The organism is Streptomyces cylindrosporus, from assembly GCF_022698165.1.
Classification (GTDB): domain Bacteria; phylum Actinomycetota; class Actinomycetes; order Streptomycetales; family Streptomycetaceae; genus Streptomyces; species Streptomyces cylindrosporus.
In genome coordinates this window covers 394,894-452,564 of the sequence record NZ_JALDAY010000009.1, presented here as the reverse complement: position 1 = coordinate 452,564, position 57,671 = coordinate 394,894, and the positions used below count along the sequence as shown (strand labels likewise).

The window sequence follows — 57,671 nt, the reverse complement described above, 5'->3', positions numbered from 1 at the left end:
AGAGCTCGACGCCGGGCGGCACATGCGGTTCCAGGCCGACCGCCACGCTGATGTTACGGGCCCTGAGGGTCACCGTACGTCCGGGGCGCTCCGGGTCCCGGCAGACCACGTCGAAGTGCGCCACGGCGCCCGACTCGTCGCGCACCGGCTCGACGGCGACGACGACATGGTCGTACGCCACCAGGTGCCGTACCCGCTCGGCCGCCCACTCGAAGTACTCGTGGAACTCCAGGCGCAGCGGGAAGAGCGTCTTCTGGTTCAGGAAGTCGATCAGCCGGCCGCGCTCGCGCAGGAAGCACAGGAAGCTGAAGTCGCTGGACGGATCGCGCAGGGTGACAAGGTCCTTGAGGAAGGACACCTGCATGGTCGCGTCGTCGATCAGCATGCCCCGGTGCCAGCCGAAGCCCGACTGGCGTTCCAGGAACAGGGCGTTGAGCCGTTCCCGTGGGGGAAGCTCCGCGTTGTGTTCGTCAATCGCTATGGCCAGCGCGAGATTTGACGGTCCGAAACCGATTCCGAGGACGTCGTAGGTGGTGTCAGATCCGTTGAGCGGTGACTTCACCGTGGCATCGCCTCCCTCAGGCAGCCACATGTTAGATAAGGTTAGCCTAACCTTGCAATGGAGTCGTTGGACGGGAGAACCGCATGCGCGTCGCCATGTTCGGCTACCAGACCTGGGGCCACCGCACCCTGGGGGCCCTGCTGGACTCCGATCACGAGGTCGTCCTCGTGGTCACCCACCCGAAGAGCGACCATGCCTACGAGAAGATCTGGGACGACAGCGTCGCCGAACTCGCCGAGAAGCACGACGTGCCCGTACTGCTGCGCAACCGCCCCGACGACCCCGAACTGCTCGCCGAACTGCGCGCCGCCCGCCCGGACATCATCGTCGCCAACAACTGGCGCACCTGGCTGCCGCCGGAGGTCTTCGACCTGCCCCCGCACGGCACGCTCAACGTCCACGACTCACTGCTGCCGTCCTACGCCGGCTTCTCCCCCATCATCTGGGCGCTCATCAACGGCGAGGCCCGGGTGGGCGTCACCGCGCACCGCATGAACGGCGAGTTGGACGCCGGCGACATCCTGATGCAGCGCTCGGTCGCGGTCGGCCCCACCGACACCGCGACCGACCTGTTCCACCGGACCGTCGACCTCATCGCCCCGATCGTGCGCGAGTCCCTCGACCTGATCGCCACCGGCAGGGACGCCGGCCAGTGGCAGCCGCAGGACCGCAGCCGGGCGAGCTTCTTCCACAAGCGCTCGCTCGAGGACAGCCGCATCGACTGGACCTGGCCGGCCGAGCGGCTGGAGCGGCTGGTCCGGGCCCAGTCGGACCCGTACCCGAACGCCTACGCCTTCCACCGCGGTCAGCGGATCAGGATCGTGTCGGCGGGTGTCTCGCAGGGGCGTTACGGCGGCACGCCCGGCCGGATCTTCATCCCGGAGGGCGACGGCGTGGTCGTCGTGGCGGGCCCCGAGGCACACACCGGCCACCACCCCGGGCTGCTGGTGCGGCGCGTACGCACCGAGGACGGCACCGAGCTGGCCGCGACGGACTACTTCCGGACGATGGGGGGTTACCTCACCTCCCGCCCCTGAGGGGTGGCCGAGGCGAGGGGGCTCTCCACCACCCGAGCACCCCAACAGCCGTATGCCCGCAAGGTTCTGATTACCCGTCATCGCCGCGAAGAGGGATGCACAGCCATGTCGAGATCGTTCCGCACCACCCTTCTCTCCGTCACCCTGGTCGCCGGGCTCGCCGCCTGCGGCTCGGTCAAGGACGACGACTCCGCCTCCTCGACGGACGCGGCGAAGGCCGGCGACTCCGCCGCGTTCCCGGTGACCATCAGCCACAAGTTCGGCGACACGAAGATCTCCTCGGCGCCGAAGCGGGTCGTGGTGATCGGCAACGGCGGCACCGACGACGTCGACGCCCTCTACGCCCTGGGCATCACGCCGGTCGCCATCTCCAAGGACTCCTTCGCCGCCGACGGCGTGTACCCCTGGCTCAAGGACAGGATCGACACCAAGAAGACCAAGCTCCTCGACACCGTGAACGGCGTCGACTTCGAGCAGGTGGCCGCCCTCCAGCCCGATCTGATCCTCGCCACCTCCGACTTCACGCTCGACAAGGACTACAAGAAGCTGGCCGCGGTCGCGCCCACCATCGGCTACAAGACGGCCTGGGGCGGCCAGACCTGGCAGGAGCACGTGGAGGTGGTGGGCAAGGCCGTCGGCAAGGAGGAGCAGGCCGAGCAGCTCGTCAAGGAGACCGAGGCCGACATCGCCGCGGTGAAGGCGGACCATCCGAAGATGGCCGGCAAGACCTACAGCCTGTCCATCGGCAACACCCCGGCCAAGATCTACACCATCGCCTCCGAGAACGACTTCGCCGCCAAGCTGATGAGCGAGCTGGGCCTCGGCCTGACCCCGTCGGTCAAGAACATCAAGACGGTCAACGGCAGCCCGACCGGCGAGCTCTCCTTCGAACAGCTCGACAAGCTCGACGCGGACCTGGTCGTCATCGCGTTCACCACGAAGGACCTGCAGAAGGCCTTCGAGTCCAGCGCGCTGGTGAAGAACATGTCGGCGGTGAAGGACGGCGACTACCTGGTGACCGACGTGGAGACCATCAGCCAGCTGCGCAGCCCCTCGGTGCTCGGCATCCCGTGGGCGCTGAAGAACCTGGAGCCCGGGTTCGCCAAGCTCGACAAGTGACGCGCGCTCCTCACACCGCCCGGCCGGCGCCGAACCACTTCGGCAGCCGGCCGAGCAGTTCCCGCTGATCGTCACCGACCCACGCCACATGCCCGTCCGGCCTCAACAGCACGGCGGGCACGTCCAGTTCCTCGCTGACCTCGACGACGTGGTCGACGCGGTCCGCCCAGCCCTCCACCGAGAGCCGGCCCGTCTGGTCGAGGAGCAGTCCGCGGCCGGTGTGCATGCGCTCGTAGAGGCGGCCCCGCTTCAGGCCCACGTCACGCATACGGCGGCCGAGCAGAGGGTGTCCCTCGCCGAAGTCGTAGCGGATCCCGATCCCGGTCGTCTTCTCGATGAAGTACCGCTTCACCTCGTCGAAGTCCATGAGCTCCCCCAGCAGTCGGCGCACCGCCTGCGGCCCGGGCGCGGTGGACATCAACTCCATCTGCGCGCGGGTGCTGCCCAGGACGTCGGTGGCCACCGGGTGCCGTTCGGTCTCGTACGTGTCCAACAGCCCCGCCGGGGCCCAGCCGGCGATCTCGGCGGCCAGTTTCCAGCCCAGGTTGAACGCGTCCTGGACGCCGAGGTTGAGGCCCTGTCCGCCGATCGGCGGGTGGACGTGCGCCGAGTCGCCGGCGAGCAGCACGCGGCCCTCCCGGTAGCGCTCGGCCTGCCGGGTGGCGTCGCCGAAGCGGGAGAGCCAGCGCGGCGAGTGCACACCGAAGTCGGTGCCGGAGTAGGCCCGCAGCTGCCGCTTGAACTCGTCCAGCGTGGGCGGGACCGAGCGGTCCTCGCTGACCCCCTCGGCGGGCACGACGACCCGCCACGCCCCGTTCCCGCTGGGTCCGAGACCGAACAGCTTCTGCGTCCTGCGGATCTCCTCGACCACGGAGGTCACCGTCTCCGCGGCCACCGCGACCTGCATCTCGCCCAGCAGCACCTCGACGCCTGCGGGCTCGCCGGGGAAGCCGATGCCGAGGAGCTTGCGCACGGTGCTGCGGCCGCCGTCGCAGCCCGCGAGGTAGCGCGAACGCAGGCGCGTGCCGTCGGCGAGCTCGGCGGTCACCCCGTCCTCGTCCTGGCTCAGCCCGACCAGCTCGCACCCTCGCCGGATCTCCACGCCGAGTTCGGTGGCGTGCTCGGCCAGCAGGCGGTCGGTGACGGGCTGCGGGATGCCGAGGACGTAGGCATGGAGGGTGTCCAGCGGGTCGGGCGCCGGCTTGTGGATGCCGGCGAAGAAGCTGCCGAGGGGGTACTTCCTGCCCTCGGCGAGGAATCGCTCCAGCAGGCCGCGCTGGTCCATCACCTCGATGGAGCGCACGTGCAGCCCGAGCGCGCGGACCACTTGGGTCGGTTCCGCGTCCCTCTCCAGCACGAGTGTGCGCACCCCGTGCAGCCGTAGTTCGCAGGCCAGCATCAGGCCGGTGGGCCCACCGCCGACAATGATCACGTCGTACATCACTCGCCCCGTTTCCCCAGGTCATGGCTTCGGGCAGTGATTGTGCGACAGCTGGGGGGCCTTGCCGCAAGGCCCCCCATGGGTTATACGTTGAATAGGGAGAGGAGTGGTCCCACCCTCCCGTTGGGGCAGTCACACACTCCTGAGTGCCGAGTCGACCTCCTCCTCGGACATCTCCTCGATCTCCAGCCGGATGGCGGCGACCTGTTCGAGTCGTCCGGGCGTCTCCTCCTCCGCCGACAGCCGCTTCGCCATCCCGCCGGCCGTGAGGGTGGCGAACAGGGCTCGGACGGTGACCTCGGAGGTGTCCAGGGCCTCGCGCAGCCGGCTCACGATCACGGTGGCGAGCACCGAGTCGCCGCCGAGGGCGAAGAAGCCGTCGTCGAGGCCGACGCGCTCGACGCCGAGCACCTCGCCCCAGGTCCGGGCGACCACTGTCTCCAGCGCGCTGCCGGGAGTGCGGTGCTCCTCCAACTCCCCTTCTGCGGCCCACAGTTGCTGTACGGCCCGGCGGTCCAGTTTGCCGTTGGAGGTGAGCGGCAGTTCGCGGGTCACGGTGATCCGGTACGGGACCATGTGCGGGGGCAGGACCGTCCGGGCCCACTCCCGCAGTTCTTCCTCGGCCACGCCTTCCGCGGCGACCGCCGCCGCCAGCTGGACGCCGTGCCCCCGGGTGAGCCCGGCCACGGCCCGCCGCACCGCGGGATGTCCGGCGAGGGCCGCCTCGACCTCCCCCAGTTCGATGCGGAAGCCGCGCAGCTTCACCTGGTGGTCGCGGCGCCCGAGGAACTCCAGGGTCCCGTCGGGCCAGTACCGGGCCAGGTCACCGGTCCGGTACCAGCGCACACCGTCCAGCTCGACGAACTTCTCCGCCGTGCGCTCCGGGTCCTTGCGGTAGCCGAGCGCCACCCCGTCCCCGCCGATCCACAGCTCCCCCGGCACCCAGTCCGGGCAGTCCCGGCCGCGCGCGTCGACGACCCGGCAGCGCACATTGCGCAGGGGGGTGCCGTAGGGCACCGCCCGCCAGTGCGCCGGTACCCGAGCGTCCGTCACCTCGCAGACGGTGGAGTGGATGGCCGTCTCCGTCGTACCGCCGAGGCCGGTGAACCGGCAGCCGGGTGCGCGCTCGGCGAGGCGGCCGGGCAGGTCGGTGCCGACCCAGTCGCCGCCGAGCAACACCGTTCGCAGGCCCGCGAGTTCGCCGGGGCCGGTGGCGAGCAGCAGCATGTCGAGGAGCGGGGGTGCGCAGTTGAGGAGGGTGACCCGGTGCCTGCGTACGAGGTCGGCCCACCGGCTCGCCTCGCGCCGGTCGGCCTCGTCCACGAGGACCACGGCGCCGCCGGCACCGAGCAGCCCGAAGACGTCGTAGACGGAGAGGTCGAAGTCCAGTGCCGACACGGCGAGGCAGCGGTCCGAAGGGCCCACGTGGTAGCGGTCGTTGAGGTCGTCGATCGTGTTCACGGCCGCCCGGTGCGGCACTTCGACGCCCTTGGGCTCGCCGGTGGAGCCGGAGGTGAACAGGACGTAGGCCGGCTGCTCCTCGTCCACGGCCGTCGGCTCGGCGAGCGGGGCCGTGCGGATCGCTTCGGCGACGGACAGGGTGTCGACGCCGTCGAGCGGGCGGCCGTCGGTGAGGGCGAGCCGGAAGCCGGCCGTGGCCTGGATGCGTTCGCGGCGGGCTGCGGGCTGCTCGATTCCGATGGGGACGTAGGCCGCGCCGGCCGCCAGTACGCCCAGGGCGGCGGTGAGTTGGTCGGGCCCCTTCGGGAGACTGACGGCGACCGTGTCGCCGGGGCGGGTGCCTCGCTCCCGCAGGGCGGCGGCCGTACGAAGGGCTCGGTCGGCCAACTCGCCGTAGGACAGGGCGCCTTCGGCGCCCCACAGCAGGGCGGGGGCGTCGGGGTGTTCGGCCGCGCGCTCGAAGAAGGCCTGGTGCAGCAGGCGGTGGCTGCGCGGGGCGGCGGTGGCGTTCACCGCGGCGCGTACCGCCGACTGTTCGGGCGGCAGCAGGGCGGGGACCGGCTGCTCCCAGATGCCGTCGTCGGTGCCGAGCCGGGTGACCAGCCCGTGGAAGGCGGCGAACATCGCGTCGATCAGCCCGGCCGGGAAGGCGTCCTCGCGCACGTCCCAGTTGACGAGGAGCCCGCCGTCGACCTCGGTCACCTGGGCGTCCAGCAGCACCTGCGGGCCCTGGGAGATGATCCACACGGGCTTGCCGAAGGAGCCGGTGACGCCCGCGTCGAAGAGCTCGCCGAGGTTGAGGGCGCTGGTGAACACGACCGGCGCGAGGACCTGTTCGCCGTTGTGGCGGGACAGGTCGCGCAGCACCTCCACGCCCGAGTGGTCGGCGTGGGCGGCGTCGGTGTGCATACGGTCCTGCAGGCGCCGGGCGTGCTCGGTGAACGACACCTGCCCGGTCAGGTCGACGTCGAGCAGCACCGAGCTGGTGAAGTCGCCGACCAGGAGGTCGACGTCGGGGTGCGAGCCCCGGCGGTCGAACATCGGCACGTTCAGCAGGAACCGCGGCTGCCCGCTCCAGGCGGCCAGCACCTCGGAGAACGCGGTGGCCACGGCCATCGCGGGGGTCAGCCCGTGCCGGTGGGCGCGCGCGGTCAGCCGCTGCTTCTCCGCGGGCGGCAGCCAGTGGTGGCGCCGGGTCACCCGGGTCGGATCTGCGCGCTCGGCCTCGGGGACGAGCGGCAGTTCGGGCGCGCTGGGCAGTTCGGGCACACGCCGCGCCCACCACTCCCGCGACTGCTCCTTGCTCAGCCGGCGCACCTCGGCCCGCTCGGCGAGGTACTCGGGGTAGCTGGTGCGGATCGCGGGCAGGGCGGTGCCGGGCTCCCGGTAGAGGGCGGCGAGGTCGGAGAGCAGGACGCGGTAGCTGAGCGCGTCCGCCGCCAGCATGTCGACGTCGACGTGGAGGCGGGTGATGCCGCCGGGCAGCAGGGAGAGCTGGACGGAGAACACCTCACCGGCGGCCACGTCGAGCCGGGCGTGGGAGGAGGACTGCCGGAGCTCCTCCAGTTTCGCGGCCGCCGTCTCCTCGTCCAGCTCGCGCAGGTCGTTGACCGTGGTCGCGGGGCGGGTGAGTTCGGGGAGGATCTGCTGGCGGCCGTCGTCGGTGAAGCGGGCGCGCAGCATGGCGTGCCGGGCCGCGAGGGCCCGTACGGCCGTGTCGAGCCGGTCGGGTTCCACGCCCGTGCCGTCGAACTCGACGTAGAGGTGGGCGGCGACGGAACCGAGGTTCGTGTCGTCGCCGCGGCCGATCCAGTAGGCGTGCTGCATGACGGCGAGCGGGAAGGGCTCGTCCGGTACGACGGAGACGGGCGCGGGAGCGGGCGCCGGCGGGGTCGGGACGTGGGCGTCCAGCAGTGCGCGCCAGGCCCGGAGCGTCGGCTCCTTGGCCAGTTCGGCGAAGCTGACCTTGACGCCCCGCTTGCGCCAGCCGCCGGCGATCCTCATCAGGGTGATGGAGTCCAAGCCCCAGGCGATGAGGCTGTCGTCCTCGCCCGGTGGGGTGTCCTGCGGGTGCAGTGCGTCGGTGACCGCGCGGAGCAGGTCGTCCGGGGTCGGGGGGTGTTGCGTCACCGGTTCCTCCGCTGTGGATCGGATGGCGTCGTGGCCGCAGGCGGCCGTGGCTCAGTGGTCGTCGATCGCGAAGTCGTCGTTCTCGAAGTCGTCGATGTCGAGGTCGTCGTTCTCGAAGTCGTCGATGTCGTCCTGGGTCAGTTCGACCAGGGGGAGGTCGGACGGGGTGAGTCCGCCCACCGGGGAGTGCTGGGTGAGACCGTGCAGCGCCCGTTCCCACAGGGCGAGCAGTGCGTCCGCTTCGGCGGCCGTCAGCCATGCCTCGGGCCACGCCACGGAGACGTGCAGCCGGACGCCGTCCGCGCCCTCCACGGCCACCGCGTTGACCTCCAGGCCGAAGGCCACCGGCCGGTCGCCGTCCGGCGGAACGGTCAGCATCGGTGCCTCGGAGGCGAGTCCCCAAGCCTCCTCGGCCGAGGTGGCCGTCGTGAAGCGGCCCAGGTAGTTGAAGAGGATCTGCGGTTGCGGAAGCTTCTCCAGCTGGGGCGCGGTGTCCGGGTTGAGGTGGCGCAGCAGGCCGTGGCCGAGCCCGTGGTCGGGTACGGCCCGCAGCTGCTCCTTGACCCGCTTGAGCGCGGTCCCGGCGGCGGGCCCGCCGTCGAGCGCGTCGTCGAGGTCGACCGGCCCGGGGTCGATGCCGACCGGGTGGAACGTGGTGAACCAGCCCACGGTGGCCGACAGGTCCACCCCGTCCGCGATGCCCTCCTCGCGCCCGTGCCCTTCCACGCCGACCAGGAGCGAACGGCCGAGGAGGTCGCCGCGTTCCTCGCGCCAGGCGGCCACCGCGAGCGCGAGGGCGGTGAGCAGGACGTCCGGAGCAGTGGCGCGATAGGCGGCGGGGAGGGTCGTCAGCAGTTCGGCGCCGATGTCGTCGGGCAGGACGAGCGTGTGCTCGCGGAGTGTCCGAGCGGTGTCGCGGTCCGGGTCGAGGGCTCGGTCCTGCAGGGCTCGTACGCCCGTCAACTGCTCGGTCCACCAGGGCAGTTCACTCACACGCTCCGGCCTGTGGGCTTCCTCGGCCAGCAGCCTGCTCCAGGTGCGGAACGAGGTCCCGCGCGGCGACGGCGGCCTGCCCGACCAGGCGTCGGCCAGCTCCGAGGCGATGACGCGCCACGACACTCCGTCGACGACGAGGTGGTGGGCGACGAGGAGGAGGCGGCCGGGGCTTGCGTCGTCCGGCTCGAACCAGACCGCCTCCAGCATGCGACCGGCCCGGGGATCGAGGCGGGCGGCCGCGGAAGCCACGTGCTGGTCGAGGTCGGCGCCGGGCAGTCCGGGGACTCGGGTTGGCTGTGCGTCGGCTCCGGGCGGTACCAACAGCCGTCCTTCGTCGGTCAGTTGGGCCCGCAGCATGTCGTGACGGTCCAATACCCTCCGCAGTACGGCGGTGAGCGCGTCCTGGGTGAGGCCGGGCGGGGTAACGAGCAGGACCGCCTGGGCGAGGCCGCCGTAGGAGCCGTCGGGGCCGGCGGTCCAGCGCATGATCGGGGTCGGGTCCAGCTCGCCCAGCGGATCGTCGGCGACGGCCGGCGCGGCCTGTTCCGCGGTGGCGGCCGCGGCGGCCAGGCCGGCCGGGGTGGGTGTCTGGAAGATCTGCCGGGGGCTGATCGCGAGGCCCGCCTTGCGGGCGAGGGTCACCAGGCGGATGGAGACGATGCTGTCGCCGCCGAGTTCGAAGAAGTTGTCGTCGACTGAGACGTCGGCCAACCCCAGTACGTCCGCGAAGAGTTCGGTCAGTCGCCGTTCGCGTTCGTCGGCGGGTGCGCGGGTCTCGGAGGTGGTCGTGGTCCGCGGCGCGGGCAGGGCGGTGCGGTCGACCTTGCCGGAGGGGAGCAGCGGGAAGGCGTCCAGGACGGTGAGGGTGCGCGGCACCATGTGCTCGGGCAGGCGTTCCTGGAGCCAACCGCGCACCTCGGCCGGGTCGGCGGTCGTCAGGCAGTACCCGGCGAGCTGCTTGACGCCGGGCGCGTCCTCGCGGATCACGACGACGGCGCGGCGTACGCCCGGATGCTGTTCGAGGACGGCCTCGATCTCCTCCAGCTCGACCCGCATGCCGCGGATCTTGACCTGGTTGTCCGCGCGGCCCAGGAACTCCAGGGTGCCGTCCCGCCGCCAACGCACCAGGTCGCCGGTGCGGTAGAGGCGTTCGCCGGGCGGGCCGAAGGGGTCGGCCACCCAGTGGTCGGCGGTGCGGCGCGGGTCGTTCACATAGCCGCGGCCGAGGTAGACGCCGCCCGCGTACAGCTCTCCGGGGACGCCCACCGGGGTGGGCCGCAGCCGTTCGTCGAGGACGTACAGCCGCGTGTTGGTGTTGGGGCGGCCGATGGAGACGGCGCTGCGGATCGCGCCGGTGCGGTAGACGACGTGGCTGACGCCGATGGTCGCCTCGGCCGGTCCGTACCCGTGGTACATCACCGCCGCGCTCGCCTGCCGGAAGCGGGCGAACAGCTCGGGGGTGAGCACCTCGCCGCCGCACCACACATGCCTGAGCGAGGCGGCCCGCCGGGCGAACCCGTCCTGTTCCAGCAGGAGATCGAGCATCGAGGAGACCAGATAGGTGAAGGTCACCCGGTGCCGTTCGACGGTGTCGAGCAGATAGTCGACGTCCCGTTCGCCGCCGGGCTCGGCGATCACCACCCGGCCGCCGTGCACCAGCGGCAGGAAGATCTCGTTGATGGAGATGTCGAACCCGAGCGGTGCCTTGAACAGCGCGGCGTCGTCCGTGCCGAAGCCGAGGAGGCCGCGCTGCCACAACAGCCGGTGGGCGATGGCCCGGTGGCGGATCATGGCGCCCTTGGGCACGCCGGTGGAGCCGGAGGTGTGGATGACGTAGGCCAGGCCTTCGGGGTCGACGGTGACATCGGGGTTGTCGGCGTTCGGCACGGGTCCGTCGAGGTCGACCTCGACCACCGGCGGACCGTCGATCAGGTTCGGCGGGCGTCCCACGACCGCCGTCAGCGCCGCGCCGCGGCACACCTCGGCGATCCGCCGGGCCGGCCAGGACGGTTCCAGCGGCACGAAGGCGCCGCCCGCCTTCAGCACGGCGAGCAGGGCGACCACCATCTCCACCGAGCGTTCGAGATGGATGCCGACGGTGCGCTCCGGGCCGACGCCGAGTGAAGTCAGTTGCCGGGCAAGGGCGTTGGCGCGTGCGTTGAGTTCGCCGTACGTCAGCGACGGTCCGCCCTCGACGCCGTACTCCACGGCGGTCAGCGCGGGCGTCATGGCGGCCTGCTCCTCGACCAGCGCGGTGAGCGTGGTGGCGGGCATGGGTCGGGCGGTGTCGTTCCACTCCCCCAGCAGCAGTGACCGCTCGCGCGGGGTGAGTACGTCGGCCGCGGCGACCGGACGGTCCGGGTGGCGGGCCAGCTCGCCGGCCAGCGCGACGAACCGGTCCGCCAAGTCCTGCGCGGTGTCACGGTCGTAGAGGTCCTGGCTGAAGACGAGGGCGCCGTCGACACCGCCGGCCTCGGCACGCTCGAACAGGTGGAAGGCGAGATCGGTCTTCGCGGTGTAGAAGTCGACGCGCAGCTCGTGCAGCGCGAGACCCGCGAACTCCCATGACTCGTCGGGGGCTTGCTGATGGGCGAGCATGACCTCGAACAGCGGGTGGCGGCCCATGGAGCGGGCGGGGCTCAGCCCGTCCACCAACTGCTCGAACGGCAGGTCCTGGTGGGCGTACGCGTCCACGTCCGCCTCCCGGACCCGGGCGAGCAGGGCCCGGAAGGTGGGGTCGCCGGAGACGTCCGTACGCAGGACCAGCGTGTTGACGAACAGCCCCACGAGGTCGTCGAGGGCCGCGTCGCCGCGCCCGGCCACGGGTGTGCCCAGGGGGATGTCGTCGCCCGCGCCCAGCCTGCCGAGCAGGACCGCGAGGGCCGCCTGCAAGGCCATGAAGACGGTTCCGCCGGCTTCCGCGGCCAGCTCCCGCAGCGCCGAGTGCACCTCGGCGTCGAGGGCGAAGTCGACGACACCGGCGCGGTGGCCAGGGACGGCGGGGCGAGGGCGGTCGACGGGCAGTTGGAGTTCCTCGGGCAATCCTTCCAACGCCCGCTGCCAATACGCCAGTTGGGGGGCGTGATCGGCGCGTTGCTGCCAGAGGGTGTAGTCGGCGTACTGGACCGGCAGGGGCGGCCAGTCGGGTTCGGTGCCGGCCAGGCGGGCGGTGTAGGCCGTCTCCAGGTCCTTCAGCAGCGGCTCGGCCGACCAGCCGTCGGTGGCGATGTGGTGGACGAGGAGCAGGAGGACGTGTTCGTCGGGGGCGAGGGCGTACAGCGTGGCGCGCAGCGGGATTTCGGCGTCCAGGGCGAAGCAGTAGGCGGCTGCTTCGCGCAGGAGCGTGTCGAGCTCCTCCGGCCGGGCGGGCACGACGTCGAAGGGGACGGTCGCGGCCTGCGGTGGCAGCACGGACTGCCGGGGAGTGCCGTCGTCGTCCGGGAAGACCGTGCGGAGTGACTCGTGCCGGGTCACGACGTCGTTCAGCGCCGTGCGCAGGGCCGTGCGGTCGAGTCGCCCGGTGAGCCGTACGGCGGAGGTGATGTTGTACGTGGGGTTCGGGCCCTCCAGCCGGTACAGGAACCAGAGCCTGGCCTGGGCGGAGGAGAGCGGCACGACGTCGGGGCGGTGGGCGGGCCGGAGGGCGGGCCGGCCCCCGGCGGACGAGGCGCGGTCGAGGTGCGGGGCGAGTGCGGCCGGCGTCGGGCTGTCGAAGACGGCGCGCAGCGGTACGACGACGCCGAGTTCGGCGCGGATCCGGGCGGCCAGGCGGGTGGCCAGGACGGAGTGGCCGCCGAGGGCGAAGAAGTCGTCGTGGATGCCGACGGCGGGCAGCCCGAGCAGGTCGGCGAAGAGCGCGCAGAGCCTCGCCTCGGACTCGGTGCGCGGCTCGGTCGACGTGGTGAGGCCGGAGAGGTCGGGGGCGGGCAGGGCCGCGCGGTCGAGTTTCCCGTTGGGGGTCAGGGGCAGTTCGTCCAGGACGACGACCGCAGCGGGCACCTGGTGCTCCGGAAGGGCGGACGTCAACTCCTCCCTGATCCGCAGCGGTTCGAGACGCGTGCCGGGCCGCGGGACCACGTACGCCACCAGCCGTGCCTCGGCCGCCTGAACCGTCACGGCGGCCTGCGACACCCCGGGCAGCGCCGCCACGGCGGCCTCCGTCTCGCCCGGTTCGACCCGGAAGCCCCGGATCTTGACCTGGTCGTCGGTCCGGCCCAGGAACTCCAGGGCGCCCCGCGCGGTCCAGCGCACCAGGTCGCCGGTGCGGTAGAGGCGGGAGCCGGGCGGGCCGTACGGGTCCGCGACGAAGCGGGCGGCGGTCAGGGCGGGCCGGTCGAGGTAGCCGCGGGCCAGCTGGGTGCCGCCCAGGTACAGCTCGCCGGGTACGCCGGGCGGGACCGGGCGCAGAGCGGCGTCGAGGACGAGGGTGCGGGTGTTCCAGACGGGCCGTCCGATGGGGACGGAGCCCGCGGCGGACCTCGTGCCCTCGGCGCACGGCCAGGCGGTGACGTCCACGGCGGCCTCGGTGGGGCCGTAGAGGTTGTGCAGGGCGGTGCCGTCGAGGAGCCGGGTGCAGCGGTCGGCAAGTTCCGTGGGCAGGGCCTCCCCGCTGCACACCACCCTGCGCAGCACGCCCCTGGCGTGTCCGGCGGCCGGGTCGTCGAGGAAGACCCGCAGCATGGAGGGGACGAAGTGCGCGGTGGTGACCCGCTGTTCACGGATCAGCCCGGCGAGGTAGCCGGGGTCGCGGTGGCCGCCGGGGCGGGCCAGTACAAGCGCCGCGCCCGTGACGAGCGGCCAGAAGAACTCCCACACCGAGACGTCGAAACTGGCCGGCGTCTTCTGCAGCACCCGGTCCCCGGCCTCCAGCCGGTACTCGTCCTGCATCCACAGCAGCCGGTTGACGATCCCGGCGTGCGGGACGACGGCGCCCTTGGGGCGGCCGGTGGAGCCGGAGGTGTAGATGACGTAGGCGGGATGCGCGGGTCGCAGCGGGTGCAGCCGCTCCGCGTCGGTGACTTCGGTGCCGTCCTGCGCGGCGATCCGCTCCTGTACGGCGGGGTCGTCGAGCAGCAGCTCGGGCGCCCGGTGCGGCGGCAGCGCCGCGCTGGTGGTCACCACCAGGGCCGGCGTCGCGTCCTCGATCATGAAGGACAGGCGCTCGGCGGGGTATCCGGTGTCCAGGGGCACATAGGCGCCGCCCGCCTTGAGCACGGCGAGCAGGGCGACGACCAGATCGGGGCCGCGGTCGAGGGCGACGCCCACCAGGCGTTCGGGGCCCACGCCCTGGGCGATCAGCAGGCGTGCGAGGCGGTTGGCGCGGGCGTGGAGTTCGGCATGGTCGAGTTCGATGGCGTGGTCGAGTTCGACGGCGCGGTCGAGTTCGGCGGCGTCGGCGATCAGGGCCGGTGCGTGCGGGCTGCGGGCCGCCTGCCGGTCGAGGAGCTCGGTGAGCGTGGCGGTGGGAACGGGGTGCGCGGTGGCGTTCCACTCCTCCACGACCTGCCGCTGTTCCGCCTCCGTCATCAACGGCAGCCGGGACACCGCGAGTTCGGGTTCGGCGAGGGCGGCGGCGAGGAGGGTCTCCAGTTGCCGCAGCATCCGGTCGACGGTGTCCGGCGTGAACAGTCCGCTGCGGTAGGTGGCTTCGATGCGCAGCCGCCCGTCCGTGAGGAAGGCCTCCAGGGACAGGTCGAACTGGGTGGTGTCGTTGTGGACGGTCTCCCACTCGGCCGTCACGCCGGGCAGCCGCGGTCCTTCGAGCCCCTGGGTGAGGAACAGCAGCATGACGTCGAAGTAGACCGAGCGCCCCGGGTGCCGTTCCGGCCGCAGCCGTTCCACCAGCCGGTCGAAGGGCATGTCCTGGTGGGCGTATCCGTCAGTGGCCAACTGCCGCACCCGCTCGACGAGTTCGCCGAATCCGGGGTCGCCGTCGAGGTCGGCGCGCAGGACGAGGGTGTTGCCGAAGTTGCCGATCAGCTTTTCGAGACCGGGCAGGTCCCGGCTCATGACGGCTGAGCCGACGGGGATGTCGGTGGCGCCGGTGAGGCGGTGGAGCAGGGCGGACAGGCCGGCCAGCAGCACCATGAAGGGGGTGGCTCCGGCGTTTCGGGCGAAGGCGGTGAGCCGGTCGGTCACCTCAGGCGCGAAGGTGTGGAACCGTCGGTCGCCGTGCGCGGTGGGATGGGCGGTGCGCGCCGCGTCGGTGGGCAGAGCGAGCGGCCGGGGCGCGGGGTCCAGGGCCGCACGCCAGTGGTCGAGGTGCTCGGCGAGCCGCTCGTCGGTCCAGGTGGTGCGCTGCCAGTGCGCGAAGTCGGCGTACTGGACGGGCAACGGCTCCAGACCGGACGGCTCCCCGGTCGTCGCCTCCCGGTAGAGGGCGCTCAGGTCACGGGAGAGCGCGTTGAACGTCCCACCGTCCCAAGCGATGTGATGGACCGTCAGTACGAGGGCGTGGTCGAGGTCCGACCTGCGGATCAGGAGTGCTCGCAGGGGATGGTCGGTGGCGAGATCGAACCCGGTGGCGGAGGCGTCCCGGGCCAACTGCCCGGCCCTGCGCTCCTGTTCCTCGTCCGGCAGCCCACCGAGGTCGGCCGTGGTGAAGCGCACCGCGGCCTCGGTGTCGACGACCTGCTCCGGCGTGCCCTCGTCCGTGGCCGGGCAGCGGGTGCGCAGCACCTCGTGCCGGTCGATCAGCCCCTGTAAGGCGGCCCGCAGCGCGGCGGGGTCGAGTGGGCCGCGCAGTCGGATGGCCAGGCAGACGTTGTAGGCGGGGCTGCCCGGGTCGAGCTGCTGCAACAGCCACATACGGGATTGCGCGTACGACAGCGGGAGGCGCCCGGCGTCCGCCGGCCGGCGCGGGATGCGGTCGGAGCGGGCGGGGGTGGCGGCCAGACCGGCGTTCTCCAGCCTGCGGCGCAGCAGTTCACGCTTGCGGGCCGCGAGCTCGGCGGGGGTGGCCGCGTGGGTCTCCGTCACTGGTCTCCGCCTTTCAGCAGCTGGTCGAGGGAGGTGGCCCAGAGGTCGGCGAGCTGCTGGATCTCCGGCTCGGTGAAGAGGCGTTCGGGCCACTGCCAGCAGACGCTCAGCTCGTCGCCGGTGAGTACGGCGTCGACGACCAGGGGGTAGGGGGCGGGCATTCCGGGGTCGGCGCCGCTGCCCATGGCCCCGGTCTCGGGGGCGCTGGTGAACACGTCGCTGTCCCGGCGTTCACCTGTCGTCATCCGGCCCAGGTAGTTGAACTCGATCTGGGGCTCGGGGAGTTCGGCGAGTTGCGCCGCCGTGTCCGGGTTGAGGTGGCGCAGGAGGCCGTATCCGATGCCCTTGTCGGGCAGTTCGGCGAGTCGGTCGCGGACGGCGCGTGTCCCGTCCGCCGTGGCGTCGAGGCGGACCGGGAAGACGGTCGTGAACCAGCCGAGGGTGGTGGAGAGGTCGGCGCCGGGGAGGAGTTGCTCCTCGCGGCCGTGGCCCTCGAGGGCGATCAGCGTGGACGGCGCCGGCCGGCCGAGGGCGTGCCGCCACTCGGGGGCGGCGAGTGCCAACGCGGTGAGGAGGACTGCCTGGACGTCCCTCCCGGCGAGCGGGGCGGTGGCCTCGGGCCCGAGAGTGCTCCAGAGCCTGCGCACCGTTGACCGGGTGTCGAGGGCGGGATCCAGGGGTGCCGCGCCGAGGGTTGGCTCCGCGCGGTCCAACACACCCTTCCAGAAGGTGAGTTCAGGGGCCCGGCGCACAGCTTCCGCTTGCAGTGCCCCGGCCCATTCCCGGAAGGAGGTGCCCGGCGGGGAGAGCGGTCCGCCCTCCCAGGCCGCCGCGAGGTCGGCCACCAGCACCCCCCACGACGCGGCGTCGGTCACGAGATGGTGCAGGACCACCAGCAGCCGCCCTTCGCGGCCGGGCCCGGCGTCGAACCAGAGGAACCTCGCCACCGCCCCGGTCGCCGGGTCGAGCTCGGCGACGAGTTCGTCGAAGGCCTCGGGGACCAGGGTGCCGACGGCCGTGTGGTCCAGGCTCTCGGCGTCGACCCGTCGTACGCACTCGGCGGCTCGGGCCGTGTCCACGGGGGCGGCGTGGAACCGCCAGGTGCCGTCATCGGCCCGGGCGAAGGTGGAGCGCAGCAGGTCGTGCCGGTCCAGGAGGGACTGGACCGTGCGGTGCAGCCCGTCGAGGTCCATGCCGGCCGGTGTCCGCAGGAACCGTGCCTGGCTGAGCCCTCGGAACGGGCCGGACTGTTCGGTGAGCCAGGTCAGCATCGGGGTGAGCAGGATGTCGCCGGTCCCGGCGTCCGGCTCGGCCGTCCGCCGTGGCGCGGCGGTGCGGTCGAGGGCGGCGAGGCCTGCGACCGTGGGGTTCTCGAACACGTCACGCGGGGAGATCGCCAGACCGGCGGCGCGGGCCTGGCCGACCAGGCGCATGGAGACGATGCTGTCGCCGCCGAGCGCGAAGAAGCTGTCGTGCACGCCGACCGTGTCCAGCCCGAGGACCTCGGCGAACAGCGTGGCGAGCCGCTCCTCGGCCGCGTCGCGCGGCGGCTGCGCGGCCGGGCCGGCCGAGCGGGACGGGGCCGGCAGGGCGGCGGTGTCCAGCTTGCCGTTGAGGGTGAGCGGGAAGGCGTCGACCGGGACGAAGGCGGACGGGACCATGTAGTCCGGCAGTACGGCCGCAATGGAGCGCCGCAGGAGTTCGGCGGTGTCCTCGGGTGCCGAGGGGGTGACGACGACGTAGGCGACGAGGCGGCGGACGCCGGGGGTGTCCTCACGTACGACGACCGCGGCGCGCTCGACCAGCTCGTGGTCCAGCAGGACGGCCTCGATCTCACCGGGCTCGATCCGGTATCCCCTGATCTTCACCTGGTCGTCGATCCGGCCGAGGCACTCCACCAGGCCGTCCTCGGTCCAGCGGGCGATGTCACCGGTACGGTACATACGGGCGCCGGGGCTCCCGTCGAAGGGGTCGGCCACGAAACGGGCCGCGGTGGCGGCGGGTTGGCCGAGGTAGCCGCGGGCGAGGCCCTTGCCCGCGATGTAGAGCTCGCCGTCGACGCCGGTCGGGACGGGGTTGAGGTGGCCGTCCAGGATGTAGAGGGTGCCGCCTGCCACGGGGCGGCCGATCGCGGGGCGCTCGCTGAGGGCGAGGTCGCAGTCGGCCGAGTCGACGGTGCACTCGGTGGGGCCGTAGAGGTTGTGGGCCGCGAGTCCCTCGGTGTCGCGGAGGGTGCGCCACAGGTCCGGCGGTACGGCCTCGCCGCCCACGCCGATCACCTTGAGGTCGGCACGCCAGTCGTCGGACTGCGCGACGAGCTCTCCGAGCAGGGACGGGGAGAGTTCGATGAACTCGATGGCGTGCTCGGTGAGGAAGCCGCGGAGGGCGTCGGGGTCTCGGCGGACGTCCTCGGGGACGAGGTGGAGTTCGTGGCCGGCGAACATCCAGAGCATGGGTTGCCAGGAGGCGTCGAAGGCGGTGGGCCAGGCGTGGCCTATGCGGAGGGGACGGGCCGCTGCGGCTGGTTTGTGCAGGGCGTTGTTGTGGGCGGTGAAGAGGTTGGTGATGGCTCGGTGGGGGATGACGACGGCCTTGGGGCGGCCGGTGGAGCCGGAGGTGTAGATGACGTAGGCGGGGTGTTCGGGGTGGAGGGGGGAACGGCGGTCTGTGTCGGTGAGGTTGTGGGTGGGGTGGTTGAGCGTTTCGGGTGTGTTGATGGGCACGCAGAGTTCGGGGGGAAAGGTGCGGGTTGTGGGGGGCTGGTCGCGCAGTTCCCCGCGCCCCTGGAGGGGCGCTTCAGTCGAGGCCGTTATCAAGGCGACCGGGTTTGCGTCCGACAGCATTCCCGCTGTTCGGTCGGCTGGCCATGACGGATCCAAGGGGAGGTAGGCCGCGCCCGTTTTCTGGATTGCCAGGATTGCCGTCAGGGTGTCCGGGGTCGGTGGTAGCGCGAAAGCCACGATCCGCTCTGGGCCAGCGCCCAACTCGACCAGGTGGCGCGCCAGTTGATTGGCGGCTGCGTTCAGTTCGGCGAACGTCAGGGTTCGGCCCTCCCCCACCACCGCCACCGCGTCCGGCGTCGCGGCCGCTTGCGCCTCGAATATCTCGGGCATCGTGCGGTGCGAGGTCGGCAGGCGGTCTCCGGATCCGCCGGTGAGCAGCGCCGCGCGTTCCTCGGGGGCGAGGACGTCGAGCGTGGCCAAGGGGGCGTTCGGCGTTGATACGACCGCTCGGATCAAGCGGTCGAAACGCGCCGCCAGTTGTTCCACCGTCTCCCGGTCGTAGCAGTCGGGGCGGAATTCGAAGATCACCGACAGCTGCTGCTCGGCCAGGACCGCCAGGGTCAGGGGGTAGTGGGTGGCGCCGGAGCCCTTGACGTCCAGGATGCGTAGGCCGGAGCGGGTCTCGGCCTCCGCCACCGCTGCCCTGTCGATCGGGTAGTTCTCGAAGACGAGCAGGGTGTCGAACAGGTCGCCGGTGCCGGCCACCCGCTGGATCTCCGTCAGGCCAAGGTGCTGATGGTCCATCAGGCGGGACTGTTCGTCCTGGAGTCGGCGCAGGAAGGTCGCTGCCGGCTCCGCCGGGGGGACGGCGACTCGTACGGGCACGGTGTTGATGAACAGGCCGATCATGGACTCGGCGCCGGGCAGTTCGGCCGGGCGGCCCGCCACGGTGGCGCCGAAGACGACGTCGGTCCGGCCGGTGAGGCGGGCCAGGAGCAGTGACCAGAGGCCCTGTACCACCGTGTTGAGTGTGACGCCCGTGCCCCTCGCCAACTCTTGTACTTGTTGGGTCAGTTGCTCGGTGAGGCGCAAGGTGTGCAGTTCGGGTGGGACCGGGACCAGGCCGGCCGGCGTCGGTGAGAGGAGGGTCGGTGTCGCTCCGGACAGGGCCTCTCGCCATGCCTGCGCGGACGCGTTCCGGTCGCGGGACGCCAGCCAGGCCAGGAAGTCGCGGTACGGGCGTACGGCGGGCAGCGGTGCGCTCTCGCCGGGGGCGAGCTGGGCGGCGTACAGCTGGAGGAGTTCCTGGACGAGGAGCGGGATCGACCAACCGTCCAGAAGGAGGTGGTGGTTGGTGAGGACGAGGAGCCAGCGGTTGGGGGCGCGGGCGATGAGGGTGAGGCGGAGGAGGGGTGGGTCGGTGAGGTCGAAGCGGGTCGTGGCGTCGGCGGCGATCCGGCGGGCCGTCTCGGTCTCGTCCGCGGACCGGATGTGCTTCCAGTCCACGGGCACCTGCTTGAGGACCACCTGCACCGGCTCGTCGAGGTCCTCGTGCAGGAAGGCGCTGCGCAGGTTGGCGTGGCGGGCGAAGAGTTCCTCGGCTGCCGTGCGGAGGAGGTCGGGGCGCAGTCGGCCCTCGATCTCCACCAGGGACTGCATGGTATAGACGTCCTGGGTGCCCTCGTCGAACAGGGCGTGGAACAGGAGGCCCTGCTGGAGGGGGGACAGGGGCAGCACGTCCTCCACCAGGGAGCCGTCGTCGCTCATCGTGTCCTCCACCTCGCCTTGACGTTGTCGAGCTGCGCGGCGCTGAGCGACACGAGCGGTGTGCCGGGGGCCGTGAACTCCTCGGCCGGGGGCGTGGATTCGTCGGATACGGCGGCCGCGAGGCCGGCCGGGGTGCGGTGGGTGAACACGTCCCGGGGTGAGAGGCCGAGGCCTGCCCTGCGGGCCCGGTCGGCCAGGCGGACCGAGACGATGCTGTCGCCGCCGAGTTCGAAGAAGTCGTCGTGAACGCCGATGCGTTCCAGGCCCAGCACCTCGGCGAACAGGGCGCACAGCACCTTCTCGGGCTCGGTGCGCGGCGGTTCGTGGGTGCTCGCCTCCGTGAAGTCGGGGGCGGGCAGGGCGCGGCGGTCCAGCTTGCCGCTGGGGGTGCGGGGCAGGGCGTCGAGGAGGACGACGACGGACGGTACGAGGTGGGCGGGGAGGCGTTCGGCCAGGGTCCGGCGCAGGGACAGGGGGTCCGGGGTTTCGCCGGGATGCGGTACGACGTATGCCACCAGGTACGTCGGGCCGGGGCCGTCCTGTCGTGCGACGACCGCCGCCCGGGCGACGCCCGGCAGCTTGCGGGCCGCCGCCTCGATCTCTCCGGGTTCCACCCGGAAGCCCCTGATCTTGACCTGGTCGTCGGCGCGGCCGAGGAACTCCACCGTGCCGTCGGCGCGCAGTCGGGCCAGGTCGCCGGTGCGGTAGAGGCGGCTGCCGGGCGGGCCGAAGGGGTTCGCGACGAAGCGTTCGGCGGTGCGGGCCGGTTGGCCGAGGTAGCCGCGGGCCAGGCCTGCGCCGGAGAGGTGGAGTTCCCCGATCGCGCCGGTGGGGACCGGGCGCAGGAAGGGGTCCAGGACGTGGGCGCGGGTGTTGGCGATCGGCCGGCCCAGGGGGACGGTGCTTGCTTCGCCGCCGTCGTACACCTGGGTCAGGCTGTCGCCGGCGGCTTCGGAGCAGCCGTAGAGGTTGATCAGGCGGGAGTGCGGCCAGCGGTCGGTGATCGCCTGGGCGAGGTCGGCGGTGAGCGGTTCGCCGCTGGAGATCCAGGTGCGTACGGAGGTGAAGGCGTCCGGCGGGGCGGATTCGAGGAGGGTGGTGTAGAGGCTGGGGACCGCGGTGAGGGCGGTGGCCCGGTGGCGGTCCGCCAGTGCCGCGAGGGCCGTCGGGTCGCCGGTCGACTCGTCGTCGGCGATTGCCACCGCGTCTCCGGCGACCAGGGCGCCGAGCAGTTCGGTGAGTCCGTCGATGAAGCTGAGCGGGCTCTTGGCCAGGCGGACCCCGGGGGTGCCGTCGTGGAGTTCGCGCCCCCAGAACAGCCGGTTGGCCAGGGCGTGTTGGGTGCCGACGACGGCTTTGGGGCGGCCGGTGGAGCCGGAGGTGAAGATGATGTACGCCGGGTGGTCCGGCGAGAGGGACGGGCGCTCCCCCGCCGCGGCGGACGCGGTGGGCTCGCACACCGACTCCAGTTCGATGTCCAGCTGTTGAGCCGTCCGCTGCTCGCAGACGACGAGTCGTGGGGTGGCGTCGCCGAGCATCAGGGCGATGCGCTCGCGGGGGTGGGCCGGGTCGATCGGCATGCAGGCGGCGCCCGACTTGAGGACGGCGAGCAGGGCGGTCACCAGCTCGGGGCCGCGGGGCAGGGCCACGGCCACCGCCGACTCGGGTCCAGCTCCGCGGGCGGTCAGCGCCGCGGCCAACCGGTCGGCCCTGGCGTCGAGTTCGGCGAAGGTCAGCGCGGTGTCGCCGTGCAGGACGGCGGGCGCCTGCGGGGTGCGGCGGACCTGGTCCTCGAAGAGGGCGCGCACTGTGGCGTGCGGGAGGGGGCGGGTCGTGTCCGGGGGGTCGGTCGCCGGTACGGGGTCGAGGCGTGCGAGCGGGCGCTCGGGGTGGTGCGTGAACTCCCGGATCAGCTGCTGGAGTTCGCCTGCTGTTGCGGTGACCGTCGCGTGGTCGAGCGCGGTCGGCTGATGGCTGAAGGTCAGGGTCAGGCGCGGGCCCGGCAGGGCGCTGAGGGTGAGCGGGTAGTGGGTGGCGTCGAGGACGGAGACGTCCGTCATGCGCAGCCCGTCGAGGGCGTCCGCGATGCCGGTGTCGTCGATCGGGTAGCTCTCGAAGACCAGCAGGGTGTCGAAGAGCACGCTGTGACCGGCCGTGCGCTGGATGTCGGCGAGGCCGAGGTGCTGGTGGTCCAGCAGGGCGGACTGCTCGGACTGGAGCCTGGTCAGCAGGTCCGCGAGGGGCTCCGCGGGGCGCAGCCGCACGCGCACCGGCAGGGTGTTGATGAAGAGGCCGACCATGGAGTCGATGCCGGGGACGTCGGCGTCGCGGCCGGAGACGGTGGCGCCGAGGACGACGTCCGTGCGGCCGGTGAGGCGGCCCAGCATGATCGCCCACAGGCCCTGGAGGACGGAGCTGGCGGTCAGGCCGTGGGCTCGGGCGGTGGCGGTGAGGGCCGCGGTGTCCTGCTCGGGGAGTTCGACGACGTACCGCTCCGGGTGTCCGACGGGGTGGTTCCGTGCCTCTGGCGCGATGAGTGACGGTTCGTCAAGTCCCTGTAGTGCGGCCTGCCATGCCCGGCGGTCGGCCTCGCGGTCCTGGTGCTGGAGCCAGGCCAGGTAGTCGCGGTAGGGGCGGACGCGGGGCAGGGCGTTGGTGTCGCCGCCCGAGGTGTAGAGCTGGAACAGCTCGCGCACCAGGACCGGGGCTGACCAGCCGTCCCACAGGAGGTGATGCGAGGAGATCACCAGGCGGTGGTCGTGCTCGGTGACCGCCACCAGGCGGAAGCGCAGCAGTGGGGGGCGGGTCAGGTCGAAGCGCTCGTCGCGGTCCTCGGCGAGGAGCCGGTCCAGGGCCGTCTCCCGTTCCTGCGGGGGCAGTTCGGTGAGGTCGGTGAACTGCCAGGGCAGGCTGACCTCGCTCCGGATCACCTGGACCGGGCGGCCGGAGCGGCTGGTGCGGAAGGCGGCGCGCAGGTTGGCGTGCCGGGCGAGCACGGCCCGGGCGGCGGTGCGCATCCGGTCGCGGTCCAGGGGGCCTTCGAGGCGTGCGGTGAGCTGACCGGTGTAGACGTCCCGGGCCCGGTCGTCGTAGAGCGCGTGGAACACCATGCCCTCCTGCATCGGCGACAGGGGCAGGACGTCCTGCACGCCGGGGCGGGCCGGCATCAGGCCCCGGCCCGGCGCATGGCCTCGGCGAGGCTGCGCGGGCGCATGTCCGTCCAGTGCCGCTCGATGTGGTCCAGGCAGGCGGCCCGCGTGTCGGGGCCGTGGACGCTGATCCAGCCGGCGGGGACGGGTGCGAAGTCCGGCCACAGGGAGTACTGGCCCTCGTCGTTGACCAGGACGCGGAAGACGCCGTTCTCGTCGTCGAAGGGGTTGGCCATGGCTCAGTTCCTCTCCTGGCGCGGCTGGGGGACGGATCCGGAGAACTGGTCCGGCGCTCCGGGCACCGGCTCGGCGGGGTCGGCACCGAGGGCGACGATCCGGTTGGCCTTGTCGACGTGGACCACCCGGGGCCGGTGGGCGGCACGCTCGGAGTCGTCGAGCGCGGCGAAGGACATGACGATCACGAGGTGGCCGGGGTGGACGAGGTGGGCGGCGGCGCCGTTGACGCCGATGACCCCGCTGCCGCGTTCGCCGGTGATCGCGTAGGTGTTGAGGCGGACGCCGTTGTCGATGTCGACCACTTGGACCTGCTCGCCCTCGACGATGTCGGCGGCCTCCATGAGGTCCTGATCGATCGTCAGGGAGCCCACATAGTGCAGATCGGCCTGGGTGACGGTGGCACGGTGGATCTTTCCATTGAGCAGGGTGCGCTGCACCGATACCCCCTGGGTAGATACTTAGGTGAGGCTAACCTAATTTAATTTCGCCGGGTGCGGAAGCACTCCGGCCGCGGAAGTACTCCAGGAGCACACGGTTCACTGCGTCCGGGCGCTCCAGGTAGCCGTAGTGGCCGCAGTCCTCGATCTCCCGGTAGGAGGCGGACGGGATGGCGTCGGCGACCTCGCGGCCGAGGTGCGGGGGCAGCACGACGTCGTCGGCGAAGCCGATCACGAGGCAGGGCGTCCGGATCGCCGCGTAGGCCTTGAGCCTTCCGTCGGGCACGAGCAGGTCCAGCTGAGCGCGCACGCCGGGTCCGGCCGGCTCCGGGGAGAACTCGAAGAGCTCCAGCCAGTCCTGGACCCGCTGTTCGTCGTCCAGGGTGGCCGGGGACAGGTTCTGCACCGCCCGGACCCAGGCGGCGTACGTCGCCGGAAGGCGCAACCCGCTGTCGTACAGAGCGCATTCGGCGGTGGCCAGCGCGGCGCGCAGGGCGTCGGTGCGGCCGCGGGTGGCCATCAGGACTCCCTGGACGACGAGTTCGGGCCGGGCGAGCATCAACTCCTGTACGACGTACGCCCCCATGGAGACGCCGACGTAGCGGCACGGTCCGAGGCCGAGGTGCTCGGCGAGTGCCGTGGTGTCGGCGACGAGGTCGTCGACGGTGAAGCCGTCCGGGCACTCGTCGCTGGGCGGGATGCCGCGGTTGTCGAAGGTGACGACGCGGTGGCCGGCCGCCACGAGCGCGGGCACCTGGTGGAGGTGCCAGGCGCGTCCGCTCGCGCCCTGGCCCATCACCAGCACCACGGGGTCGCCGTGACCCTGGTCGTCGTAATGGATCGTGATTCCGTTGACGCGCGCGCTGGGCATGGTCAGTCCGCCGCCGGAGTCGTCTTCGCGGGTTCCGGTCGTTCCTCGGTGGCGGGCGGGTCTTGCAGGGTGGCGCGGCGCAGGCCCGGTACGGCGAGGGCGACCGTGGCCACTCCTGCCAGGCAGACCAGTCCGCCGACGGCCGCGGCACCTGACGAGGAGCCCAGCGCCCTGGCGACCAGGCCGGCTTCGAGGTTGCCGACGGAGGGGCCCGCGGTGGCCTGGGCGAGCCACAGGCTGCCGACCCGGCCCTGGAGGCGGTCCGGCGTGTAGTGCTGCAGCAGGGCGCGGCGCAGGATCTCGGAGGCGGTGTCACCGAGGCCGGCCAGGGCCAGGAAGACCAGCCCGGCCCAGAGGTCGGGGCTGAGGCCGAAGCAGGTGATGGCGACGCCCCACACCGCGACCGCGCCGATCAGCGCCCGTCCGGTGTGGTGGATGCGGCCGGTCCAGCCGCTGGCCAGCGCGCCGCAGAAGGAGCCGACCGCGGGCGCGGTGTAGAGCAGGCCGACGGTGGACGGGCCGCCGCCGAAGTGCTCGGTGCCCAGTTCGGGGAAGAGGGCGTACGGCATCGCGAAGACCACGGCGCAGACGTCGATGAGCAGCAGACCGGCGACGACCTGGTTGCCGCGCAGGAAGCGCAGCCCCTCCGCCATCGCCTTCAGCGGGTGCTGCTGCTCCGCCGCTCCCTCGGGGGGCAACTCGGGCAGCGGGGCGAGCAGGGCGAGGCCGACGACGTAGATGGCCGCGTCGATGCCGAAGCACCAGGCGAGGCCCGGCCCGGCGGCGATCACGCCCGCGAGCGACGGGCCCGCCATGCCGCCGAGTTGGGCGGTGAGGGTGGTCAGCGCCCCGGCGGCGGCCAGCTGACCGGGCTCCACCAGGTTCGGCGTGGCGGCCATCATCGCCGGGCCGCCGAGCCCGCTGGTGAGGCCTGCCAGTACGGCCGCCACGAAGACCAACCACACATGCGGGTCGGGCAGGGCCGCGTTCACCGCGAGCCCGGTGATCACCACGGCGGTGACGGCCCGGGTGACGAGCACGACCCGCCGCCGGTCGGCCCGGTCGGCGAGCAGCCCGCCCACCACCAGGCCGACCAGCAGCGACAGGCCCAACACCGCGCTCATCAGGCCGACTTGGACGGACGATCCGGTCAGTTCGTAGATCTGCAGGCTCGCCGCGACCGAGGTGAGCTGGGTGCCCAGCATGGAGATCGCCTGGGTGGCGAACACCAGCCTGAAGTCCCTGCTCGACCGCAGCGGCGCGACGTCGACGACCACTTCTCCGAGGCGCACCGAGGCCCCTATCCGTGCAGGGTCGGCGCGGCGAGCGGCGCCGGCTGCGCGGGGACGACGTACGGGGCGACGCTGCGCAGTTTCTCGCAGGTCTCCTCCAGCTCCCGCTCCGGTGTGGATCCGGGGAGGATGCCGGCGCCGGCCCGCAGCCAGGTGCGGCCGTCCTCCTCGTAGAGGCTGCGCAGCACGAGGGCGGCGTCCAGTGCGCCGTCACTGTCGGCCGTCAGGACCGCGCCGCTGTAGATGCCGCGCGGCCCGTCCTCCAGCCGGCCGATGCAGTCGTAGGCCTGTTTCTTGGGGATGCCGGAGGCCGTGACGGCCGGGAAGACGGCGCGCAGGACGTCCCAGGCGGAGGCGTCCGCGGCAAGCAGGCCGTGCACGCTGGAGCCGAGGTGCTGGACGCTGCCGCGGCGGCGGATGCTCAGCAGGTCGCGCACGGACACGGTGCCCGGGCGGCACACGGTGGCCATCTCCTCCTCCGCCAGCTTCACGGAGAGGACGTGCTCGGAGATCTCCTTGGGGTCGGCGAGGAGTTCGGCACGCAGCCGCTCGTCCTCCTCGACTCCCAGTCCCCGGGCGCGGGTTCCGGCGAGGGGCTGGGTGACGACCTCGCCGTCCGCGCTGACCTCGGCGACGGTCTCGGGGCTGAATCCGGCGACCCGGCGGCCGGCCAGGTTCAGCAGGAAGGAGCGTGCGGGGGTGTTCCGGGAGCGGCCGTGGACATAGGTGGCGACGAAGTCGACGGGAAAGGGGACCGGCACGGTACGGGAGATGATCACCTTCTGCAGTTCGGAGGTGCGGATCTCCTCGATGGCCCGGGCCACCAGTTCGGGGTAGCTGCCGGCGGCGTCCGTGATGTCGACCGGCGCGGGCTCGACGGCGCGGCGCGCCACGGGTTCGGACAGCAGGCGGAGTACCGCGTCGAGGGTCTCCTGGTCCGCACTCCGTAAGGTGACGGCTCCCTGACGGATCCTCACTTCGGTGTGCGGTACGACGAGATGGAGCAGGTCGGTCTCACCGGCACGGTCGGGGCGGCCGGTGTGCAGATGGGAGAACTCGAAGGCCATCCAGCCGTAGGCGGTCCAGCCCTCGACCGCCATCTGCCCCAGTTTCTCGCCGACTTGGCGCAGCGGGTACGGCCCGAGCGGATCGGTCGTCTCCTCGGTGAGCCATCTGCCGCGGATCCCGGAGCGGCCGACCACGACCTCGCCGAGCGCACCTCCGGCGAAGCAGAAGTCGCCCTCCCGCTCGTAGACCACGTACTGGTCGAACAGTCCCGACTCGGCGAGCCGCGCGGTCAACAGGAGGGGGTCTCCCCGTAGTTCCGTCTCCGCGCTCCGATAACGCAGCAACGAGCTACCTCCCTGGACTTAGGTTAACCTAACCTAATCTCGACAAGACCCTAGCTTCCGAGTCGATCGCCCGTCCAGAGGCACCTTCAGGCTTGACCGTGATCCCCTATTAGGCAAGCCTTTCCTAAGCAACCGGTGGTGATGCTTCTGCTCCGGATGCGCGGTTCCTCACCAGCAGGCGGGAGTTGAGCATGCTCGACGGTTGGGTGCCCTGGCCGGAAGCGGCGGCGGAGCGGTATCGGGCCGAGGGGTACTGGGCGGGCCGGCCGCTGGACCGGCTGCTGCGGGACCGGGCCGGCAGCGACCCGGGGCGGATCGCCCTGGTCGACGCCGACGGCGGCCGGTGGACGTACGCCGAGCTCGACGAGCGGGCCGACCGCACGGCCGCGGGGCTGCGCCGGCTCGGCATCGGCGCCGGGGACCGGGTGGTCGTCCAACTCCCCAACACCGACGTCTTCGTGGTGCTGTTCTTCGCGCTGCTGAGGGCCGGCGCGGTGCCCGTGCTGACGCTGCCCGCGCACCGGGAGAGCGAGCTCGTGCACGTCGCCGAGACGGCCGGGGCCACGGCGCTCGCGGTCCCCGATCTCCTCGACGGACACGACCACCGGGCCCTGGCTCGTGCCGTGCGCAAGGCGGTGCCGTCCGTCGAGCACGTCCTGGTGGCCGGTGACCCGGCCGAGTTCACCGCCCTCGCCGACGTCGACGCCGATCCGGTCCCGCTGCCCGCGCCCGATCCGGGTGACGTGGCGGTGCTGCTGCTCTCCGGCGGCACCACGGGCAAGCCGAAGCTGATCCCGCGCACCCACGACGACTACACCTACAACGTCCGTGCCAGCGCGGAGGTTTGCGGTTTCGACGAGTCGACCGTGTACCTGGTGGTGCTGCCGACGGCGCACAACTTCGCGCTGGCCTGCCCCGGGCTGCTCGGCACGCTGATGGCCGGCGGCACGGTGGTCCTCTCCCCCACGCCCAGCCCCGAGGACGCCTTCGCGCTGATCGAGCGGGAGAAGGTCACGGTCACCGCGGTGGTTCCGCCGATCGCCCTGCTGTGGCTGGACGCGGTGGAGTGGGAGGACGCCGACCTCTCCTCCCTGGCCCTGCTCCAGGTCGGCGGCTCCAAGCTCGGCGCCGAGCCCGCCGCCCGCGTCGAACCGGCCCTCGGCTGCGCCCTCCAGCAGGTCTTCGGCATGGCCGAGGGACTGCTCAACTACACGCGCCTGGACGACCCTGGGGAGCTGGTCACCGGCACCCAGGGCCGCCCCCTCTCCCCTGCCGACGAGATCCGGGTGGTGGACGAGGACGGCCACGACGTACTCCCGGGCGAGACCGGCGAGTTGCTCACCCGCGGCCCCTACACCCTGCGCGGCTACTACCGGGCGCCCGAGCACAACGCGCGCACCTTCACCGACGACGGCTACTACCGCACCGGCGACCTGGTCCGGGTGCTGCCCTCCGGGCACCTGGTGGTCGAGGGGCGGGCCAAGGACCAGATCAACCGGGGCGGCGACAAGATCTCCGCCGAGGAGCTGGAGAACCACCTCCTGGCCCACCCGGCCGTGCACGACGCCGCCGTGGTCGGCATGCCCGACGAGACGATGGGCGAGCGCACCTGCGCCTATCTGGTACCGCGCGCCCAACCTGCGCCGACCCAGCGGGAGTTGGCCGCCTTCCTGACCGACCGCGGGGTGGCCGCGTACAAACTGCCCGACCGCGTGGAGGTGGTCGACGCCTTCCCGCGCACCTCCGTCGGAAAGATCGACAAGAAGGCACTCGGCAGAAGGATCGCCGAACGCCTGCGAGCGGAGGCCGGCCATGGCACCTCCGGACCGCTCCGCGCGGAGGCCGGCAGTGGCAACTAAGGTGCCTGCGGCGGCGCTTGACCGGGCCGACCAGCCTCCCGCGCGGCGACGCACCTCTACGCGGACGCTTGCCGTGCTGGGCGCGCTGCTCCTGCTGCTCACGGCGATCGCGCTCAGCCTCGCGATCGGGTCACGCTCCCTGTCGCTGTCCACGGTCGTGCACGCGCTGTTCGACGACGACGGCTCGACGGCGAGTTCGGTGATCTGGGACGTACGGGTCCCACGCACCCTCGCCGGGATCGCCGCCGGTGCCGCACTGGGCGTGGCGGGCGCGCTGATCCAGGCGCTGACCCGGAATCCGCTCGCCGATCCGGGGCTGCTCGGGATCAACGCGGGGGCCGCCGCGGGAGTCGTCCTGTCCATCACGGCACTGGGCCTGACCAGCATGTGGGCCTCGGTGTGGTTCGCCATGGCGGGCGCGGTGGTGGCGGGCCTGCTGGTGTACTCGCTGGCCTCGGGCGGGCGCGGCGGGGCCACGCCGGAGCGGCTGGCGCTGGGCGGCGCGGTGATCGCCGCCGTGTTCACCGGCATCGGCCAGACCCTGATGCTGCTCGACGCGCAGGCCCTGGACCAGCTGCGGTTCTGGAGCGTGGGCTCCCTCGCGCGGGCCGACAGCGAGACCCTGACGACGATCACCCCGTTCGTCGCCGTCGGCCTGCTGCTCGCGCTCTCGCTCGTACGACCGCTCAACGCGCTCGCCCTGGGCGACGACACCGCCCGCGCCCTCGGCGCCCATCTGGACCGGACGCGGTTCCTGGGCCTGCTGGCCGTGACGCTGCTGTGCGGCGCGGCGACCGCCGCCGTGGGGCCGCTGGTCTTCGTGGGCCTCGCCGTGCCGCACATGGCCCGCATGATCGCCGGCGCCGACCAGCGCTGGACCCTGCCGCTGTCGATGCTGCTGGCCCCGGCGCTGCTGCTGTACGCGGACGTCCTCGGCCGGGTCGTCGTACGCCCCGACGAACTGGACGCGGGCGTGGTCACCGCCGTCATCGGCGCCCCGGTGTTCATCGCGCTCGTCCGCCATCGCAGGGTGGTGGCCGGATGACCACCGCTCTGGGCGGCCGTACGCATGTCGTGCGCAGCCGCTCGCACCGCCTCTCGCTGCTGGTGGACGTCCGCACGGTCGCCGTGTGCCTGCTGGTGCTGGCCGCGACCGCCGCGGTGGGCGTACTGGCCCTGGGGACGGGCGAATTCGCGATCTCACCGGCCGACGTCGTGCGCACGCTGCTCGGCAACGGCAGCCGACAGACGAACTTCGTCGTCAACGAACTCCGGCTCCCCCGGCTGCTCACCGGCATCCTGGTCGGCGCGGCGCTCGGGCTGAGCGGGGCCCTGTTCCAGAGCCTGTCCCGCAATCCGCTGGGCAGCCCGGACATCGTCGGCTTCACCTACGGCTCGGCCACCGGCGGACTTCTGGTGGTCCTGGTCGTCGGCGGCACCGGCGGCCAGGTCGCGCTCGGGGCGGTGGGCGGGGGCCTCGTGACCGCGCTGCTGGTGTACGTGCTCGCCTGGCGACACGGCGTCCACGGCTACCGGCTCGTCCTGGTCGGCATCGGGGTGAGCGCCCTGCTCCAGGGCGTGAACGCCTATCTGCTGGCGAAGGCGAGATTCACCCAGGCCGCGCAGGCGATGGTGTGGCTCAACGGCAGCCTCAACGGCCGGGGTTGGCAGGACGTACGCCCGGCCGCGCTCGGCCTGCTCGTCGTACTGCCGCTGGTCGCGGTCGTCGCGGGACGGCTGCGGATCCTGGAGATGGGCGACGACGTGGCGGGCGGCCTCGGAGTGCCCGTGCAGCGCACCCGGCTCGTGATTCTCGTCCTGGCGACGGCGGCCTGCGCGGTGGCGACCGCGGCGGCCGGCCCGATCCCGTTCGTCGCCCTCATCGCCCCCCAGCTGGCCCGCCGCCTCACCCGCGCCCCCGGCCCCAACCTCCCGGCGGCCACCTGCACCGGCGCCCTCCTGGTGGTCACCGCCGACTTCGCTTCCCAGCGCATCCACGAATCGGCCCAGCTGCCGGTCGGCGTGGTGACGGCGGTGGTGGGCGGCCTGTACCTGGGGCTGCTGCTGCGCCGACAGCGCCGGGCGGGACGGATCTGAGCCGCTCACTCGGAAACGCAACTTTTCGGCCATCCGGCTTGTCTCATCTAATATCGGAACCATTCATGCTTCGGGGGACGAGATGAGACGAAGCAGACCGGCATGGGCAGCGCTCATGCTCGCGACCACCGCACTCCTGGCGACCGCGCTCCCGGCCGACGCCGCGCCGACCGCCACCGCGTGCCCCACCGGCTGGGGCAGCCAGGCCAAGACGCATACGGCGAGTACGCCGACGCCGGTGACGAACGTCAGGACCGGCCGCCACGCCTGTTACGACCGGATGGTCGTCGACATACCCGGCGCGGCCAAGGGCAAGCTCGGCTACTCGGTCAGGTACGTCGACCACCTGTACCAGGACGGCTCCGGCCGCCTGATCCCGGTCGGCGGCAAGGCCGTGCTGGAGGTCCGGGTCACGGCACCGAGCTATGACCCCGAGACCGGGAAGCCCACCTACCCGGCCCGCGCGGGCCGCCCGCTGCCGGGCGTCGACCTCAAGGGGTACCGCACGTTCCGGGACACCCGGTTCGCCGGCAGCTTCGAGGGTGACACCCAGCTCGGCCTCGGCGTCCGGTCCCGGCTGCCGTTCCGGGTCCTGCGGGTACCCGGCCATGTGATCGTGGACGTCGCCCACAACTGGAGCGGCGCACGCGTCACGCCTTGAGGGGGCGCAGGGGGCGAGCCGGGCGGAACCGAGAGGTGCCTCAGTCGTCCGAGACCAGTTCCACGGGTACGGCGATGACGTCCACGAGTGCGTCGCCGCGCAGGGCGGTCAGGGCGAGGGGGCGGCCTATGGCGTCCTCCAGCATCAGGCGCTGAAGGGCCTGGGCGCTGTTGACCGGGTCGCCGTCGGCGGTGAGCAGCAGGTCGCCGCCGCGTAGGCCCGCGCGGGCGGCGGGGGAACCCGGCACGACCTCGACGACGCGCAGGCCGATACGTCGGCCGGTGTGCGCCCGTACCGCGGGCGGCAGCGGCGCGGGGATGCCGGCGACGCCCAGATAGGCGCGGCGGACCCGGCCCGTGGAGAGCAGGGTCGCGATGATCTTCCGGCTGGTGCCGTTCACCGGGATCGCGAGGCCCAGGCCGACGTCGGCGATGGCGGTGTTGATGCCGACGACCCGGCCGTCGGCGGTGGCCAGCGCGCCGCCCGAGCTGCCGGGGTGCAGGGTGGCGTCCGTCTGGACGACGTCGTCGATGACACGGGTCGCCGTGCCCGCGCTGGCCGGGAGCGAGCGGCCCAGGGCGCTGACCACACCGGCGGTGACGCTGCCGGCCAGGCCCAGCGGATTGCCGACCGCCACGACCAGCTGGCCGACCCGCAGCTCGTCGGCCTCGCCCAGCCGGGCCGGGGGCGGGGTCGGCCCGTCGGCGCGGACCACGGCGAGGTCGGACAGCGGGTCGGCGCCGATGACGTGGAACGGGGTGGTCGTGCCGTCGGCGAAGGAGGCGGTGCCGGCGTCGGAGTGCCCGACGACATGGGCGTTGGTGAGCAGGAACCCGTCCTCGGTGAACACCACCGCGGAACCGGTGCCGCGCACGAAACGCCCCCGCCCTCGGCGGTGCGCGACGTTCAGCGCCGCCACCTTCGGGGTGAGTTCCGCGGCGACGGAAGTGACGATCCGGGAGTAGGAGTCGAGCGCGGCCTGCTCTTCGCGGGAGCGGTCGGGCTCGGAAAGTGTCTCGGCCACGAGTGGACCTTTCCGCCGGCCCAGAGGCTTGTGCCCAGGCTTTGATTACATACTTACACCCGGGTCCGAGGGAACGCCGAGGACTTCGCTGCGAGCTGACGCGCCGCCGCGAGGGCATACTCAGCGCCTTTCGCAGGGTGAGCGGCGCGGTCCGAAGACGCGCCGGTAGCCCGGCCGTCGGAGACCGCCTCGTACGCCACGAGGTCGGGCCGGTCCAAGTCCAGCATCATGGTGAAGCCCTCCGAGCCGCTCAGTGTGCGCGAGGCCCCGGGGAGCCGGAGTCCGCCCGGTGCGAGGTGCGCAGGGTGCCGACCGTTTTCAGCAGGCGGTCGGCGGGGGCGCGCAGCTCGGGGTGGGCGTTGACCGTGTTCCGCAGGCCCCGCACCGGTCTGCGCCACAGCCGGTGGGCGGTCGCCACCGGGTGCGGGCGGCTGGCGAACCCTTCCGCCACGCGCAGCTCGCGGGTCTTGAGCCAGTCCTTGTACTCCTTGTCGCCGCGCCCCAGGTCCATGAGCGTCACGCCGTGGCGGGCCGCCGCCTCGGCGGTGCGCAGGTGCATCATCAACCCGGGCGAGTAGTAGTGGAGTTCGGGGTCGTACGCGGTGAACCAGGCCGCCAGCACGGTCCGGGAGCGCGGCCCGAAGTGCGCGGCCACCGGCCGGTCACCGGCGTAGAGCACGGACAGCACACCGGTGAAGTGCTCCTCGCGGACCTGGAACAGGTGGTTCACCAGGTCGACGATCCACGGCCGCGCGAACCGGTCCATACGGCCCGTCCTGCGGTACTGGGCGGACTTCCACCCCATCAGCCGGCGCAGCATCCGCGGATCGCGCTCGTCGAACTCGAAGCGCACCTCGCCGATGTCGCGGCCCAGGCGGCGTTCCTTCTTCAGGGTCGTCTTGGCGTGGCCCGGGTACGCGCCGCGCAGCCACGCCGCATAGCCGCTGTCGTCGGGCTTGAGGTCGACGACCGGCGAGGCGAACTTCCCGGTGACGAACCGGCTGAACGGTTTCTGCTCCTCCACGAGGTGATCGAACTCGAAGATGGACATCCCGCAGGCCTTCAGCAGGTCCTGGGCGTCCCAGGTGACCCCCGGCCGGTGCACGAGCGCCTGGCAGTCGGACAGGCCCAGGCCGATGGCACGCCCGACACCGAAGGCGTTGCGCTCGTACGGGAAGAAGCCGACCGGCGCCCCGCCCTCACGCAGGACCGCGATGCGCGCGCCGCCGCGGTACCTGCCGACCCCGGTCGCGAACTCGGGCGCGAGGAAAGGGTTGGAGTACTCCGGCGACTCGTCCATCGCCCGGTGCCACGCCTCGCGCAGTGCGGCGCTCAGCTCGTCGGCTCTGTGGATCGTGACGTCCACTTCAGATCAACCGCCCTTCCACGGGCTCCGCGAGGAACGTGCCGGCCGTGCCGCGGGCCGGAAGGGCGCGTGAACTCCTGCTCATGGATCGCACCGGCGACCTCTCCCCCCGTGACGCGCTGTCCGCGTCCTACCACTTCTCTGAGTATCAGCCGATCCCACGCCGTGTACACGCTCGTTCCGTGATCGACCCTCCGGTTCCGAACTGTCCGGCGAGGATCAAACGTCGCGAAACAGTACGCATGTTGTCAAGAGTGCCTACGGCAACGAAAGCCTGTGAAACGTGAAGATTACTTCGCTCCGGTGACTCCATGCGACGGGGGCACCGGGCCGGCGCGCGTTTCCGGACATTCACGGGCCCATCATGTGCGCGACGTTGAGCCTGCCGGGGGCCCGGCTAGCGTCTGGGGGTGCCCCGTGCCCGAACCCGACACGAGTGAGGTTGCGATGTCCACAAGACATGTCCTCGCCGGCCTGGCGCTGGCTCCGCTGCTCGCCCTCCCGACGACCGCCCACGCGACGGCGTACGACGGCTCCGGCGTTACTCCGCACAAGGCCCGCTTCGATCTCCAGGCCCACCGCGGCGGCATCGGAATGACGACCGAGGAGTCCCTGGAGGGATTCGGCAAGGCGATGCGGCTCGGGGTGTCCACACTGGAGCTGGACACCCAGATCACCAAGGACGAGAAGGTCGTCGTCAACCACGACCGGCAGATCAGCGCGGTCAAGTGCCGGGACACCGCGCCGGTCACACCGGGCGACCCGATGTACCCGTATGTCGGCAAGTACATCAAGGACCTGACGCTGGCTCAGATCAAGACGATGGACTGCGGCTACCAGCAACTGCCGGGATTCCCCGAGCAGGAGGTGGTCAAGGGCTTCCGGATGGTCGAGCTGAAGGACGTCCTGAACCTGGTCAAGAGCTACCACGCCAAGCAGGTGAAGCTGAACATCGAGACCAAGGTCGAGGCAGGCGCGCCCGAACAGACCGCGCCGCGCGCGCTGTTCGTGCGCCGGGTGTACGAGGAGATCCACCGCTCCGGCATCGAGGACCAGGTCACCATCGAGTCCTTCGACTGGGGCGCGCTGAAGGCGATGCACAAGCTGGCCCCGCGCTGGCCGCTGGTCGCCCTCACCAACTACGACTTCCTCCAGGTGGGCCAGCCGGGCGCCTCCCCCTGGCTGGGCGGCATCGACGCCGACGACTACGGCGGCGACTTCGTGAAGGCGGCCGCCACCGTCCCCGGTGTCCGGGCCCTGTCCCCCAACTACGGCTTCCCGCAGAGCGGCAAGGTCGGCGACCCGGACTTCCGCTTCTACTCCGACCGCGCGATGGTCGAGGAGGCGCACGCCCGCGGCCTCAAGGTCGTCCCCTGGACCTGCGACGACCCGGCCACCGTCGAGGCGCTGATGGACATGGGCGTCGACGGCATCATCACCAACTACCCCAACCACGTACGGCAGATCATGGCGGAACGCGGAATGCGGCTGCCCAGGGCGTATCAACCTCGCTGACGCCCGTGTCACGCCCCGGGGACGCCGATACGCTGGAGTCCGGCCGTGAACCGGGGGCGGGGCTGGGGGGCGGGGGCGCATGGATCCGCGGATGCAGTTGTCGGTGGGCGGATACGTCTGCGAGCGCGAGCTGGGCCGGGGCGGGCAGGGTGTGGTGTGGCTCGCCCGGGACTCGGCCGGGCGGCAGGTCGTGGTGAAGTTCCTGCTGCCGGGCAAGGAGTACGACGAGACCGCGCTCGCCCGTGTGCGCCGGGAGTTCGGCGCGGCGAGCCGGGTCGGTGACCTGGCCACCGCGCGGGTCCTGGACGCGGACCTGACCGGGCGGCACCCGTACATCGTCAGCGAGTTCGTCCCGGGCCCGACGCTCCACCAGCACGTGGCTGCGGGCGGCCCGCTGCCCTCCGGGCGGCTGCAGTCCGTGGCGCTGACCGTCGCGCACGCGCTGGCGCAGGTGCACCGGGTGCGTGTGGTGCACCGGGACATCAAACCGTCCAACATCCTGCTCTCCCCGGACGGACCGCGGATCATCGACTTCGGCATCGCCCGCGACGACCGGCTCCTGGAGTCGGCGCTCACCACCCCGGGCAGCGTGCTGGGCTCGCCCGCGTACATGTCCCCCGAGCAGGTCAAGTCGGGCCTGGTCACCAGCGCCTCCGACGTGTTCTCGCTCGGCGGCACGCTGTACTACGCCGCCACGGGCCGGCATCCCTTCGACGGGGAGAGCGACTACGAGGTGCTCGTCGCGGTGTGCGAGCGCGACGCGGATCTCACCGCGGTGCCGGAGCCGGTCCGTTCGGTGATCGCCGACTGTCTGCGCAAGGATCCGGCGGAACGCCCCACCGCGGCCCAGCTCGTCAGTCGGCTCGCGGGGGCGGCGGAGGGCGTGCGGGCCGAGGCGAGTACGGAGTCACGCGTCCCGCGGCCTTCGTCGCCGTCCCCTGGGCACGGGAGCGGCACCGGCGCCAAGCAGCTGCGGCTGTGGGGGCTCGCGGCCGGCAGCGCGGTGGTGGCGGTGCTGCTCGCCATTGTGCTCATCACCACCTCGGGCGGCTCGGCGAAGGGGGGCCAGGGCTCGCCCGCCGCCTCGTCGTCCGCGGCGTCCGGGAGGGTCAAGAGCTCCGCGGGCTCCCAACCCCTCACGTACACCGACGACTTGACCGATTCGGGCGACTGGAAGTACAAGGACCCGGCCCTGGGGAAGGTCACGCACAAGGGCGGGACCATGCTGGTGGACCCCGGCACCGAGCTGGAGGTGTGGCCGCAGGCCCCCTTCCGGCCGTCCGGCTTCCCGGTGCGGCTGAGCACCCAGACGGAGTGGTACGGCGGCGACGGCGGGGTCGGGCTGTGGTGCAACGGCTCCGGGGACTACTGGAAGGGCTCCCGCTGGGCGGCGTATCTGACGACAGGTCAGGAGGCGGTGATCGTGCGGGAGTTCCGCTTCCAGGGAAAGTTCCAGCACGACCGGGTCGTCGAGGCCGATCTCACGGACCTCGGCCTGACGGTGGAACCCCGGCAGCTGGTCGACATGTCGATGACCTGTGCCTCGGCCGGCGCGGGCCGGATCACGGTGGAACTCGCCGTCGACGGCACCCGGGTGGCCTCGTACACCGGAGCCGCGTTCGACGCCCGGGGCTGCGGTGTGGCCGCCTTCCACTACAGCGCCACCGACCCCCGGGGCACGCGCTTCCACGCGGGCTTCGAGCGCTTCACCGCGTCGGAGCTCCCGACGCGGTGACGGCGCTCCGCGTCCCGTGCGGTCAGCTCAGGTCACCGGCCGGATGCGTCACCGGTACGACCTCCTCCTCGGTCTGGTGCGCCGGCCTGGCGCGGACGCCGATCAGCGCGAAGGCGATGACCGCCGCCGCCAGCATGCCGATGCCGCCGATGAGCGCGCACGTGTGCAGGGCGTCGGTGAAGCTCGCGCCGTAGGCGGACAGGGCCTGCCCGGTGCTCTGCGGGGTCTTGAGGTGGAGGAACGCGCCCGCCTGGATGCCGACGTTGGACACCATGCCGTTCACCTGGCCCTGGTCGGCGGCGCTCAGGCCGGAGCCGGCGAGGTGGCCGGGCAGGGTGTCCAGGGTGCGGTTGGTGAGGATGACGCCGAAGACGGCGGGGCCGAGCGCACTGCCGATCTGGCGCAGCGCGCTGTTGGCGGCGCCCGCGGTGCCCGCGAGGCGGTGCGGGAGGCTGTTCATGGCGATCGTGGTGATCGGGGCCATGGCCAGGGCGATGCCGATGCCGAGGACCCCGATGACCAGGGCCGCTTCACCGGTGCCGGTGGAGGCCTGGAAGAGGTTCACGCAGAGGGCGCCGATGCCGCCGATCAGGAGGCCGACGACCAGCAGCAGTCCGGGCGAGGTCCGGTTCATCAGCCGTCCGACCAGGGGGCCCAGGACGACGGTGAAGCCGTTGATGGCGATGAGGCGCACGCCGATGTCGAGGGTCGAGGCGTGGTGGACCAGGCCGAAGTACTCGCTCATCGCGAAGACCAGGCCGACCTGGGCGAAGAGGGTCAGCGCCATCACGAGCGCGGCACCGGAGAACGCCGCGGACCTGAACAGGCGCATGTCCAGCATCGGGCAGGGCGAGCGCAGTTCGACCCGGACGAAGGCGAGCAGGCCGACGGCGGCCGCCAGGAAGGCGATCACCACCTGGGCCGAGCCCCATCCGGCGCTGCCGCCCTCGATGACGCCGTAGACGAGGCCGGTGATGGCGACGATGGCCAGGAGCTGTCCGGGGATGTCCAGGTGGCGTTCGCGGTCGGCCCGCGAGTCGGTGAGGACGACGGCCCCCGCCACGGCCGTGAGGACGCCGATGAGCAGGGCGGGGAAGAAGATCCACCGCCAGCTCGCGTGCTCCACGATGACGCCGTTGAACAGCGGGCCGAGGGTCAGGCCTAGGCCGAGGGAGGCCGTCCACAGGGCTATCGCCCGGGTGCGCCGGTGGCGGTCGGGGCAGACATGGCTGATCAGGCCGAGGGTCGACGGGAGCAGCGCGGCGGTGCCGATGCCGGTGAGGGCCTGGCCCACGCAGACCTGTACGACGCTGCCGGCGGTCAGACAGACCAGGCAGCCGAGGCAGAACACGACGAGGCCGGCGACGTACGCCTTCTTCCGGCCGTAGAGGTCGCCGATCATGCCGCAGGTCAGCAGCAGGGCCGCGGTCGGCAGGATGAAGGCGTCCGTGATCCATTGGAGCCCGGCGGTGGAGGCGTCGAGCGCCTGCTGCATCACCGGCAGCGCGACCGAGACGCCGACGACCGGCAGATAGGAGACGAACACGCCCAGGCAGGCCAGCGCGATCGTCGCCGTGACGTGCCGGGGCTCGGGGTGTGGCTGCGGGGGCTGGGGCGATGCATCTGAAGCGATGGCCGACATGGCACCTCATCGTGACGTGTGCGGGCGGAACCTGGCTCGAAATCGCTTCGGACCGTATACCTGCCCTCGTCCCGGGAGATGTCGTCGGAACCGCAAACTAAGCTGAACCGATCCGCCACGGAATTCCGCGGGCGAGCCGAATGGAACTTCTTTTTCACAGGGCACGCAGAGAATTCCCGGTCATGGCGTCCCTGCAGGATGCGCAACCTCAGTTCACGTGTGGCGCACTTTGCGGCCTCGGGCCCGCTCAGCAAGATCGGTGCCCTTCCGGCGTCCCCACACGAAGGAGTTCTGTGCATTCCATGGGAAATCAGGAGGAGAAAGAAGGCGGTTCGATTCAGCGGCGGTCGTTCCTCAGCGGCTCGGTCGCGGCCGCGGTCACGGCCGCGTCCCTGGCGGCCGGCACGACGACCGCGGCGGCGGCCAGGGGCACGGCAGCGGGACTCAGGGTCGGTGCGGGCCGCGCGGCGATCGGCTTCCCCGCCTCGCTCCTCCCGCTGGACGGCTTCACCACCGTCCACGACGACCTGTATGTACGGGTCCTGCTGCTGGAGAGCGGCTCGCACCGGGTCGCGCTGGCCGTGCTGGACCTGACGTCCATCAGCGCGGAGGCCATCGCGGCCATGCGCTCGATCATCTCCGAGGCGACCGGCGTGGCGAGCGCCGACATCGTCGTGACCGTCACACACACGTTCTCCGCCCCGCACGTTCAGGCCGCGAGCAGTTCGGCGGGGGCGGCGCAGTACGTGGAGCAGATCAAGCAGGCCACGTCGACGGCGGTGGCGGCGGCGGTCCAGGGGCTGCGGCCCGCCAGGGTCGGCTTCGGCACCGGCAGGTGCGACGTCAACGTCAACCGGGACGTGCTCACGGCCGACGGCTGGTGGCTGGGCACCGGCGAGGCGGGCCCCTCCGACAAGAGCGTGGGCGTCACCCGCTTCGACGACGCCGACGGTGACCCGATCGCCGTCCTCGTCAACTACTCCGTGCAGTCCTCGGTGATGATGGAATCCGTCATGGCGAGCGGCGACCTGCCGATCACGGCCGACCTCGCGGGCGCCACGGTCCGGCACGTCGAGGAGCAGTACGGCGACGACGTGGTGGGCTTCTTCCTCGTCGGCTCCTGCGGCGACCAGTCCCCGGCCTTCCGGTCGAAGCGGTACGTCATCGACAAGGACCGCAAGTGGTCCCAGGTCGACGCCAAGGACGCGGGCTGGATCCTGCTGACCGTGCAGGGCGAGCGGCTGGGCACCGAGGTCGTACGGGTCGCACAGACCATCAGGACCTCACCGGGGAGCACGGCGTCCGAGGTGCGCCTGGTGACCGACTCGGTCACGGTCGACACCATGGCGGCAGGTCACCCGACGGCGCCGACGAAGACGTACGACTTCACCCCGACCGGTACGGCGGAGGTGCCGATCTGGGTGCTCAGGGTGGGCGAGGGCGTCTTCGTCGGAGTGTCGCCGGAGCTCTCGACCGACACCGCGCTGGACATCAGGAAGCACTCGCCGTTCGCGCACACCGCCGTCATGTCGATGCTGGAGGGCGGCGCCAAGAACATGGCGGAGGCCCGGAGTTACGCCCGTATCACCTACGAGGCGATGGACTCCTCGTACGCGAAGGGCGCCGCCGAGACGGTCGCGGCGAAGATCGCCGACGTCCTGCACGAGCTCAGGTAGGGCGGTCCGGGGAGGGGCCGCCGACGGGAGCGACCGTCGGCGTCCCTTCGCCGGGTGCGGCGAGGTTGAGCGGGGGTGTTCAGGCCCCGGGAGGCGAGGGGCGTACCAGGCCGGTCTGGTAGGCGATGACGACCAGTTGGGCGCGGTCGCGGGCGCCGAGTTTCGTCAGGGCGCGCTGGATGTGGGTGCGGACCGTGAGGACGCTCAGGAACAGCTGCTCGGCGATCTCGTCGTTGGACCTGCCCTCGGCGGCGAGGGCGGTCACCTGCCGTTCGCGCGGGGTGAGTTCGTCCAGCCGGTCCGGGGTGGCCAGCAGCGGACCGGGGGCGGGGGCGGTGAGGAAGCGGGTGATCAGGGCGCGGGTGGCGCCAGGTGAGAGGAGGGCCTCGCCGGAGGCGATCGTGCGGATGCCCGCCAGCAGGGTGTCGGTGGTGACGTACTTGCCGAGGAAGCCGCTGGCACCGACGCGCAGTGCCTTGGCCACGTACTCCTCGGTCTCGAACATGGTCAGCACCAGCACCCTGGTCCCGGCCAGCTTGGGGTCGTCGCAGATCTCGGCGGTGGCGGCGAGGCCGTCCGTGCCGGGCATGCGGATGTCCATCAGGACGATGTCGGGCCGGTGGACGCGGGCGAGTTCGACGGCCTCCTGTCCGTTGGCGGCCTCGCCGACCACCTCCATGTCCGCGCAGGAGTCGATGAGGAGGCGGAACGTGCCACGCAGCAGGGCCTGGTCGTCGGCGAGCAGGACACGGATGCTCACGGCGTCGCCTCCTGTTCCTCCGCCGCCGCGAGCTGCAGCGGCAGCGCGGTGCTCACCTCGAAGCCGCCGTCCGGGAGCGGGCCGGCCCGCAGGTCGCCGCCCACGGAGTGGGCCCGTTCGCGCATGCCCATCAGGCCGAACCCGCCGCCCGGCACCGGCGGTTCGGCGACCCTGCCGCCGTTGGTGACCGTGATCTTCAGACGCGAACCGGCATAGGCGAGCCGCACATGGGCCGTGTGGTCGGTCGCGTGCTTGGTCGCGTTGGTCAGTGCTTCCTGGATGATCCGGTACGCCGTCAGGTCCACGCCGGGTGACAGGGGCAGCGGCTCGCCCTCGGTGGTGACGGTGACGTCGAGGCCGGCGGTCGCGCAGGTCGCGACCAGGTCGGGGAGGCGTTCCAGGCCGGGCGAGGGTTCCAGGGACTCGACGCCGGGGTCGCCGGCCTGCCGCAACACCCCTACGGTGGCCCGGAGTTCGAGCAGCGCGGAGGAGGTCGTGGCCGTCAGCTCGTCGAGCAGCTTCTGCGCCTGAGCGGGGTGGGTGGACGCGAGGTGCCGGGCGGTGCCCGCCTGGGCGTTGGCGACGGCCATGTGGTGGGCGACGACGTCGTGGAGCTCGCGGGCGATGCGCATGCGTTCCTCGGTGACCCGCAGGCGCGCCTCCTCCTCCCGGGTGCGTTCGGCGTACGCGGCGCGGGCCTGCACGGACTCCAGGTAGGCCTGCCGCAGCCGGGCGCCGTTGCCGCCGACCAGGGGCAGCAGCAGCCACAGGATCGGGCCGACCGTCCTGAGCAGCACCATCTCGGTCGAGTTGTTGTCCAGGACCACGGTGATGACCGCCATGGCGATGGCCGCCAGGCCGAACACCCGTGTGGTGAGCCGGTCGGTGCCGAGGGCCACCCAGAACAGGGCGATCATGAGGGGGGCCAGCAGCAGCGGCGTCAGCACATAGCCCAGCGCGGCGGTCGCCACCGTACAGGCCGTGGCCACGGTGGCGGCGGTTCGCGGGTGGTCGCGTCCCCGCCACAGGGGAAGGCAGGAGACCGCGGCGAGGACGAAGCCGGGAGTGTCGTCCTGCGGCTGCTCGATGCCGGGGATGGTGAGTGAGGCGCCCAGGGCGGCGCAGCCCAGCACCGCGGCGACCGTCACCGCGTCGACGACGTGCGCGTAGCGCCCCCGGTGACGGTCGAGGCTGACGGTCATTGCATCTCCTGGTGAGGTGGCTGCGTCCATGGTGGACGATGTACGTGCCGGGTGCCGCGAGAGCCGCCCGCGCTCGGTGTCGCGGGCGGCCCGGGGGCTGGGGTCGCTCAGACGCGGGCCCCGGCCGGCTCGTCCGGTGCGGAGTCCTGATCCACCAGCGCGGTCGGCTGCCGGGTGAGGGCCTCGCCCTCGACGTCGATCCGCGGCAGGATCCGGTCCAGCCACTTCGGCAGCCACCAGGCCCGGTCGCCGAGCAGGGCGAGAACCGCGGGCACCAGCGCCATCCGTACGACGAAGGCGTCGAAGAGGACGGCGGACGCCATGCCGAACCCGATCATCTTGATCATGGAGTCGTCCTCGCCGACGAACCCCGCGAAGACCGCGATCATGATGAGCGCGGCGGCGACCACGACGCGGGCGCTGTGCCGGAACCCCGAGACCACCGCCTGCCGGGCCGTCTCCCCGTGGACGTACGACTCCCGCATCCGCGAGACGAGGAACACCTCGTAGTCCATGGCGAGGCCGAAGACGATGCCCACCAGGAAGATCGGCATCATGCTCATGATGGGCCCGGTCTGCTCCACGCCCAACAGCGAGGCGGCGTGCCCCTGTTGGAAGACCACGACGACCACGCCGAGCGCCGCGAGCACGGACAGGAGGAAGCCGAGCGCCGCCTTGAGCGGCACGAAGACGGACCGGAAGACCACCAGCAGCAGCACGACGGCCAGGCTCACGATGACGACAAGGTACGGGATCAGCGCCGCCTGCACCTTCTCGGACATGTCGATGTTCAGGGCGGTGGTGCCGGTGACCTCGAAGGACGCGCCGTCCGTCGCCGCCTGGGTGGCGGGGCGCTCGTCCCGGATGGTCTTGACGAGGGTCTTGGTCTTCTCGTCCGTGGGGCTGGTGGACGGGGTGGCGGTGAACACCGCGGTGTCGCCGGCGTCGTTGAAGCGGGCCTTGGAGACCGAGACGACCCCCTGCGTGCCGTCGATCCTCTCGCTGATCGTGCTCACCGCCGCCTTGGCGTCGGCCGCGCCCTTGGCGTCGACGACGATGGTCAACGGCCCGTTGAAGCCCGGCCCGAACCCCTCCGCGAGGTCGTCGTAGGCGCGGCGCTCGGTGGTGGAGGTCGGCTTGGCCTCGTCGCCCGGCATGCCGAGCTGCAGCTGGGTCGCCGGGAGGGCGAGGGCACCGAGCCCGACCACGCTCAGCAGCAGCACGGGGAGGGGGCGGCGCAGGACGAAGCGGGCCCAGCGGGTGCCGTGGTTGTCGCGCTTGTCCTGCGCGTCGTCGTCGGCGTCGGTGGGAACATCAAGCGCCTGGGACGCCGCGCGTGCCTTCCGCGGCCGGCGCGCCCATCCGCGGCCCCCGCCCTGCCTGCGCGCGGCCCCCGACAGCACGGCGTTCGGCCAGAAGCCGAGCAGCGCCGGTACGACGGTCAGGGCGACGAGGACGGCGACGACCACCGCGCCCGCCGCGGCCAGGCCCATCTTGGTCAGCATCGGGATGCCGACCACCGAGAGACCGGCGAGAGCGATGACCACGGTGAGCCCGGCGAAGACCACCGCCGACCCGGCCGTACCGACCGCGAGCCCGGCCGCCTCCTGTGCCGCGTGCCCCTCGGCGCGCTCCTCCCGGTAGCGGGAGACGACGAACAGGGCGTAGTCGATGCCGACCGCCAGGCCCAGCATCATCGCCAGTGTGCCGGTCGAGGTGGACAGGCCGAGCGCGTCGGACAGGGTCAGGATCGTGAACATGCTCAGGCCGACGCCGAGGACGGCGGTGAGCAGTGGCAGACCGGCGGCGGCGAGGGAGCCGAAGGTGATCAGCAGGACGACCGCGGCGATGGAGATGCCGATGATCTCGGCGACCCCGCCGGGTCCGCCGCCGCTGTCCATGGCGCTGCCGCCCGTCTCGACCTTGAGCCCCGCGTCCCGGGCCTGGTCGGTCGCCTGCTCCACCGCGGTGCGGCTGGCGTCGGTGACGTCGGCGGAGGCGACCTTGTAGGTGACGGTCGCGTAGGCGGTCGAGCCGTCCTTGCTGACGGCGGCCGACTTGAAGGGGTCGGCGACGGTGGAGACCTGCGAGCCGTCGCCGAGTTCCGTCACCGTGCGTTCGATGGCCTGCTTGTTGTCGGTGGCGGTCACCTTCTGGCCGTCCGGGGCGACGAAGACGACGCGTGCGGTGGCGCCGTCCGCGGCGGTGCCCGGGAACCGCTGCTCCATCAGGTCGAACGCCTTCTGGGACTCGATGCCGGGCATCGAGAACTCCTGGTCGGAGGCGCCCGGGGCGCGCAGGGCGGTCAGCCCTACGCAGGCCAGGACGGCCACCCACAGCAGGGCGGCGTACCAGCGCCGCCGGAAGGCCAGCCGGCCCAGTCGATAGAGAAAAGTTGCCACGTCGAGGGACTCCGCATCTGTTCGCGCTTGTCCCTCAGCCTGTCCCGGCGGGCATGTCCTCGTCGTCGTGCCGCTGCTGGCACTGCCGCTTACCGGAATCGAAGCAGCGGCTACTGAATCCGCAGTACGTCTCCGTCAGGCGTCTCCTGCACGGGTACGACAGGCGGGCGGCGGGACGGGGGTGTCTTGGGGCGTGGCACATAGGTGTCTCCCCGCAGGCGGCGCAGCGGGGTCACGCGGATGCGGGTCTGGGACGGCTTGCCGGTGTTCATGACCCATACCCTGCGCCGCGCGTACCGGCACAGCCAGGTCCCTCCTGAACGGAGGATCAGCGGTCCTGGTAACAACTCCACCATGATCGGCGGGAATAACGCCGCCTCGTCCAGCCCAGCACCACCACCGAGCACACCGCCGCGAACGCACACCACGTCGACACGAACTCCAGCCGCCACAGCGCCCAGCACACCAGCGCGCCCACCCCGGCCAGGAGGCCGAGCCCGCGCAGCCGGCGGTCGCCGGACAGCAGCAGAGAACCCACCGTGGCCACAAGATACCCCGCGACCAACAGTCCCCCGTGCGACAGCCCGAGCACATAGCCGACGGTGTGCCCGCGGATCTCGGCCCGTACGGTACGCGTCGCGAGGGCGTAGGTAAGCGCGGCGGCGGTCGCGACACCGATGATCAGCGGTACGACCAGCCGCCGCCTGGCGTGCCGCGGGGCCGCGCACAGCACACCCGCCGGAACCCACACCACCAGCAGGGGAAACGCGATCACCGTCCAGGCCACGGTGGCCGGGCCCGTGCCGCCCCCGGCATGCCAGACCCACGCCTCCACCAGCTGATGCGCCCCGAGCAGCAACGGCAGCGCGGCCACCGGAAGGTCGCCGGTCCGGCGCGCCCGTGCCACGCAGGCCACCCCGACACCGGCGATCGCGGTCCCCGCAACGAGGTCGGCCGTCGCACTCCAGCACATCCCCCCACCATGACCGCGACCGCGCCCCGATTCCAACGGCAACACGGGGCATCCGCGCTCACAGGACGCCGATCCGGCCACATCGGGCCCGTGTCAGCGGTCCGGCTGCCAACAGTCAGGTTCCTGGGACTACATGGCACCGACTCCCTTCGACCCGCCGCCGGAGATGCTGCACCTTCAGGCCGCACGGCCCGTCTCCCGAGTGCGATTGTGGGACGGCAGCACGCCATGGCTCGCCACCCGTTACGACGACCAGCGCGCCCTGTACGGCGAACGAATCAGAGCAAGAGCAGGATCGGCGTCCGCCGCGATGCCTAGCCGGCGGAGTCGCGGACCGCGAGCGGTGCACTCCTCCGATACCTGGACGAGCAGCTCCAGGCCAGGCTCGCCGACCCGGCCGAGGACATGCTCTCCGACCTGGTCGCAACATGCTCGCCCTCAGCGCGTCGGCCTTCCTGGAACGCCCCGCGCAGCTCGCCGCCGTCCGCGACACCGACGACCCGAAGGTGCTGGCCAACTCGGTCGAGGAGATGCTGCGTTACCTGACCCTCGTCCACAGGCGAGGGCGTCGTCATCCCGGGCGCCGCCGGGAACTGGGACGCCGGCCACTTCACTGCCCCGACCGCCTGGACGTCCGCCGCGACAACCGCCGGCACATGGCCTTCGGTCTACGGCACTCTGTTCCGCCGCGTCCCGACCCTGCGCCGGGCCGTCGGCCTGGACGAGATCCCGTTCAAGGACGACGGGGTGGTGTACGGCGGGTACGAACTGCCGGTGACCTGGTGGCAGTTGACTCCTGGTGCGTTCCGGGTCACGGTGAGGATTCGTCGCCCCCGGAGGTCCGCCATGGCTCCGTCGTCAGCGCCCCACTCCGATTCCGGTCTCGTCGAACGCTTACGGGACCTGCGACCACTCATCCGCGGCCACGCCCTGCGCACCGAGCAGGAGCGCAGGGTCCCGGACGAGGTCGTCACGGCACTCACCGACGCCGGGATGTACCGCATGAACGTCCCCAAGCGGTACGGCGGTTACCAGACGCCGGTGCACACCCAGGTCGACGCGCTGGCCGAGGTCGCCGCGGCCTGTGGTTCGACCGCGTTCGCGGCGCTGATCCAGTCCGGGTGCTCGTTCATCGCGGCGCTCTTCCCCGACGAGGCGCAGGACGAGATCTTCACCAGCCCCGACGTGCGGGTCGGCGGCACGCTGATCCCGGACGCCACCGCGGTCGCCACGGACGACGGCTATGTCGTCAACGGCACTTCGGGTTTCGCCACCGGCTGCCGGCACGCCGACTGGCATCTGCTCACGGCGCGGGTGGAGTCCGCCGAGGGGCCGCCCGAGGTGCTGTGGACCGCCGTACCCATGGCGGAGTTGGAGATCCTCGACGACTGGTACGTCTCCGGGCTGGCCGGCAGCGGCAGCAACAGCGTCGTCGCCCGGGACGTGTTCGTGCCCGCCCACCGGATCCTGCCGGTCGGGCCGCTGCTCGCGGGCGAGTTCCCGTCCAAGGCCAACGCCGACGACCCGTTCTATCGCATGCCGGTCCTGCTGATGTTCTGTGCCTGGACGGCGCCGAACGCCCTCGGGCTGGCCCGGGCCGCGCTGGAGGAGTTCACCGGGCGCATCCACCGGCGGGGCATCACGTACACCTTCCACCGGCGTCAGAACGAGGCGACGGTCACTCATCTCCAGGCCGCCGAGGCGGCGATGAAGATCTCCTCCGCCGAGCTGCTCACGCGGGACTTCGTCGCCCGCATCGAGGCCGGGGAGCCGTACACGGAGGAGGAGCGGGCCAGGATCCGGGCGCAGACCGGCTACACGGCACGGCTGTGCAAGGAGGCGGTCGACATCCTCGCCTCCGCGTCGGGTGCGTCGTCGCTGCACCGGGAGGTGCCGATCCAGCGGATGGTGCGGGACGTGCACGCGCTGAACCTGCACTCCTTCGTCAATCCGGCGACCAACCTGGAGCTGTACGGGCGGGTGCTGTCGGGCCTGGACGCGGGGACGCCGTTTCTGTGAGGCCCCGTCGTCACGGCAGGCCCGCGCCCGGCACCTCGACGGGGACGGCGAGCACCTGACCGCTGCCGGGCGCCACCATCTCGGCCTCGGTCATGCCCTGCCAGCGCGCCGCCGTCACGTACAGGGTCCTGCGGTCCGGGCCGCCGAGGGCGCAGGCGAAGGCTCCGCGGTCCAGGGTCACGGTCCGCAGGACGGTGCCGCCCTCGGCGACGCGCACGCAGCACCGGCCCGGTACGTCGGCGTACCAGACGGCGTTCTCCGCGTCCGTGCAGATGCCGTCCGGCGTGCCCTCGCCGAGGTCGGCCCAGACGCGCCGGGCGGACAGGCCGCCGTCGGGGTCGATGTCGAAGGCGAGCAGCCGGTGGCGGTAGGAGTCGGCGACGATCAGCGTGGAGCCGTCCGCGGTCACCGCCATGCCGTTGGGGAAGGCGATGTCGTCGGCCGCCTCGCGCACCACCCCGTCGGGGGTGACGAGGTGGACGGTGCCGGGTTTGGTGTCCTCCCCCGCCATCGGGTCGAACGCGACGCGGTTGACGTAGGTGTTGCCGCGGCCGTCCGCGACGATGTCGTTCCAGCCGGGTGCGCCGAGGTCGGCGTAGAGAGCGAGACCGCCGTCGGGTTCGCGCCGCAGCAGCCGTCCGTCCGCCGACGACACGATCAGCAGGCCGCCGTCCGGGAGCCAGGCCGTGCACAGCGGCAGGGACGCCACCCGCGCGACGACCTCGCAGCGGCCCGCCGCGTCGACGGCCACGACCTCGCCGGCCGACCAGTCGGAGAAGTACAGCCGGTCGCCGTGCCAGCGCGGGGACTCCACCAGGCCGCGCCCGGTGAGCACCGTCGTCACCTCGGTCATCGTCATCACAGCTCCTCGATCGTGGCGGCCCCTTCACTGTCCATACGAACGGAGGCCGGCCGAATCGACGCGCGCGGGCGTCAGGATCCGTCCGCGGCCCGCACCCGGGCCAGCACGTCCCGGATCATCTCGGCGCTGATCATGAAGTGCCGGCGGGCGATCTCCTCCGCGCGCTCGGGCTCGCCCGCCGCGACGGCCTCGTAGAGGGACGTGTGGTCCGAGCCGGCCCGGTGGAAGTGGGTCCGCTCGCCCCTGCCCCAGGGCTCGACCGGGAAGCCGAGGCTGATCCTGGTCAGCAGGTCGCGGCTGAGCAGGGCGATCTGCGGGTTGCGGGTGGCCGCGCAGATGCTCTGGTGGAACGCGCTGTCGGCGGCCTGCTCCTCCCGGGGTGTGGTCGCGGACAGGTGCGCGGACAGGGCCGCCCGCATCGCTTCGAGGTCCTCGGGTCGCCGGCGGCGTGCGGCCGTCGCGGCCACCATGCCCTCCACCAGCCCGCGCAGGTCGAAGAGCTGCTCGAACTCCTCCCAGCGGGGCAGCAGGGTACGGCGGACCGCGGCCGCGGAGGACGTGGTCCAGCTGTCGCGCACGAACGCCCCGCCGCTGCGGCCCCGCCGGATCTCGATGACGCCCAGCGCCTGGAGGCGGGCCACCGCCTCGCGCACGGTGGGACGGCTCACCCGCAGCAGACCGGTGAGCTCGCGTTCCGGCGGCAGTCGTTCACCCGGCAGGAAGTCGCCGACGGCGATCGCGGTGAGCAGCCGGTCGGAGACCTCGTCGACGGCGGAGGTGACGCGCACCGGCCGCAAGGGAGAGGGCGTGCCGCCGAGGACACGGTCCAGCACGCGCGCGTACTCGTCCTCCGGCTCGGGTGCCTCAGGTACGGATGTCAGCCGACTCCCCCCAAATCGTCGCTTCTGTTAACGCACACGGGCCATGTGAACGCGCCGTTACTTCTTGGCCCGGCCCCGCTAAAAGGTCTTGTGCGCTGACCTTTTACCCAATCACTATCTCACCCATCCGTCACTCCCATCCCGTTTCAGCCAGCGGCCGGCTCGTTCCGGCCGGTCTGGGAGGCTCCCTCGTGGCGATCCCCGAACCGAACCACACCGGAACCGTCGACTTCAACGGCAATTCGACCTGGTACCGGATCACGGGCGAACCGGGCAGGACACCCCTGGTGGTCCTGCACGGCGGGCCCGGCGCCGGTCACGACTACACGCTCAGCATCGCGAACATCGCCGCCCAGGGCCGTCAGGTCGTGCACTACGACCAGCTCGGCACCGGCCGCTCCACCCATCTGCCCGACAAGGGCGCCGACTTCTGGACCGTCCAGCTCTTCCTCGACGAACTCGACACCCTGCTCAAGGAGTTGGGGATCGCCGACGGCTACCACCTGCTCGGCCAGTCCTGGGGCGGCATGCTCGCGGCCGAGCACGCGGTGCGTCGGCCGTCCGGGCTGCGCGGACTGGTCATCGCCAACTCCCCCGCCTCCATGGAGCTGTGGCTGGCCGCGGCGGCCGAACTGCGCGCCGCGCTCCCGCCCGAGGTGCAGCGCACCCTGCTCGCGCACGAGGCGGCGGGCACCACCGACCACCCCGACTACCGCGCCGCCGAGCAGGTCTTCAACGAGCGCCATGTGTGCCGTCTGACGCCCAACCCGCCCGAGGTACAGGCGACCTGGGACAACATCGAGGCCGATCCGACCGTGTACCACACGATGAACGGGCCGAACGAGTTCCATGTCGTCGGCACGCTCAAGGACTGGTCCGTCATCGACCGGCTGCATCTGATCGAGGCGCCGACCCTGCTCGTCTCCGGGCGTTACGACGAGGCGACTCCCGACACCCTGCGCCCCTTCGCCGACCGAATCCCCGATGTGCGCTGGCACATGTTCGAGCACTCCAGCCATATGCCGCACGTCGAGGAGGAGGAGCTCTACCTCCGGGTCGTGGGCTCGTTCCTCGACTCCACCGACTGATCCCCCGACGGGAGTTGTCTGCCATGTCCCGCAGCACCAGACGGGGCGCGCTCGCCGCGGCCACCGTCGCCCTCGCCCTCACCGCGGCCGCCTGTTCCTCCTCCGACGACGGCTCCTCGGGCAGCCCCACCTCGTCGTCGGGCTCCGGCACCGGCGCCTTCCAGCCGCAGCACAAGGGCGGCACCCTGAAGCTGGTCGCCCACGCGGCCGCGGGCACCTTCGACCCGCAGGTCAACTACACGCTCCAATACTGGCAGTTGTACCAGTCGATGTACGACGGCCTGCTGGCCTTCAAGAAGGTGAACGGGCAGGCGTCCTTCACCGTCGTCCCGGACCTGGCGACGGCACTGCCGAAGATCACCAATGGCGGCAAGACCTACACCTTCACCCTGCGCAAGGGCATCACCTTCTCCAACGGCAAGGCCCTGACCACCGACGACGTGGTGGCGTCCTTCCAGCGCATCTTCAAGGTCTCCAGCCCCACCGCCGGCACCTTCTACAACGGCATCGTCGGCGCCGACGCCTGTCTGAAGAAGCCGGCCTCCTGCACGCTCAAGGGCGGGGTGACCGCCGACGCGAAGGCGAACACGGTCACCATCAACCTCACCGCCGCCGACCCGGAGTTCCAGTACAAACTCGCGGTCCCGCACGCCGTCGTCGTACCGAAGGACTCGCCGACGAAGGACGCCGGCACCAAGCCGCTGCCCACCACCGGCCCGTACATGGCGGCCTCGTACGACCCGAACCGCGCGCTGAAGCTCGTTCGCAACCCGCACTTCAAGGAATGGTCGCGGGAGGCCGAGCCGGAGGGCTACCCGGACGCCATCGACTACACCTTCGGGCAGACCGTGGAGTCGGAGGTGACCGCCGTCGAGAACGGCCTGGCGGACTGGATGTACGACCCGCCGCCGGCCGACCGGCTCAACGAGATCGGCACCAAGTACGCCTCCCAGGCCCATGTGAACCCGCTGACCGCGTTCTGGTACGCGACGCTGAACGTCAACATGGCACCGTTCAACAACAAGTCGGCGCGCCAGGCGATCAACTGGGCCGTGGACCGGGCGGCCGTGGTGCGGCTGTACGGCGGCACCAACCTCGCCTCGCCCGCGTGCACGATCCTGCCGGCCGGGTTCCCGGGGCACGTCGACACCTGCGACTACACCAAGGGCGGGGGCACGACCTGGAAGGCGGCGGACCTGGCGAAGGCCAAGGCGCTGGTGAAGCAGTCCGGCACGGCCGGGCAGGAGGTCGGCATCGTCGTGCAGGACGACGACGTCAACAAGTCGATCGGACAGTACCTGCAGAGCCTGCTCACCCAGCTCGGCTACAAGGCGAAGCTCAAGCCGCTGTCGGGGAACATCCAGTTCACCTACATCCAGAACACCAAGAACAAGGTGCAGTTGGCGCTGACCTCCTGGTACCAGGACTATCCGGCGGCCTCCGACTTCCTCAACGTGCTGCTGTCCTGCGCCTCGTTCCACCCCGGCAGCGACTCCAGCATCAACATCTCCGGGTACTGCGACAAGGGCGTCGACGCCAAGATGCACGCCGCGCTGAAGACGGCGGAGACCGACGAGAAGAGCGCCAACCAGCAGTGGGGCGCGATCGACCAGCAGATCATGGTCGACTCCCCGGTCGTGCCGCTGATCAACCCGAAGCTGATCGACTTCACCTCGACCCGGGTCGGCGACTACCAGTTCAGCAAGCAGTTCTACATGCTCGTCAGCCAGCTGTGGGTCAAGTGACAAGCACCGAGCCCCCGTTGACCGCTCCGGCCCGGCGCTCGCCGGGCCCCTGGCGGACGGCCGCCACCGACCTGGTGCGCAACAGGCCGGCGATGGCCGCGGCCGCCGTCCTGCTGGTCGTCGTGCTGGCGACCCTGTGCGCACCGCTGTACGCGGACCACGTCGCCCACACCGACCCCTTCCAGTCCCATGTCTCCGGTACGACCGTCGTCGACGGCAAGACCGTGCCGGTGCTCACCCCGAGCAGCACCGGCCTCGGCCTCGGCGTCACGCCCATCGGCCCGACCTGGGACCCCGCCCACTACTTCCTCGGCGCCGACAACCAGGGCCGCGACGTCATGGCCCGGCTGCTGTACGGCGGCCGTACGAGCCTGTTCATCGGGTTCACCGCGGCGCTGCTGACGTGCGCGCTCGGCACGGCCGTCGGCATCGTCGCTGGGTACGCGGGCGGCGTCGTGGACTCCGTCATCTCCCGGGTCCTGGACGTCATCTGGGCCTTTCCGGTGTATCTGCTGGCCATCTGCCTGTCGGTCGTACTGCTCACGAACGGGCTGCGCCTGGGCCCGCTGACCGTGGACGCGGGAAGCCTCTGGCTGCCGGTCGCGATCATCGCGGCGATCTATGTGCCGTACATCGCCCGGCCGTTGCGCGGTCAGGTGCTGGTGCTGCGGAACAAGGAGTTCATCCACGCGGCCGTCGGCTCGGGCGCACCGACCCTGCGCATCCTGCGCCGGGAGGTGCTGCCGAACGTCGTGCCGACGGCGATCGTCTTCGTCCCGCTGATGACCGCGCTGGCCATGCTCACCGAGTCGGCCCTGTCCTTCCTGTCCGTCGGCGTCCAGCCGCCCGACGCCAGCTGGGGCACGATCATCGAGGACGGCCTCGGGCTGCTCTACACCCGCCCGGCCGTGACGATCGCACCCGGCCTGCTGATCGCCCTCACCACGGCCGCCCTCAACGTGTTCGGCGACGGGGTCCGCGACGCCCTGGACCCGAGTGCCCGGCTGCGCGGAGGGGTGTGACAGCGCATGCTCCACTTCGCCCTCAAGCGCTTCGCCTCGGCCCTGCTCGTGATGTTCGCGATCAGCGTCCTGGTGTTCCTGATCTTCTTCGCCACCCCGGGAGTCGACCCGGCCGCCCGCATCGCCGGCCGCAACGCCGACCCCGCCACCCTCGCCCAGGTCCGGCACTCCTTCGGCCTGGACCGCCCGATGCCGGTCCGCTATCTCCTGATGATGCGTCACCTCCTGGTCGACCGCGATCTGGAGTCCTTCGTCAACCGCGGCTCCCGGGTGATCCCGCAGATCGTGCAGGCCACCCCGGTGACCCTGTCGCTGGTGGTCGGTGCGGCGGTGATCTGGATGGTGGCCGGCATCCTCATGGGCACCGCGGCGGCCGCCCTGCGCGGCCGGGCGGCGGACCCGCTGATCATGCTGGTGGGCGTGGTCGGCGTCTCCCTGCCGGCCTACTGGCTCGGCGAGGTCGTCAACCTCGTCACCCAGAAGCAGCTGCACGGTTCGCTGTTCTCCTGGGTGCCGCCGCCCGGCTACGTCGGCCTCGCCCACCCCGGCCAGTGGGCGCTGCACATGCTCTTCCCCTGGCTGACCCTGGCCCTGCTGTACGCCGGCATCTACGCCCGCCTCCTGCGCGGCGAGGTCGTCACCGCCCTGGGCGAGGACTACGTCCGCACCGCCCGCGCCAAGGGCCTGTCCGAACGGCGCATCCTCGTCCGGCACGCCCTGCGCTGCTCGCTGATCCCGATCGTGTCGCTGTTCGGCCTGGACTTCGGCGCGCTGGTGGGCGGCGCAGCGCTGCTGACCGAGGTGGTCTTCGGCCTGCCCGGCATCGGCAAGCTCACCTATGACGCCCTGCAGAACCTGGACCTGCCCGTGATCATGGGCACGGTCCTGTACGCGGCGTTCTTCGTGGTCCTCGCCAACGCGCTGGTGGACATCCTGTACGCACGACTCGACCCGAGGGCCCGCCATGCCTGAACCCCTGCTGGACGTAAGAGATCTGCGGGTGTCGTTCCGCACCCGCACCGGCACCGTCACGGCCGTCGACGGGCTCTCCTTCGCCGTCCCGCCCGGCGAGATCCTGGGCGTGGTGGGCGAGTCGGGCTCCGGCAAGAGCGTGTCGATGCTGGCCGTGCTGCGGCTGATCACCAACCCGAACGTGCTCGTCTCGGGCGAAGTCCTCTTCCGTGGACGGGACTTGCTCGCCCTGCCCGCGGACGAGATGCGGGCGGTACGGGGCCGGGAGATCGCGATGGTGTTCCAGGACCCGATGACCGCGCTGACCCCCGTGTACACCGTGGGCTGGCAGATCGCCGAGCAGATACGCGCCCATGAGCGGGTCTCCCGCAAGGCGGCGCACGCGCGTGCGGTCGAGCTGCTCTCCGACGTGGGCATCCCCGACGCGGCCTCGCGGGTGAACGCGTATCCGCACGAGTTCTCCGGCGGCATGCGCCAGCGCGCGGTCATCGCGATAGCACTGTCCTGCGATCCGGCACTGCTGATCGCGGACGAGCCGACGACGGCGCTGGACGTCACCGTGCAGGCGCAGATCCTGGACCTGATGCGGGAGTTGAACGCCCGGGGTTCGGCCGTGGTCCTCATCACCCACGACATGGGCGTGGTCTCGCAGATCGCCGACCGGGTCCTGGTGATGTACGGCGGCCGGGCGGCCGAGGAGGGTCCGCGCCGGGCGGTGTTCCACGGCCCGCGCCACCCCTACACCTGGGGGCTGCTGGACTCGGTGCCCCGCGTCGGCGGGCCCCGGCTGCGGCGGCTGCCCACCATCGCGGGCGTGCCCGTCTCCCCGGGCAGCCTGCCGGAGGGCTGCGCGTTCGCACCGCGCTGCCGACTGCGGCACGAACGCTGCGACGAGCGGCCGGAGTTGTCGGCTGGCCCCGGCGCGGGCGCGCACCGGGACGCCTGCTGGCTGCCGGCCGACCACCGCGCGGCCCTGCGGCTCACGACGCGGACGGCGACGGCCGGGGCGAAGGACCTGGACGCGGAGGCGGCGTCGTGACGACACAGGACATGACCACACCGACCCGCGGCGACGTCCTGCTGCGGGCCACGGACGTCACCAAGCACTACCCCCTGCGCGCCGACGGGTTCTCCCGGCACCGCCGCACCCTGCGGGCCGTGGACGGGGTGTCCCTGGAGGTGCGCGCCGGGGAGACCCTGGGCATCGTCGGCGAGTCGGGCTGCGGCAAGTCCACCCTCGGGCGTTGTCTGGTCCGGCTCACCGAACTCACCGGCGGGCGCGTGGAGTTCGACGGCCAGGACATCAGCGGCCTGTCCACGCGCCGGCTGCGCCCGGTCCGGCCGGGCATGCAACTCGTCTTCCAGGACCCGCAGGCCTCGCTCAACCCCCGCCGCCGCGCCGGGGACATCGTGGCCGAGCCACTGCTCGTGCACCGGTACGGCGACGCGGCCGCGGTCCGCCGCCGGGTCGCCGAGCTCTTCGACGTCGTAGGACTCTCGGCGGCGCATCTGGACCGGTATCCGCACGAGTTCTCCGGCGGGCAGCGGCAACGCATCGGCATCGCCCGGGCGCTGGCCACCGGCCCGAAGCTGATCGTCGCCGACGAGCCGGTGTCCGCCCTCGACGTGTCGATCCAGGCGCAGGTGCTCAACCTCTTCGCCGACCTCCAGGACGAGTTCGCGCTCACCTACGTCTTCATCGCCCACGACCTCGGCGTGGTCCGGCACGTCTCGGACCGTATCGCCGTCATGTACCTCGGCGAGATCGTGGAACTCGCCGGGACGGAGGAGCTGTACGAGGCGCCCGCGCACCCCTATACGCAGGCGCTGCTCTCGGCCGTCCCGGAGATCGACGACGGGAGCGACGCGTCGCCCCGGGAACGCATCGTCCTCACCGGCGAGGTGCCCAGCCCGGTGGACCGGCCGACCGGCTGTCCCTTCCGCACCCGCTGTCCGTACGCCCGCGAGCAGTGCGCGCTGGAACGGCCCCGCCTGACCCCGACGGCCTCGGGCCGTTCCGTCGCCTGCCACTTCCCACTGGCCGGCTGATCGGCTAGGAGGCGCTCGGCGCCGCCGTCGGGCCGAAGCCGCGCAGCTGCTGGATGTCCCCGCCGAGCTTGTCGCGGAAGTCCTTCAGCAGTTCCGGCTTCGCGCTCACCACCCAGCGGGTGCCGACCAGGTGCCGGCCGCCGTAGCCGCTGGCGGCGTCCAGCCAGGCCAGCTTGTACTTCTCCGCCGGGAACGTGGTGATGACGCGGTCGGCCTCCTTCGTGTGGCAGACGCCCTGTCGCAGCTCCTCCGCGTCCACCCGGATCCTCGGCTTCGCGCAGCCGATCAGCGCGGCGATCACCTCCACCTTCGCCGGCGCCACCACCCCGGCCCGCGGCGCAGCCGTCACCGAGGCCTTCCGCGACTCGTCCTCCTCGCCGCCGCTGCACGCCGTGGCCAGCGGGAGCAGGGCGAGCCCGCCGATCAGCGCGGCCCCGCGCGCCAGGCGGACCGTGGACGGAATGCGATCGGTGCGTCCTGGCGTTGCCTGGAATGACAAGTGGGCCTCCGTGTCCTGGAACCGGTCCGGTCCAGGGGTACGGATGAACACGGGAGAGCGTTCAGATCGG

Annotated in this window: 38 protein-coding genes (1 of these 38 running past the window's edge); 16 read left to right on the top strand and 22 right to left on the bottom strand. The window is 71.9% G+C overall.

The genetic code is table 11. The annotated features are described in order from the left end of the window. Positions 1-592, bottom strand: partial view of a lysine N(6)-hydroxylase/L-ornithine N(5)-oxygenase family protein gene (locus MQP27_RS30395; RefSeq protein WP_278196693.1) — the start only. Its footprint begins 764 nt before the window's first position; the window shows 592 of its 1,356 coding nt (coding positions 1-592); its start codon is at positions 590-592; its stop codon lies beyond the left edge, outside the window. A 53-nt stretch (positions 593-645) separates the two neighbouring features. Here MQP27_RS30395 and MQP27_RS30390 point away from each other — a divergent pair, with 53 nt between their 5' ends. Together MQP27_RS30390 and MQP27_RS30385 are read left to right on the top strand one after the other, a co-directional pair. Further along, on the top strand, positions 646-1,599 hold the full coding sequence (locus MQP27_RS30390; RefSeq protein WP_242769161.1) for a methionyl-tRNA formyltransferase: 954 nt from the start codon (positions 646-648) through the stop codon (positions 1,597-1,599). Between the two features lie 105 nt (positions 1,600-1,704). Next, positions 1,705-2,718 (top strand): ABC transporter substrate-binding protein, encoded by a 1,014-nt coding sequence (locus MQP27_RS30385; protein WP_242769160.1) that lies wholly within the window; start codon positions 1,705-1,707, stop codon positions 2,716-2,718. Positions 2,719-2,728: 10 nt separating this feature from the next. Here MQP27_RS30385 and rox read toward each other — a convergent pair whose 3' ends face one another. The 10 genes from rox to MQP27_RS30335 form a co-directional block, all read right to left on the bottom strand. Next, on the bottom strand, positions 2,729-4,159 hold the full coding sequence (rox, locus tag MQP27_RS30380) for a rifampin monooxygenase (protein WP_242769159.1): 1,431 nt from the start codon (positions 4,157-4,159) through the stop codon (positions 2,729-2,731). Between the two features lie 132 nt (positions 4,160-4,291). Further along, positions 4,292-7,750, bottom strand: a complete 3,459-nt coding sequence (locus tag MQP27_RS30375; RefSeq protein ID WP_242769158.1) for a non-ribosomal peptide synthetase — start codon at positions 7,748-7,750, stop codon at positions 4,292-4,294. Positions 7,751-7,801: 51 nt separating this feature from the next. Continuing rightward, positions 7,802-15,724: a non-ribosomal peptide synthetase gene (locus MQP27_RS30370; RefSeq protein ID WP_242769157.1), complete on the bottom strand. Its 7,923-nt coding sequence runs from the start codon at positions 15,722-15,724 to the stop codon at positions 7,802-7,804. Then, complete coding sequence (locus tag MQP27_RS30365) at positions 15,721-20,214, bottom strand: non-ribosomal peptide synthetase (RefSeq protein ID WP_242769156.1); 4,494 nt, start codon at positions 20,212-20,214, stop codon at positions 15,721-15,723. Before MQP27_RS30365 ends, MQP27_RS30370 begins: the two co-directional genes overlap by 4 nt. Further along, the gene (locus MQP27_RS30360) at positions 20,211-23,381 is read right to left on the bottom strand and encodes a non-ribosomal peptide synthetase (RefSeq protein ID WP_242769155.1); all 3,171 of its coding nucleotides are present in this window, start codon (positions 23,379-23,381) and stop codon (positions 20,211-20,213) included. Before MQP27_RS30360 ends, MQP27_RS30365 begins: the two co-directional genes overlap by 4 nt. Beyond that, the gene (locus MQP27_RS30355) at positions 23,381-23,599 is read right to left on the bottom strand and encodes an MbtH family protein (RefSeq protein ID WP_242769154.1); all 219 of its coding nucleotides are present in this window, start codon (positions 23,597-23,599) and stop codon (positions 23,381-23,383) included. The genes MQP27_RS30360 and MQP27_RS30355 overlap by 1 nt, the downstream gene beginning before the upstream one ends. A 3-nt stretch (positions 23,600-23,602) precedes the next feature. After that, entirely contained in the window at positions 23,603-24,037 is a 435-nt protein-coding gene (gene panD, locus MQP27_RS30350) for an aspartate 1-decarboxylase (protein WP_242769153.1), read from the bottom strand. 31 nt (positions 24,038-24,068) lie between these two features. Then, positions 24,069-24,908: an alpha/beta fold hydrolase gene (locus tag MQP27_RS30345; protein WP_242769152.1), complete on the bottom strand. Its 840-nt coding sequence runs from the start codon at positions 24,906-24,908 to the stop codon at positions 24,069-24,071. Between the two features lie 2 nt (positions 24,909-24,910). Continuing rightward, the gene (gene entS, locus MQP27_RS30340; protein WP_242769151.1) at positions 24,911-26,200 is read right to left on the bottom strand and encodes an enterobactin transporter EntS; all 1,290 of its coding nucleotides are present in this window, start codon (positions 26,198-26,200) and stop codon (positions 24,911-24,913) included. A gap of 8 nt (positions 26,201-26,208) precedes the next feature. Then, the gene (locus MQP27_RS30335; protein ID WP_242769150.1) at positions 26,209-27,501 is read right to left on the bottom strand and encodes a salicylate synthase; all 1,293 of its coding nucleotides are present in this window, start codon (positions 27,499-27,501) and stop codon (positions 26,209-26,211) included. A 242-nt stretch (positions 27,502-27,743) separates the two neighbouring features. Here MQP27_RS30335 and MQP27_RS30330 point away from each other — a divergent pair, with 242 nt between their 5' ends. The 4 genes from MQP27_RS30330 (at position 27,744) to MQP27_RS30315 (ending at position 32,169) form a co-directional block, all read left to right on the top strand. Then, positions 27,744-29,411 carry a (2,3-dihydroxybenzoyl)adenylate synthase gene (locus tag MQP27_RS30330; RefSeq protein WP_242769149.1) on the top strand — a complete coding sequence of 556 codons (1,668 nt, stop codon included), beginning with the start codon at positions 27,744-27,746 and terminating at the stop codon, positions 29,409-29,411. Next, positions 29,401-30,456 carry a FecCD family ABC transporter permease gene (locus MQP27_RS30325; protein WP_242769148.1) on the top strand — a complete coding sequence of 352 codons (1,056 nt, stop codon included), beginning with the start codon at positions 29,401-29,403 and terminating at the stop codon, positions 30,454-30,456. The genes MQP27_RS30330 and MQP27_RS30325 overlap by 11 nt, the downstream gene beginning before the upstream one ends. Further along, positions 30,453-31,508, top strand: coding sequence for a FecCD family ABC transporter permease (locus MQP27_RS30320; RefSeq protein WP_242769147.1), 1,056 nt, complete (start codon positions 30,453-30,455; stop codon positions 31,506-31,508). Before MQP27_RS30325 ends, MQP27_RS30320 begins: the two co-directional genes overlap by 4 nt. An 82-nt stretch (positions 31,509-31,590) precedes the next feature. After that, entirely contained in the window at positions 31,591-32,169 is a 579-nt protein-coding gene (locus MQP27_RS30315) for an AMIN-like domain-containing (lipo)protein (protein WP_443735759.1), read from the top strand. A gap of 40 nt (positions 32,170-32,209) precedes the next feature. Here MQP27_RS30315 and MQP27_RS30310 read toward each other — a convergent pair whose 3' ends face one another. Together MQP27_RS30310 and MQP27_RS30305 are read right to left on the bottom strand one after the other, a co-directional pair. Next, positions 32,210-33,193, bottom strand: coding sequence for a S1C family serine protease (locus MQP27_RS30310; RefSeq protein ID WP_242769145.1), 984 nt, complete (start codon positions 33,191-33,193; stop codon positions 32,210-32,212). 250 nt (positions 33,194-33,443) lie between these two features. Beyond that, positions 33,444-34,559 carry a GNAT family N-acetyltransferase gene (locus tag MQP27_RS30305; RefSeq protein ID WP_242769144.1) on the bottom strand — a complete coding sequence of 372 codons (1,116 nt, stop codon included), beginning with the start codon at positions 34,557-34,559 and terminating at the stop codon, positions 33,444-33,446. Positions 34,560-35,006: 447 nt separating this feature from the next. Here MQP27_RS30305 and MQP27_RS30300 point away from each other — a divergent pair, with 447 nt between their 5' ends. Continuing rightward, positions 35,007-36,074 (top strand): glycerophosphodiester phosphodiesterase family protein, encoded by a 1,068-nt coding sequence (locus tag MQP27_RS30300; protein ID WP_242769143.1) that lies wholly within the window; start codon positions 35,007-35,009, stop codon positions 36,072-36,074. 91 nt (positions 36,075-36,165) lie between these two features. Continuing rightward, positions 36,166-37,809: a serine/threonine-protein kinase gene (locus MQP27_RS30295; RefSeq protein ID WP_242769142.1), complete on the top strand. Its 1,644-nt coding sequence runs from the start codon at positions 36,166-36,168 to the stop codon at positions 37,807-37,809. Positions 37,810-37,831: 22 nt separating this feature from the next. On the opposite strand, the gene MQP27_RS30290 is transcribed toward MQP27_RS30295, so the two are convergent. Then, a complete protein-coding gene (locus tag MQP27_RS30290; RefSeq protein WP_242769141.1) occupies positions 37,832-39,451 on the bottom strand; it encodes an MFS transporter in 1,620 nt (539 codons plus the stop codon). A gap of 302 nt (positions 39,452-39,753) precedes the next feature. On the opposite strand from MQP27_RS30290, the gene MQP27_RS30285 reads away from it, so the two are divergent. Next, positions 39,754-41,127 carry a hypothetical protein gene (locus MQP27_RS30285; RefSeq protein WP_242769140.1) on the top strand — a complete coding sequence of 458 codons (1,374 nt, stop codon included), beginning with the start codon at positions 39,754-39,756 and terminating at the stop codon, positions 41,125-41,127. 79 nt (positions 41,128-41,206) lie between these two features. On the opposite strand, the gene MQP27_RS30280 is transcribed toward MQP27_RS30285, so the two are convergent. From MQP27_RS30280 to MQP27_RS30260, 5 genes are all read right to left on the bottom strand, one after another. Next, the gene (locus tag MQP27_RS30280) at positions 41,207-41,887 is read right to left on the bottom strand and encodes a response regulator transcription factor (protein WP_242769139.1); all 681 of its coding nucleotides are present in this window, start codon (positions 41,885-41,887) and stop codon (positions 41,207-41,209) included. Further along, the gene (locus tag MQP27_RS30275; protein ID WP_242769138.1) at positions 41,884-43,089 is read right to left on the bottom strand and encodes a sensor histidine kinase; all 1,206 of its coding nucleotides are present in this window, start codon (positions 43,087-43,089) and stop codon (positions 41,884-41,886) included. Before MQP27_RS30275 ends, MQP27_RS30280 begins: the two co-directional genes overlap by 4 nt. A 107-nt stretch (positions 43,090-43,196) precedes the next feature. Next, complete coding sequence (locus tag MQP27_RS30270) at positions 43,197-45,491, bottom strand: MMPL family transporter (protein ID WP_242769137.1); 2,295 nt, start codon at positions 45,489-45,491, stop codon at positions 43,197-43,199. A 110-nt stretch (positions 45,492-45,601) separates the two neighbouring features. Next, entirely contained in the window at positions 45,602-45,763 is a 162-nt protein-coding gene (locus MQP27_RS30265; protein ID WP_242769136.1) for a hypothetical protein, read from the bottom strand. Positions 45,764-45,819: 56 nt separating this feature from the next. Continuing rightward, positions 45,820-46,464: a DUF6629 family protein gene (locus MQP27_RS30260; protein ID WP_242769135.1), complete on the bottom strand. Its 645-nt coding sequence runs from the start codon at positions 46,462-46,464 to the stop codon at positions 45,820-45,822. A gap of 846 nt (positions 46,465-47,310) precedes the next feature. Between MQP27_RS30260 and MQP27_RS30255 the strand changes: the two genes are divergently transcribed. After that, positions 47,311-48,483 (top strand): flavin-dependent monooxygenase, encoded by a 1,173-nt coding sequence (locus MQP27_RS30255; protein ID WP_242769134.1) that lies wholly within the window; start codon positions 47,311-47,313, stop codon positions 48,481-48,483. 10 nt (positions 48,484-48,493) lie between these two features. On the opposite strand, the gene MQP27_RS30250 is transcribed toward MQP27_RS30255, so the two are convergent. After that, complete coding sequence (locus MQP27_RS30250) at positions 48,494-49,342, bottom strand: SMP-30/gluconolactonase/LRE family protein (RefSeq protein WP_242769133.1); 849 nt, start codon at positions 49,340-49,342, stop codon at positions 48,494-48,496. Between the two features lie 74 nt (positions 49,343-49,416). Further along, entirely contained in the window at positions 49,417-50,178 is a 762-nt protein-coding gene (locus tag MQP27_RS30245) for a FadR/GntR family transcriptional regulator (RefSeq protein ID WP_242769132.1), read from the bottom strand. Between the two features lie 239 nt (positions 50,179-50,417). Here MQP27_RS30245 and MQP27_RS30240 point away from each other — a divergent pair, with 239 nt between their 5' ends. Genes MQP27_RS30240 through MQP27_RS30215 form a run of 6 tightly spaced genes read left to right on the top strand, consistent with a single transcriptional unit; the run spans position 50,418 to position 57,102 of the window. After that, positions 50,418-51,314 carry a proline iminopeptidase-family hydrolase gene (locus tag MQP27_RS30240; RefSeq protein ID WP_242769131.1) on the top strand — a complete coding sequence of 299 codons (897 nt, stop codon included), beginning with the start codon at positions 50,418-50,420 and terminating at the stop codon, positions 51,312-51,314. Between the two features lie 23 nt (positions 51,315-51,337). Continuing rightward, positions 51,338-53,059 carry an ABC transporter substrate-binding protein gene (locus MQP27_RS30235; RefSeq protein ID WP_242769130.1) on the top strand — a complete coding sequence of 574 codons (1,722 nt, stop codon included), beginning with the start codon at positions 51,338-51,340 and terminating at the stop codon, positions 53,057-53,059. Between the two features lie 17 nt (positions 53,060-53,076). Next, complete coding sequence (locus MQP27_RS30230) at positions 53,077-54,081, top strand: ABC transporter permease (protein WP_242769129.1); 1,005 nt, start codon at positions 53,077-53,079, stop codon at positions 54,079-54,081. Positions 54,082-54,087: 6 nt separating this feature from the next. Further along, entirely contained in the window at positions 54,088-55,053 is a 966-nt protein-coding gene (locus MQP27_RS30225) for an ABC transporter permease (RefSeq protein WP_242769128.1), read from the top strand. Next, positions 55,046-56,092, top strand: coding sequence for an ABC transporter ATP-binding protein (locus tag MQP27_RS30220; protein WP_242769127.1), 1,047 nt, complete (start codon positions 55,046-55,048; stop codon positions 56,090-56,092). Before MQP27_RS30225 ends, MQP27_RS30220 begins: the two co-directional genes overlap by 8 nt. Before the next feature lie 11 nt (positions 56,093-56,103). Further along, positions 56,104-57,102: an ABC transporter ATP-binding protein gene (locus MQP27_RS30215; RefSeq protein ID WP_242769126.1), complete on the top strand. Its 999-nt coding sequence runs from the start codon at positions 56,104-56,106 to the stop codon at positions 57,100-57,102. Between the two features lie 4 nt (positions 57,103-57,106). On the opposite strand, the gene MQP27_RS30210 is transcribed toward MQP27_RS30215, so the two are convergent. Next, positions 57,107-57,601 carry a hypothetical protein gene (locus MQP27_RS30210; RefSeq protein ID WP_242769125.1) on the bottom strand — a complete coding sequence of 165 codons (495 nt, stop codon included), beginning with the start codon at positions 57,599-57,601 and terminating at the stop codon, positions 57,107-57,109. Positions 57,602-57,671: the final 70 nt, after the last annotated feature.

Coding starts and splice junctions, on each gene's coding strand:
- MQP27_RS30360 (WP_242769155.1), bottom strand. CDS start 23,381: ATGCCGGCCCGCCCCGGCGTGCAGGACGTCCTGCCCCTGTCGCCGATG.
- MQP27_RS30260 (WP_242769135.1), bottom strand. CDS start 46,464: ATGTGCTGGAGTGCGACGGCCGACCTCGTTGCGGGGACCGCGATCGCC.
- MQP27_RS30365 (WP_242769156.1), bottom strand. CDS start 20,214: ATGAGCGACGACGGCTCCCTGGTGGAGGACGTGCTGCCCCTGTCCCCC.
- MQP27_RS30220 (WP_242769127.1), top strand. CDS start 55,046: ATGCCTGAACCCCTGCTGGACGTAAGAGATCTGCGGGTGTCGTTCCGC.
- rox (WP_242769159.1), bottom strand. CDS start 4,159: ATGTACGACGTGATCATTGTCGGCGGTGGGCCCACCGGCCTGATGCTG.
- MQP27_RS30315 (WP_443735759.1), top strand. CDS start 31,591: ATGAGACGAAGCAGACCGGCATGGGCAGCGCTCATGCTCGCGACCACC.
- MQP27_RS30295 (WP_242769142.1), top strand. CDS start 36,166: ATGCAGTTGTCGGTGGGCGGATACGTCTGCGAGCGCGAGCTGGGCCGG.
- MQP27_RS30215 (WP_242769126.1), top strand. CDS start 56,104: ATGACCACACCGACCCGCGGCGACGTCCTGCTGCGGGCCACGGACGTC.
- MQP27_RS30225 (WP_242769128.1), top strand. CDS start 54,088: ATGCTCCACTTCGCCCTCAAGCGCTTCGCCTCGGCCCTGCTCGTGATG.
- MQP27_RS30355 (WP_242769154.1), bottom strand. CDS start 23,599: ATGGCCAACCCCTTCGACGACGAGAACGGCGTCTTCCGCGTCCTGGTC.
- MQP27_RS30285 (WP_242769140.1), top strand. CDS start 39,754: ATGGGAAATCAGGAGGAGAAAGAAGGCGGTTCGATTCAGCGGCGGTCG.
- MQP27_RS30390 (WP_242769161.1), top strand. CDS start 646: ATGCGCGTCGCCATGTTCGGCTACCAGACCTGGGGCCACCGCACCCTG.
- MQP27_RS30345 (WP_242769152.1), bottom strand. CDS start 24,908: ATGCCCAGCGCGCGCGTCAACGGAATCACGATCCATTACGACGACCAG.
- MQP27_RS30385 (WP_242769160.1), top strand. CDS start 1,705: ATGTCGAGATCGTTCCGCACCACCCTTCTCTCCGTCACCCTGGTCGCC.
- MQP27_RS30330 (WP_242769149.1), top strand. CDS start 27,744: ATGCTCGACGGTTGGGTGCCCTGGCCGGAAGCGGCGGCGGAGCGGTAT.
- MQP27_RS30235 (WP_242769130.1), top strand. CDS start 51,338: ATGTCCCGCAGCACCAGACGGGGCGCGCTCGCCGCGGCCACCGTCGCC.
- MQP27_RS30290 (WP_242769141.1), bottom strand. CDS start 39,451: ATGTCGGCCATCGCTTCAGATGCATCGCCCCAGCCCCCGCAGCCACAC.
- MQP27_RS30275 (WP_242769138.1), bottom strand. CDS start 43,089: ATGACCGTCAGCCTCGACCGTCACCGGGGGCGCTACGCGCACGTCGTC.
- MQP27_RS30255 (WP_242769134.1), top strand. CDS start 47,311: ATGGCTCCGTCGTCAGCGCCCCACTCCGATTCCGGTCTCGTCGAACGC.
- MQP27_RS30250 (WP_242769133.1), bottom strand. CDS start 49,342: ATGACGATGACCGAGGTGACGACGGTGCTCACCGGGCGCGGCCTGGTG.
- MQP27_RS30320 (WP_242769147.1), top strand. CDS start 30,453: ATGACCACCGCTCTGGGCGGCCGTACGCATGTCGTGCGCAGCCGCTCG.
- MQP27_RS30300 (WP_242769143.1), top strand. CDS start 35,007: ATGTCCACAAGACATGTCCTCGCCGGCCTGGCGCTGGCTCCGCTGCTC.
- MQP27_RS30265 (WP_242769136.1), bottom strand. CDS start 45,763: ATGAACACCGGCAAGCCGTCCCAGACCCGCATCCGCGTGACCCCGCTG.